We start from the raw sequence: 56,926 nt of genomic DNA on the forward strand, positions 1-56,926 counted from the left end.
CGGAGGGGGTGGGAGCGTGCGACCAGGTGGCGGATCTCCGGGAGGTCCGCGACCTGGCCGGCCGCTTTGGCTTGGGTGAGGAGGTTTCCGGTCGCCGTGGCTTCGACCGGGCCCGCCACGACGGGGATGCCCAGGGCGTCGGCCGTGAGCTGGCAGAGCAGTTCGTTGCGGGCGCCGCCGCCGACGAGGTGGACGACGTCGACGTCCCGGCCGGAGAGCTCGGCGGCCTCGCGGATGGCGCGGCGGTGGGCCAGGGCGAGGCTTTCGAGGATGCAGCGGACCAGAGCGCCCCGCGTCTCCGGAACCGGCTGATCGGTCTCGCGGCATGCATCGGCGATGCGGGCCGGCATGTCGCCGGGCGCCAGGAACCGGGTGTCCTCGGCGTCGACGACCGCCGTCAGCGGTTCCGCGCGCGCAGCCTCGGCCAGCAGGCCGGGCAGGTCTTCCGAGGTCAGGCCCCAGGTCCGGAGGCTCTCCTGGAGCAGCCACAGGCCCATGATGTTGCGCAGGAAGCGGACCGTGCCGTCGATGCCGAGCTCGTTGGTGAAGTTCGCGCGGCGGGCCTGTTCGGTGAGCACCGGGGCGGGCAGTTCCAGACCGGTCAGCGACCAGGTGCCGGTGCACACGTAGGCGAAGTTCGGGGACCGGGCGGGAACCCCGACCACCGCGGAGGCGGTGTCGTGCGAACCGACCGCCACCACCGAAGTGCCGGTCAGACCGGTCTCCTCGGCCACCGGCGGCAGCAGCTCGCCCACGACGTCGCCCGGTCTGCGCAGCGGGGGCAGCAGCGACGGGTCGATGCCCGCGGCCCTCGCCAGCTCCGGTGACCACTCGTGCGTGCGCGCGTCCAGCAGACCGGTGGTGGAGGCGTTCGTGAGCTCCGCCCCCACCTGCCCGGTCAGCCAGTACCCGATCAGGTCGGGGATCAGCAGCAGCACCTCCGCCGCCTCCAGCGCCGCGCCCTTCGACGCGGCCAGCTGGAAGATCGTGTTGAACGGCAGGAACTGCAACCCGTTGCGGGCGAACAACTCCGGAGCGCCGAACGAGTCCACGAAGGACTCCGCGACCGCATCGGTCCGCGAGTCCCGGTAGTGGAACGGCTCGCCCAGCAGCGAGCCCGAGGAATCCAGCAGGCCGTGGTCGACCGCCCAGGAATCCACCCCGACCGACACCGGATCACCGGCCTCGCGCAGCCCGATGAGCACTTCTCGGAACAGCCCGACCGCGTCCCAGTGCAACCCGTCCGGCAGCGGCACCGGGCCGTTGGCGAACCGGTGCACCTCCGCGGTCTCCAGCCGCCCGGCGGTGAGCCGTCCGAGGACGACCCGCCCGCTGGACGCGCCCAGGTCCACCGCGGCGAACGTCGGCGACTCCGTCGTCATCCGCGCGCCCCCTCAGCGCAGGAACGCCGCGGCGACACCCGCGTCGACCGGCACGTGCAGTCCCGTGGTGTGCGTGAGATCTCCGCCCACCAGCGCGAACACCGCCGCCGCCACGTGCTCGGGCAGCACCTCGCGCTTGAGGATGGTGCGCTGGGCGTAGAACTCGCCGAGCTCGTCCTCCTCCACGCCGTAGACCTTCGCCCGCTGCGCGCCCCAACCACCGGCGAAGATGCCCGAACCGCGCACCACGCCGTCGGGGTTGACGCCGTTGACGCGGATTCCGTGCTCGCCCAGCTCCGCGGCCAGCAGCCGCACCTGGTGCGCCTGATCGGCCTTCGTCGCACCGTAGGCGACGTTGTTCGGGCCCGCGAACACCGAGTTCTTGCTGGCGATGTAGACGATGTCGCCACCCATGCCCTGGGCGACCATCACCCGCGCCGCCTCCCGCGAGGCCAGGAACGAGCCGCGCGCCATCACGTCGTGCTGCAGGTCCCAGTCGGCGACCGTCGTCTCCAGCAGCGGCTTCGAGATCGACAGTCCCGCGTTGTTGACCACCAGGTCCACGCCGCCGAAGGCCAGCGCCGCGGCCCGGAAGGCCTCGGCGATCTGCTCCTCATCGGTGACGTCGACGCGCACCGCGACGGCCTTGTCCGGTCCGCCGAGCTCGTCGGCCACCGCCTGGGCGTTGTCGAGATCGCGATCGGCCAACACCACGCACGCGCCCTCGGCCGAGAGCCGTTGCGCGGTGGCCTTCCCGATCCCCGAGCCCGCCCCGGTGACCAGCGCGACGCGGGTCGCCAGCGGCTTGGGCCTGGGCATCCGGGCGAGCTTGGCCTCCTCCAGCGCCCAGTACTCGATGCGGAACTTCTCGGCCTCGTCGATCGGCTGGTAGGTGGAGATCGACTCCGCGCCGCGCATCACGTTGATCGCGTTGCGGTAGAACTCGGCCGCCACGCGCGCGGTCTGCGCGTCCTTGCCGAAGGAGAACATGCCGACCCCCGGCACCAGCACGATCGCCGGGTCCGCACCGCGCATCGCGGGCGAGTCGGGTTCGGCGAACCGGTCGTAGTAGGCGCGGTAGTCCTCCCGGTAGCTCTCGTGGAGCTCCTTCAGCCGGGCCACCACCTCGTCGAACCCGGCGTCGGGCCCCAGGTCCAGCACCAGCGGGCGGACCTTGGTGCGCAGGAAGTGGTCCGGGCAGGAGGTGCCCAGCGCCGCCAGGCGCGGGTGGTTCTCGCGCGCCAGGAACTCCAGCACCTCCGGCGCGTCGTCGAAGTGGCCGACCTGCGCGCGGTCGGTGGAGGCAAGACCGCGGATCACCGGAGCCAGCTCGGCCGCGCGTCGCCTGCGCTGCTCCTCCGGCAGCGGCTCGAAGCCCCCGATCACCGGCCCGAACGGCTCGGGCCTGCCGCGCTCGGCGATGAACTTCTCCGCGGTGCGGATGATGTGCAGCGAGTTGCGCGCGCACTCCTCGCTGGTCGCGCCCCACGCGGTGATCCCGTGACCGCCCAGCACCACGCCGATGGCGCGCGGGTTCGCCTCCTTGATCGCGGCGATGTCCAGGCCCAGCTGAAAACCGGGACGCCGCCACGGAACCCACGCGACCAGGTCGCCGAAGCACTCCGCGGTCAGCGCCTCACCGTCGGCGGCGGTGGCCAGCGCGATGCCGGCGTCGGGGTGCAGGTGGTCGATGTGGGCGGCCTCGACCAGGCCGTGCATGGCGGTGTCGATCGACGGTGCCGCCCCGCCCTTGCCGTGCAGGCAGTGGTCGAAGGCGCCGACCATCTCGTCCTCGCGGTCCACGCCCGGGTAGACCTCGACCAGCGCCCGCAACCGGTCCAGCCGCAACACCGCCAACCCTGACTCGGTCAGCGTCCCCAGATCGCCACCGGAACCCTTGACCCACATCAGCGGAACCGGCCCGCCGGTCACCGGGTCCGAGGCCTCGCCCTTGGCGGAGGCGTTGCCCCCGGCGTAGTTGGTGTTGCGGGGGTCCGCTCCCAGTTCGTGCGAACGCGCAAGCAGCGCAGCCACTTCGGGATGCGTCGAGCTCATGTCAAACCTCTCCGTGCTCAGCGGAACGGGACATCCTCAGGCGCCCCAGCCCGCGGGGGTGCCGTCCTTGCGACCGGCGATGATCTTCTCCGCGTAGCCGGAGCGGTGGTAGGCGGCGATGGGGTCGGGATCGATGCCCATGTCCTCGCGGACTTCGGCCAGCAGCGGGCGGACGTCGGTGTTGTAGGCGTCCATCAGCACCGCGTGGGCGCCGAGGACGTCGCCCTCGCGCTGCGCACCGGCCAGGGCGTCGCCGTCCACCAGCAGGGCCTTCGCGGTGGCCTCCTGGACGTTGAGCACCGAGCGGATCAGCGCCGGGATCTTGGGCTCCAGGTTGTGGCACTGGTCGAGCATGAACGCGACGTTCGCCGATTCCTCCAGGGCACCGGCCCGCACGATCTCGTGCATGATCCGGAACAGCTGGAACGGGTCAGCGGCACCGACCATCAGGTCGTCGTCGGCGTAGAAGCGGCTGTTGAAGTGGAATCCGCCCAGCCGCCCGCGCCCGAGCAGGAACGCCACGATGAACTCGATGTTGGTGCCCGGCGCGTGGTGCCCGGTGTCGACCAGCACCTGCGCGCGCTCGCCCAGGTCCAGGCAGTGGGCGTAGGAGGTGCCCCAGTCCGGGACGTCGGTGGCGTAGAACGCGGGCTCGAAGAACTTGTACTCCAGCAGCAACCGCTGGTCCTCGCCCAACCGGTCGTAGGCCACGCGCAGCGCCTCCGACAGGCGCTGCTGGCGCTCGGCGAGGGAGTCCTGGCCGGGGTAGTTGAGGCCGTCGGCGAACCACAGGCTCAGCGCGTCGGAACCCGTGGCGTCCATGATGTCGACGCACTCCAGCAGGTGCGCCTGCGCCTTGCGGCGGACCGCCGGGTCGGGGTTGCAGATGCTGCCGAGCTTGTACTCGTCCTCCTGGAAGGTGTTCGGGTTAATCGCGCCCAGCGCCAACCCGAGGGATTCGGCGTGCGCGCCCAGCGCGGCGTAGTCGTCGACCCGGTCCCAGGGGATGTGCAGCGCGACGCTGGGGGCGATGCCGGTGAAGGCGTGCACCTGGGCGGCGTCGTCGAGCTTCTCGAACGGGTCGCGCGGAACGCCCTCCTGCAGGAAGGTCTTGAACCGCGTCCCGGAGTTCCCGTAGGCCCAGGAGGGGGTTTCGATCCGCTGCGCGGTCAGCGCCGCCTTGACGGTCTTGCGGTCGGCCATCGTCGCTCCAGTGCGCGTCGCCAGTGCTTGAAACGTTTAAATCAGTGGTTCACGGTAGGTCGCGAGCCTGGTGGTAGTCAATTCCCCGAAGAGGTTTTGCGAGAACATCCCTCGTCCATTCGGACGCTTGACGGGCGTGGGGTCGCTCTCTAGTGTGCTCGCCACATAAAACGTTTCAAGCGGCGTCTGCGGCTGCGGACGACGTCGATGAGCTGCACGAAGGACAACGATGACTTCATCCGCAGGCGTCCGGCAGAGCGAGCACGCCGCGTCAGGACAGCACTGGAAATGGTCGTTCGTAGCGGCGATGGCCAGCTACATCGACGCGGGCTCCATCGTCGCCGGCTCCGTCGCGCTCAGCGTGTGGGTCCAGGCGTACGGGCTCACCGACAGCACCGTCGGCCTCCTCGGCGCGCTGAGCTCCAACGCCATCTCGGCGGGTGTGGGCGCGCTCGTCGGCGGCTACATCTGCGACCGGTACGGGCGCAAGAAGATCTACGCCTACGACCTGCTGCTGTACATGTTCGGCACGCTGTGGCTGATCTTCGCCGTCGACACCTGGATGCTGTTCGTCGGCTACATCCTGGTCGGCCTCGCCGTCGGTGCCGACATCCCCGCCTCGTGGAGTTTGATCACCGAGTTCTCCCCGGCCCGCAAGCGCGGCAAGCTCGGCGGCCTGTCGCAGGTCCTGTGGTCGTTGGGGCCGATCGTGACCCTCGCGCTGGGGCTCGCGCTGCAACCGCTCGGGATGCTCGGCATGCGGCTGCTGTTCGCGAGCCTGTTCGTCGCCGCGCTGATCACCTGGTGGATGCGGCACGGCATCGGCGAATCCGCGCGCTGGGAGCGGGAAACCACCGACACCGGCCCGGTGAAGTGGGGTGCCGCGCTGCGACCGCTGCTCACCGGCAAGGGCCTGCGGCTGTCGCTGATGCTCATCGGCATGTACGGCATCTGGAACCTCTTCGCCGGCACCAACGGTTTCTACACCCCGTACCTGCTCAAGGCGTTCGGCAGCCAGAGCGACGCCGCCAGCGTCGGCCTCCAGTGCCTGTACTTCCTGCTGGTCGCGGTGTTCACCGTGCTGGTGTTCATGCCGTTCAACGACCGGTTCAACCGGCGGTTGATGCTGGCGCTGTCGACCGTGATCCAGGCGGGCGGCATGCTGCTGCTGGCCGTGCTGCCGCTGAACTTCGGCACCGCGCTCGGCTACATCGTGGCCATCGGCATCGGCGGTGGTTTCGGTGCCCAGCACTTCTTCCAGATCTGGTCCGGCGAGCTGTTCCCGACCAAGCTGCGCAGCACCGCGCAGGGGCTGATGTTCGCCGTGGTGCGCATCGGTCTCGGCTTCTGGAGCTTCTTCGTCCCGATCATCACCGCCACCGGGTTCCAGACGCTGGCCTACATCTTGACCGCGTTCATCGTGATCAGCGGTGTCATCGGCGTCATCTGGGGCCCGAAGACCGAAGGTCTGACGCTGGAGGAGATCGAGCAGGAGCAGGGGTGGGCCAGGTGATGCAGCGGATCTGCTTCGTCCTGCACGTCAAACCCGACCGAGTCGAGGAGTACCGGCAGCGGCACCGCGCGGTGTGGCCGGAGATGCGCCAGGCGCTGCACGACACCGGCTGGCGCAACTACACGCTGTTCCTGCGTCCCGACGGAACCCTCATCGGCTACCTGGAGTGCGAGGACTTCGAGGCGTCCCGCGCGGCCATGGCGGAGAAGGACGTCAACAGCCGCTGGCAGGCGCAGATGGGCGACCTCTTCGACGGGACCGTCGCGCCCGACGAGGCGATGCGGCCCATCGAGGAGGTCTTCCACCTCGACTAGATGGTGAAGGCGAGGTGGGTGACGAGCTGCTCGCCGAGCGCCTCGTCGCCCTCGAAAGCGACCGAGGGCAAGGCCTTCTCGGGGTCGACGCGGCCGCCGCAGAGCCGGGTGAACACGCCCAGCGGCAGCGTGATGCGGACCGCGGCCTCCCCGGGCAGCGACTCGACCACCTTCGCCCGACCGTCCACCGCGACGTGCAGCGCGCGGGAGCCGAGGTCGAAGGTGACGCTGGATCCGTCCGGTGCGCCACCGCGCTTGCCGACGACGAAGCCCAAGGCCGTGGTGATCTCGTCGACCGACAGCTCCGCGCACGCGCCCTGCTCACCACCGGGCAGCCCGACGGCGTCCCGGACGTCCTGCTCGTGCATCCAGCAGTCGAACACCCGGATCCGCATGAACCGCGCGTAGGTCTGCTGACCGGCCGGGGTCATCGCCGGTGCGTGGAACTCCTCGTCCGACATCGCCCGCAGCGACGCCAGCCGCGCGGCGGTGACCTCCCGGAACTTCGCCAGCACGGCCTCGTGGGACTGCGACCGGAAGTGCGCCACGTAGCGCTCGTTGCGGGCGCCGATGTCGTTGTGCACGTGCGGCAAGGACTCGACGTCCCCGCCGGCGTCCGGGGTCGGCTCACCGCTGAGCATCAGCTCGGTGCCGATGAGGTGCGCGGCGACGTCGCGCACCCGCCAGCCCGGCAGCGGCGTGCTCAGCTCCCACTGCGCGTCGTCGAGCCCGGTCAGCAGCTTCTCCAGCGCGTCCCACTCGGCGGCGAGCGCTTCCACGATCCGTTCCTTGTCCAGCACGCTCCGACACAAGCACCCCGCGCCCGTCGGGTCAACCGCGTCCGGTGAGGCAGACTGCGGGGCATGCGTTCGGGTGTGCAGCGCGGCGCGATCGCCGTGGTCCAGGTCTTCGGGCTGGCCGTGTGGTTCTCCGTGTCCGCCGTGGTCCCTACGCTCCGCCAGGAGTGGGGGATCAGCGCCGCAGCGGCGGTGTGGCTGACCGGATCGGTGCAGCTCGGGTTCGTCGCAGGCGCCGTCGGATCGTCGCTGCTGAACCTCGCCGACCGGATCCGCCCGCACCTGCTGCTGGCCACCAGCGCCGCGCTCGCCGCCGGGTGGACGCTGCTGCTCGCGGGCCTGGTCGACGGCATGGCCACCGCGATCCCGCTGCGCTTCCTGACCGGCATGTGCCTGGCCGGGGTGTACCCGGTCGGCATGAAGCTGATGGCCTCCTGGGCACCGAGCCGGGGACGCGGTCTGGCGATGGGACTGCTGATCGCGGCGCTGACCATCGGCTCCGCGCTGCCGCACCTCATCGGCGGTCTCGGATCGCTGCCGTGGCGCGCGGTGCTGGTCGCCGCCGCCTGCACCGGGCTGCTCGGGGCGCTGGTCGCGGTGATCGTCGTGCGGCCCGGACCGCACCTCGCCGCCTCGGCGGCGGTGCACAACCCGCGCTACGCGCTGACGATGTTCACCGAGCGCGGGCCCCGGCTGGCCAACCTCGGCTACTTCGGGCACATGTGGGAGCTCTACGCGCTGTGGACGTGGATCCCGACGTTCCTGCTGGCCAGCGAGGCGGGCCGGAACCTGCCTGCCTCGACGGGAATCACGGTGTTCGTCACCATCGGCATCGCCGGTGCCCTCGGCTGCCTGCTCGGCGGGTGGGGAGCCGACCGCTACGGGCGTTCTCCGGCGGCGGTGGCCGCGCTGGTGATCAGCGGTGCGTGCTGCGTCCTCTCGCCGCTGGCCTTCGACGCCGGTCCCGCCGTGCTGGTGGTGTTCTGCGTGGTGTGGGGCGCGGCGGTGATCGCCGACTCGGGCGTGTTCTCCACGTCGCTGAGCGAGGCCGCCGACCCGCGATTCGTGGGCACCGCGCTCACCGCGCAGACCGCGATCGGCTTCGCCCTGACCGCGGTCAGCATCCAGCTGGTCCCGCTGCTGGCCGACGCCGTGGGCTGGCGCTTCGCGTTCCTGCTGCTGGCGCCCGGACCGTTCGTCGGCGCGATCGCGATGGGAAGGCTCGGGACCCGGCGGGCGCGGTGAGTGGAAACGCGCCGCTCGCGCTGGTACTCACGGGGGAAACCCGGCAGACCGAGGAGGCGTTGATGAGCGACGTGTGGCCCCACGGCAAACCCCAGGTCGGCGAGACCGCCGAGCTGTCCCGCACCATCGGACCGACCGACATCCGGCTGTTCACCCAGATCAGCGGCGACCGCAACCCGCTGCACTACGACGTCGAAGCGGCCGAGTCCTCGCAGTTCGGCGAGATCGTGGTGCAGGGCGGGGTGACCAGCGCGGTGCTCAACGCCGTGGTGGCCGAGAAGCTGCCCGGGCCGGGCACGGTGTTCCTCAACGTGAACTGGAACTTCACCGCACCGGTCCGGCCGGGCGACACCATCACCGGCCGCGTGCAGGTCGACGAGGTCCGCGACGACAAGCCCATCACGAAGCTGACCACCACCGTCAGCCGCGACGACGGCACGACGGTGCTGGAGGGAACGGCGGTCTGCTTCACCATGGCCATGCCCGGTTCGAACGGTTAGCGTGGTGAACGGCTCGCCGAAAAGCCCTGCGCAGCAGGTAGATGAGGAGGCCGCATGCTGGACGCGATCGTCATCGGTGCCGGGTTCTCCGGGCTCTACATGCTCCACCGGCTGCGCGGGCTCGGCATGTCCGCCGCGGTCCTCGAAGCAGGCGACGGGGTGGGCGGGACCTGGTACTGGAACCGCTACCCGGGCGCCCGCTGCGACTCCGAGAGCTACTACTACAGCTTCTCCTTCGACGAGGACCTGCAGCAGGAGTGGCGCTGGAGCGAGCGGTACCCGCGCCAGCCGGAGATCCTGGCCTACCTCAACCACGTCGCCGACCGCTTCGACCTGCGCCGCGACATCCGGTTCGGCACCCGCGTCACCGCGGCGTCCTTCGACGACGGCTGGACGGTGCGCACCGAGCGGGGGGACGAGCTCTCGGCGCGGTTCCTGATCGGCGCCGTCGGGTGCCTGTCGTCGGCGAACGTGCCGGAACTGGAGGGCCTCGATTCCTTCGCCGGCGAGTGGTACCACACGGGTCGGTGGCCGCACGAGGACGTGGACTTCACCGGCAAGCGGGTGGGTGTCATCGGCACCGGGTCGACCGGCATCCAGGCGATCCCGGTCATCGCCGAGCAGGCCGCGCACCTGACGGTGTTCCAGCGGACCCCGAACTTCAGCGTCCCGGCCCGCAACGCGCCGCTGGACGAGGAGTTCCAGGCATCCGTGCGCGCGGAGTACGCCGAGATCCGCGCGCTGCAACGGGAAACCGGCAACGGCCACCCGTTCCGCATCTCGCCGCGCAACGCCGTGGACACCCCGCCGGAGCAGCGGCGGGAGGTCTACGAAGCGGCCTGGCGGCGCGGTGGCCTGCGCTTCCGCGCCGCCTTCAACGACCTGCTGAGCAACCAGGACGCCAACGACACCGCTGCGGAGTTCATCCGGGAGAAGATCCGGGAGACCGTGCGCGATCCGGAGGTCGCCGAGCGGCTGCTGCCGCACGACCACCCGTTCGCCGCCAAGCGGCCACCCATCGACACCGGGTACTTCGAGACCTACAACCGCGACGACGTCACCCTCGTCGACGTCCGCGAGGCACCCATCGTCGAGGTCACCAGGGACGGGGTGCGCACCACCGAGGCCGAGCACCCGCTGGACGCGCTGGTGTTCGCCACCGGCTTCGACGCGATGACGGGACCGATGCTCGGCATCGACGTCCGCGGCGCGAACGGCACCCTCGCGGAGAAGTGGCGGGACGGTCCGCAGAGCTACCTGGGCCTGCAGGTGGCGGGGTTCCCGAACCTGTTCATCATCACCGGGCCGGGCAGCCCGTCGGTGCTGACCAACATGCCGACCTCGATCGAGCAGCACGTCGACTGGATCGCGCGCTGCTTGGGAGACCTGCGCGACAACGGGTTCGAGCGCATCGAGGCCACCGAGGAGGCAGAGCGGGCTTGGGGCGAGGAGGTCCAGGCGGCGGCGAACCGGACGCTGCTCCCGCAGGCGAAGAGCTCCTGGTACCTCGGCGCGAACGTCCCGGGCAAACCCCAAGTCTTCATGCCCTACGCCGGCGGTCTCGCCCATTACGCGGCCCTCTGCGAGGAAGCGGCCACCCACGACTACGCGGGCTTCCACCGCTCCTGATCCCCTCCCGCATCGCGTTCGCTCTGGTTCGAGAGTGCAAGGAAGCGGGCAGCTTTGGTCCGAACCGACCCGGCACAACGGACCTTGATCACGGACGGAGCAGAACCGCCCCTGCCAACCGGCGGCGACGACGTGACCACCTCGCGCGCTCGGGTTAGGGACATTTGTCGCGGCGGTGCCGGGACATCCGCCGAGGGGGTGGTGGGTCATCGCACCGACGATCGGAGAGCTCCGCGGATGTTTGGATTCTCGTGCGGACAAGCGCACCGGCCTGGCCGGGCGAGTCGATCGAGAGTGGGATCACCGTGACGGGACCGGAAACGTCCAACGCCAAACCCCCGTTCCGCGCCGACCACGTCGGCAGCCTGCTGCGCCCGCAGCGGCTGCACCAGGCCAGGCAGGACCGCGCCGACGGCCGCATCGACGCCGCCGAGCTGCGCGGCGTCGAGGACGAGGCGATCCGTGAGGTCGTGCAGGCGCAGCGCGACGTGGGCCTGAAGTCGGCCACCGACGGCGAGTTCCGCCGCGCCTACTGGCACCAGGACTTCATCCTGCAGCTCGACGGGATCCGCCAGGGCGACGCGACCACGACCGTGCGCTTCCAGAACGCCGACGGCGTGGTGGAGTGGCAGCCGGCCGCGCTGCAGATCGCCGGCAAGGTCGGCCTCTCCGAACCGATCTTCCTCGACGCCTTCCAGCACCTGGCCTCGGTCGCCGAGGGCGTCACGCCGAAGCTGACCATCCCGTCGCCGAGCATGGTGCACTACCGCGGCGGCAAGACGGCCCTGGACCCGGCGATCTACCCGGACGTCGAGGAGTTCTGGAGCGACCTGTCCGCCGCCTACGCCGCCGAGGTCCGCGCGCTGGCCGACGCGGGCTGCACCTACCTGCAGCTCGACGACACCAGCCTGGCCTACCTCAACGACGAGAAGCAGCGAGCGGTCATCGCCGAACGCGGCGAGGACGCCGAGAACCAGCACCTGCGCTACATCAAGCAGATCAACGCCGCCCTGGCCGACCGCCCGGCGGGCATGGCCATCACGACCCACCTGTGCCGGGGGAACTACCGCTCGTCGTGGGTGGCCGAGGGCGGGTACGACTTCGTCGCCGAGGCGCTGTTCGGCGAACTCGACGTCGACGGCTTCTTCCTCGAGTTCGACGACCACCGCTCGGGCGGTTTCGAGCCGCTGCGCTACGTCCCCAAGAACAAGCGCGTGGTGCTGGGTCTGGTGACGACCAAGCGCGGCGAGCTGGAGAGCAAGGACGACCTCAAGCGCCGGATCGAGGAGGCCACCGAGCACATCGACCTCGACCAGCTCTGCCTGTCCCCGCAGTGCGGTTTCTCGTCCACGGTGGAGGGCAACGCCCTCACCTACGAGGACCAGATCGCCAAGCTCCGGCTCATCGTCGAGACGGCCGCCGAGGTCTGGGGCTGACGAGTTCCGCGGCGATCGTGCCGACGATCGCCGCGGGCCTCCTTCAGTCCTCGACGGTGATGGCCAGGGCCGGGCAGACGGCGGCCGCGTGGTGGACGTCGTCGGCGAGCTCGGCGCTGGGGGAGTCGGTGAGCAGGACCGCGATGCCGTCCTCGTCGCGCTGGTCGAAGACGTCCTCGGCGGCCATGACGCACTGGCCGGAGGCGACGCACCTGTCCTGGTCGATGGTGACCTTCATGAGCGGGATTTCCGTTTCGTGGTGGGGTTTTCGGGTTTACCAGGTGACGGGCAGCTCGTAGACGCCGTAGACGGCGCCGTTGTGCTTGAACGGGATCTCGTCGAGCTCGGGAACGGCCCGCAGCGTCGGGATCCGCTTGTAGAGCGTGCTGTAGACGACCTGCAGCTCCATCCTGGCCAGCGGCTGGCCCAGGCACTGGTGGACGCCGAAGCCGAAGGCGACGTGCCTGCGAGCATCGCGGGTGAGGTCGAGGCGGTCGGGGTCGTCGAAGACCTCCGGGTCCCGGTTGCCGATGTCGTTGGGCATGATGACGCCCTCGCCCGCGCGGATCAGCTGCCCGCCGACCTCGATGTCCTCCAGCGCGACCCGGCGGCGCCCGTTGTGCGTGATGTGCAGGTAGCGCAGCAGTTCCTCGACCGCGCCGGCCACGACCTTGGGGTCCTCGGTCTCGCGAAGCAGCGCCAGCTGCTCGGGGTGCTCCAGCAGCGCGAGGGTGCCCAGGGCGATCATGTTGGCGGTCGTCTCGTGCCCGGCGATGAGCAGCAGCACGCCCATCTGCGCGACGTCCGAGCGCTCCAGCTCACCCGCCTTCACCCGCTCGCACAGCCCGGAGAGCAGGTCGTCGCCCGGATTTTCGAGCTTGCAGCCGACGAGGTCGTCCAGGTAGCCGGTGAGGTTGCCCATCGCCTCGGCGCGCTGCTCGGGCGTGGCGTCCCGACGGATGATGACCTTGCTGTTGTCCTGGAAGAAGTCGTGGTCGGAGTAGGGGACGCCGAGCAGTTCGCAGATCACCAGCGACGGCACCGGCAGCGCGAACGCCTCGACGAGGTCCACCGGTTTCGGTCCGGCCAGCAGCGCGTCGATCTGGTCGTCGACGATCTTCTGCACCGCGGGTCGCATCGCTTCGATGCGCTTGACGGTGAACGGCGCGGTCACCATCCGGCGCTGCCGCGCGTGCTCCGGGTCGTCCATCAGGATGAAGCTGATCTTCGAGCCGCCGGGCGGCGCGGGCACGCCGCGCGGGTAGCCGGGCCGGTCGGCGTCGGAGCTGATGCGCGGGTCGGCGAGCACCGCGCGCTGGTCGGCGTACCGGGTCACCAGCCACGACGTGGTGCCGTCGGCGAGCCGCACCCGGTGGATCGGTGCCTCGTCCTGCAGGGCCTTGAGCCGCGGCGGCGGGTCGAAGGGGCAGCCCGACGCGCGGGTCATCGGGTATTCGGGGATCTCCGCCTCGTCGGCCGGGTGCAGCGTGTTGGTCATGCCGACCTTCCTCGTGATCGTGGTCGTGCTGACCCGAAACTAGTGGGGCCGAGTGGATTAAGTCAACTGACTGAATTAGGCTATCCGGGACGACACCGGACAGTTCGAACGAGAGGTTCCCCGAGCATGCGAGCAATTCCCGGCAAAGCGGAGAAATCCGCTGCTCCAGGGGAAGATCGATCGAACCTCGTGGTCGTGGTGCTGGCCTTCGCCGGCATTTCGGTCGCGATGACCCAGACCACGGTGATCCCGCTGGTGCCGATGCTCCCGGGTCTGCTGCACGCCTCCGCGGCCGACACCGCCTGGGCGGTCACCGCGACGCTGCTCGCCGGTGCCGTGGCCACCCCGGTCGTCGGACGCCTCGGCGACATGCACGGCAAGCGGCGGATGCTGCTGATCAGCCTGGCGATGCTCATCCTCGGTTCGGCCATCTGCGGCATGAGCAGCTCACTGCCGATGATCGTGATCGGCCGCGTCATGCAGGGCCTGTCCTCCGGCGTGATCGCGCTGGGCATCAGCATCATGCGCGACGAGCTCCCCGCCGAGCGGCTCGGCTCGGCGACCTCGCTGATGAGCGCTTCGCTGGGTGTCGGCGGTGCGCTGGGCCTGCCCGCTGCCGCGTTCCTCGCCGAGCGCACTGACTGGCACGTGCTGTTCTGGACCTCGGCCGCGCTCGGCGCGCTGGCCACCGCGCTCGTGGTGACCTTCGTGCCCGAGTCGCCGGTGCGCTCCGGCGGGCGCTTCGACCCGCTCGGCGCGCTCGGGCTCTCGGCCGGGCTGATCTGCCTGCTGCTGGTGGTGTCCAAGGGCGCGAGCTGGGGCTGGGGGAGCGCGACCACGCTCGGGCTCGCCGCTGCGGGCGTCGTGGTGTTCGGCGTGTGGGGCTGGTGGGAGCTGCGCGTGGCCGCACCTCTGGTGGACCTGCGCACCATCACCCGCCGCCAGGTGCTGCTGACCAACATCGCCTCGGCGGTCTTCGGCTTCGCCATGTTCGCGATGTCGCTGGTGCTCCCGCAGGTCCTGCAGCTGCCCACCGGCACCGGTTACGGCCTCGGGCAGACCATGCTCGCCGTCGGCATCGTGATGGCGCCCTCCGGTCTGGTGATGATGGCGATGTCGCCGGTCTCGGCGCGCACCTCGAAGGCCCGCGGGCCGAAGGTGACGCTGATGATCGGTGCCGTGGTCGTCGCCGCCGGGTACGGGCTGGGCGTGGTGTTCATGTCGCAGCTGTGGCAGCTGATCGTCGTCTCCAGCGTCATCGGCGCCGGGATCGGCCTGGCCTACGGTGCGATGCCCGCGCTGATCATGGGTGCCGTGCCGGTGTCGGACACCGCTGCGGCCAACAGCCTCAACACGCTGATGCGCTCCATCGGGACCTCGGTGTCCAGCGCGGTGGCCGGGGCCGTGCTCGCGCAGATGACGACCGATTTCGGGTCGATCACCGTGCCGTCGCAGGCGGGTTTCCAGGTGATCATGGGCATCGGCTGCCTCGCTGCCCTGGCGGCGCTGAGCATCGCGGCGTTCCTGCCCGGGAAGGACCGGCCCGTCGAGGCCGTTCTGGTCACCGCGCGTGCGGCGCGCTGAAATCGGTTGCGGGCGGTGGTTGAATCGTTCGAGGAGCGCGGTGCGACCGGCCGCGTCGAGAGCTGTGTGAGGAATGCGTGATGAGTGAGGCTGCGCCGCCGGTCCCCTTCGACCCGGAGCTGGAGGTCTTCCTGGAGGCCATGCCCAGCACCGGGATGGGTTTCAAGCTGGAGGACGTTCCGAAGCTGCGGGAGATGTCGCGGCAGTTCACCACCGACGAGCAGCTCCAGGCCGACGGGTTCACCGTCGAGCACCGCACCGTTCCCGGGCCGCAGGGCGCTCCCGAGGTGCCGCTGGTGATCGTGCGCCCGTCCGAGGCCACCGGTCCGCTGCCGGTCGTCTACTCGATCCACGGCGGCGGCATGATCATGGGAGATCACCGGCAGGCCCTCGACGTCATGGCCACCGAGTGGGGTCGCGAGCTCGGGTGCGCGATCGTGTCGGTGGACTACCGGGTGGCGCCGGAGAACCCGCACCCCGCACCGGTTCAGGACTGCTACGCAGGGCTGAGCTGGATCGCCGAGCACGGCGCGGATCGCGGCTTCGACACCGAGCGGATCGTCATGACCGGCGGCAGCGCGGGCGGCGGACTGGCCGCCGCAGTGGCGCTGATGAGCCGGGACCTCGACGGGCCGAAGACCATCGGGCTGCTGCTGCAGGCCCCGATGCTCGACGACCGCAACGACACCCCGTCGGCGCACCAGATGCGCGGGCTGGGCATCTGGGACCAGCAGGCCAACGAGGTCGGCTGGACCGCGCTGCTCGGCGATTCCCGCGGCGGCGACGACGTCTCGCCCTACGCGGCTCCCGCGCGCGCCGACGACCTGTCCGGGCTGCCGCCGACGTTCATCGACGTCGGCTCCGCCGAGACCTTCCGCGACGAGGACGTCGCCTTCGCCACCCGCATCTGGCAGTCCGGCGGGGTCGCCGAACTGCACGTCTGGCCAGGTGGCTTCCACGGATTCCGGATGTTCCCCGGTGCCCAGCTGAGCAGGTCCGCCGCCGAGGCCCGGACCGCGTGGCTGCGGCGCATCGTCAACGCCTGAGCGGTCACGGGCAGCTCTGGTCCGAATCGACCGGACACATCGGACATCGATCATGGTTGAGAACTGCCCGCGGGCTCACACCGCGGCCGAACGCCGGCCCGGGCGGTAGCTCTCTCGGACGACCTTCGAGTAGGGCGCCGGGCTCACGACGGCGCGGACCGAGAACTGCTCGTGGGGCTGGACGGTGGGCTTGCGCGTGCCGCCGTCCGGCTCGCCCCACACCACCCGCACCTCCGCGCCCAGCGGAACGTCGGGTGCGACCGTGGCCAGGGACAGTCCGGTGCGCTCGTTGGCGCTGAGTCCGGTGAACAGCGACAGGCCCACCGCGTTGCCGTCGGCGTCCAGGACCGAGTCGAAGTTGGACGAGCCGTAGTTGGCGTTGGGCAGGTCGAAGAACTGGTACTGCGGCCCCTCGGGCTGCGCCGGGTTCGCCAGCAGCTCGCCCAGGTCCTGGGCGTTCCACGCCAGCGTCACCTTGCGCCGCTGGGTCGCCGGATCGATGCGCTCCAACGCGTCCCGGCCCACGAAGTCGTGGTCGAACTTCACGAACGAGCCGTACCCCAGCTCCCACGGGTTGAGGTAGTAGTCCTCGATGTCGTCGGAGAGGAAGCTGCCCGCCAGGGCGTTGGTGGCCTCGTAGCTGTCGGCGCCGAGCCATTCGCGGTAGTCGCGCAGCTCCTCACCGGTGTAGATCGCGGGAAGCGGTGAGGGGATCCAGCCCGACTCCAGGGTGTTGCACGCGTACGCGCGGGATCCGGTCTGCTCGATGCCGAACTCCCGACCGGCCTCCAGGATCGCGTCGCGCACCCGGTCACGGCTCTCGTACGGTCCCCAGATCTCCAGGCCGGGTGCCCCGGCCATGCCGTGCCGCAGCGAGCGGACCTGCTCGCCGGCGACGTTCATCGTCCCCATGCGGAAGAACCGCAGCTGGTCGACGGGCCCGCCGTGGACCTTCTCGATGATCTCCCACGCGTTCGGGCCCTGGATCTGGTAGCGCCACACGTCCCGCCGCACGGGGTTGCCGTAGGGCCGCGACGGTGAGCGCTGGTCCAGCCGGACGTCGACGGAATAACCCGAGCGACCCCGGTAGATCAGGTAGTTGGCGACGGGGGCGCGGCCCACGAAGACGAGCTCCTCCTCGGCCAGCCGGAACAGGATGCCGTCGCCGATGACCCCGCCCTGAGGTGAGACCGGGACGTACTGCTTGGCGGAGTCGACCGGGAAGTGCGCGGTGGAGTTGATCCCGTTGTCGGAGAACAACTTCAACGCGTCGCGCCCCGACACCCACAGGTTCACCATGTGGTGGGTCTGGTCGAACAGCACCGCCGTCTCGCGCCAGGCGATGACCTCGCGCCGCCAGTTGCTGAACTCCGCCGGGACCACCGGGTAGATGTAGGCCCCGAGCTGTGAGTTCCGGAGCAGGTCGACCGCGTTACCGGCCTGGTCCAGCACTTCCTGCAGGTTCTTCGCGCTCATCTTCCACCCGTCCTCGCGTGGTCCTGGTCCGCTCACGCTACGCAGCGGCAAACGGGTTGCGACACAGCGCAATTGCGGCTGCGCACCGGGCGGAACCGGACGCCCGCGGTGCGTCGGATGACGTACTCGCCGGTGTCCCGGGCGGGATCTCAGGTTCCGGGGCGGACATTTGTCGCACCCGAAACGGCATCCGCGCCCGGCGATCGACGCCCCGCGCTCGGCTGTACTGGTGCTCGCGCGTTCCGAAAATCCCGCGTCCCCAAGCACCTTCACAGGGAGCCCCACCATGACCACTCCGCAGGAGGTCGCCGGTCCCCGGTCCGGCCTCGCCGCACTGGTGCGCAACATCAGCTACGAGGTGATGCCGTTCAAGGGCACCGAGCAGGCCGTCGTGGAAGCCGTGCCGATCTCGGTGCCGCTGACCGTCACCGCGACCGAGGCCAAGGGCCTCGACGCCACGCTCGGGCTCGCCGAACGACTCCTGGCGCGCGGCTACCGAGTCGCCCCGCACCTGCCGGCGCGGCAGTTCGTCGACCGCGCGCAGGTCTCCGACGTGCTGGACCGTCTGACCGCGGCGGGCGCGGACTCCGTCTTCGTCATCGGCGGCGACGCCCCGCGACCGGCGGGGACGTTCCCCGACGCCCACTCGTTGTTGCAGGTCATGGCCGAGATAGGGCACCCGTTCGCCGAGGTCGGCATCAGCGGTTACCCGGAAGGGCACGGCAGCATCCCGCGACCGGTCGTGGACGAGGCGCTGCGCCGGAAGGCACCGCTGGCCACCCGGGTCATCACCCAGATCTGCTTCGACGCCGCCACCACCCGCGACTGGGCGAGCGGGGTGGGCCTGCCGGTCGCGGTCGGTATGCCGGGACCGGTGGGCAGGCAGAAGCTGGTCCGCATCTCGGCGGGGGTCGGGCTCGGCCGGTCGGCGCGGTTCCTGCAGAAGCAGCAGGGGCTGCTGCGGCGGTTCCTGCTGCCCGGCAGCTACGACCCGACCCGGCTCGCCAGGCGGCTGGGCGCGGTGGCACCCGGGACGAACCTGCGCGGGCTGCACATCTTCACGTTCAACGAGCTGGCCGGAACCGAGCGCTGGCGGCAACGGCTGCTCGACTCGCTCGCGGAAGCGCGCTGAGGGACGGCGGTTTCGACTACGGCAGGCTGATCGTGCGCGGTGACCGGCCGGGTATCATGGCCAGCGCTTCCGGCTCGCTCACCGAGTACGACGCCAACATCCTCGCCCTCGACCAGTCCTCCAGGACGGCGCGTCAACGGCGGTCGTCTAGCCGACCACCCCCACCCGCCGGGCCGGATATTCGAATTTCGCGCGAAATTCGAGAACCCCGCGCCAGGACGGGCGCTGCGAAGCGTGTAGGCACCCGTGCGTCGTCACGCTGCCGGGTGAAGGATTCGAATTTCGCGCGAAATTCGACGTGGAACTTTTGGGGTCGAATTTCGCGCGAAATTCGAACGGCCCTCCGCTCAGTCGCCCGCGCGGGTGGTGGCTGCCGGGATGGGCTCGCCGCGGGGCGGGATGGCGTCGGCCTGGGCCGGGTCGACGGAGGTGACCGAGCCGTCGGCCGTGGCCTCGGCGATGGCGTGCATGGAGTCCAGCGCCGAGGTGATCTGGAACTGCTCGTGCTCCGGACCCATGTCGCTGAGCTCGATGAGCACGCTGCCGCTGCCCAGCAGGCCGTAGGCGTTGCGGGCGATGCCCTGGTAGTCGCCGCCCGGGTACTGGGAGACGTTGGCGCCACCGGCGTCCATCGCGGACCGCGCGACCACCGAGACCTGCTTGGCCAGGTTCAGCGGTTCTTCCGCAACGCCCGGAGTCGTCGGCCACATCAACGACGCGGTGATCTCACGCCCGTCGCCGCCGACGTAGCGGCCCTGCATGTGGTAGTCGACCGAGATGTGCGGCTGGAAGTCGGCGTGGTGCCGTCGGATCAGACCCGCCTCGGTCGCCGGGTTGTTCTCCGGGGCCACTGCGGGGTCGTGGTAGCGGTTGATGTCGTAGCCCTTGCCCGCTTCGCCGAACTCCGGATCGGCGTCCGGGTCGTAGTTGTAGCGCCAGTTGTGCTCGTGACCGTCGGGGTTGGCGCGCACCACCACGTCGACGGTCACCTGCTCGCGCAGCCAGCGCTGGTGCTGATCGTTGCCGATGCCGACCTCGCGCAGGAATTTCAGGGCCGCAGGGGTTCCCAGCGGCTCGTCGCCGTGCTGCTGGGTGACGTAGAGGATGCGCTGCGGACCGTGCCCGACCCGCGCGCTCCACACCGGCCGCTGCTGGTTGCTGGTGCCGATCGGGGTCACCCGGACCTCACCGCGGCTGCGGAGCTGCAGGTCGAGCAGCTGCCGGGCCAGTTCCTCGGTGCTCGGCCGCGGGTCGAGCTCGCGCGCCGCGCCCGCCGGAGCGACGAGCCCGAGCGCCGTCACCACGGCGATCAACGCCGACAACAGGGCAAAACGTATGGAATTCGACATGACGACGAAGTCTGCAAGCCCGGACCGGCACCCGCAAGATCCCTACAGGTCGCGTCGCATGCAGGCCCTCGGCCACGCGTCCAGCCCGGCGACCGCCTCGGCGGCCCGGATCTCCCGCAGCCCCGGGGTGAGCTCGTCGTCGGTCAGGTACCGGAACCCGCAGCGCAGGTAGTAGGGCCCGTTCCAGGGGACCTCGGTGAAGGTGATCAGCGTCAGCGCCGGCAGGCCACGATCCCGCGCCCACTCCGCGAGGGTCTCGATGAGCCTGAAACCGATTCTCCGACCGGCGTGATCCGGGTGCACGGAGACCTGCTCGACGTGCGCGCACCCGTCGACGACCTCGGCGATCAGGTACGCCACCGGACCGTCTTCGGCGACCGCGACCCACGCGCGCCCGGCCTCCTGGAACTCCCGCAGCACCGCCAGCGACGGAGGTTCGTCGGAGGCCACCAAGTCCATCCCGACGTCGGCGAACGGCCTGCCCGCCGCCCGCTCCACCTCACGCAGCAGCGGAAGATCGTCTTCCCCGGCCAACCGGATCACCGCAACACCTCCCGCACCAGCTTCGCAGCTCCCGCACCCTTGTACCGGATTTCAGTGGAAATCCGGGGCCACGTGGTGTGCTGGGCCCGGGGGAGCGTTGTAACTTTGGGGGGATGGTGTCGCAGGAGCGTTCTGGGGCGTGGACGGTGGGTGTTCCCGAGGTGGATTGCACGACGCCGAACGCGGCGCGGATCTACGACTACGACCTCGGCGGTGAGCACAACTTCGCGGCCGATCGCGCCGCGTCGGAGGAGATCCAGCGCACGGTGGCGCCGACGGGACCGTTCATCGCCCGCGCCAACCGGGCGTTCCTGCAGCGCGCGGTGAGGTTCTGCCTGGACCGCGGGATCGACCAGTTCCTGGACCTGGGCTCGGGGATCCCGACCGTGGGCAACGTGCACGAGATCGCGCGGTCCCGCGATCCCCGGGCGCGTGTGGTCTACGTCGACGTCGAGCCGGTCGCCGTCGCGCACACCCGCCACCTGCTGGAGGGCGACGACGGCGCAGGCATCGTCCAAGCCGACGTCCGCGATCCCGACGTCGTGCTGGGGGCAGCGGAAACCGGGCGCCTGCTGGACTTCTCGCGCCCGGTGGCGCTGCTGACCGTGGCCGTCCTGCACTACATCACCCCGCAGGAGCAGGCCGAGATGCACCGCTACCGCGACGTGCTCGCCCCGGGGAGCGCCGTGGTGATCTCCACGCTCACCGCCGACGAGCGCGAGGAGGAGGCCGCCCGCGTCGAGCGGTTCTTCGCCGAGAACACCGCCACCCAGGTCACCTTCCGCACCCGGGACGAGGTGCGGGCGCTGTTCGACGGCACCGAGCTGGTGCCGCCCGGAGTCGTGTGGACCCCGCAGTGGCGCCCCGACCCGGCCGACCCCAACGGCTGGGAACCGCACCGCGCTGGCTGCTGGGCCGGCGTGGGCCTCGTGCGCTGACTGCTAGCATCGTCCCGACCTCGTTCGAGGTGTTCCTCGCCGGGAATCCACCGGCCTCCGGCGGCCGAGACCGCCTCCATGCACCCCTGCTCCCTCCGCTGTTGGATGCGGTTTCACGCCGCCGCGGCGCACGTGCCCGAACTTGCTCGGCAAGGCCCGGTACCTCGCGCTGAACGGTGCCGCGGCGGTGGGCGTGCTGCTCACCGTTCCCGCGGTCCTGCTCGGGGTCAGGTGGGGTTGGTGAGGAAGTCGTCCAGGTCTTCGCGTCGCGGTGAGGTGGCCGGGCCTCGGTGCTGGACCGACAGGGCTGCCGCCGCGTTGGCGCGCAGAGCGGCCGTGGGCAGGTCCGCGCCTTCGAGGAGCATCGCGGCGAGGACACCGCAGTGGGTGTCGCCGGCCCCGTTGGTGTCGACCGGGGTGACCGGGAAGCCAGGGATGCGTTGCGTGGCACCGCCGACGGTGAGCAGGCAGCCGGACGGGCCGTCGCGCAGGACGACCGCGGCCGAACCGCCCAGCCTGCCGGCCAACTTCCCGGCCGCGACCTCGGAGTCGGTCGCGCCCGCGAGGACGCGGGCCTCCTCGGCGTTGCAGCTGAGCACGTCCACCCTCGGCAGCACCGCGTCGAGCACGTCGGCGGGGATGTCGGCGACCAGCGGGCACGGATCGAGCAGCACGCGCGAACGAACACCCGGCAGCCAGGCCAGCAGCGCCTCCCGGTTGGAGGGGTGCAGCAGGCTGTAGCCGCTGAGGTAGACGACGTCGGCAGCCTCGGTGCGCACCTTCGCCAGCTGCTCCGGCAGCAGCCGTCCCTCCGCGCCGACGCCGGTGACGAACGTGCGCTCACCACCGGGCTCCACCAGAGCGACGCAGATCCCGTTGTCCGAGTCGGGCTGCTGCGGCTGCGCGGCCTCGATCCCCTCGGCGCGCAGCGCTTCTCGCGCCTGGTCGGCGAAGCGCCCGGTGCCGTGCGCGCCCGCGTAGACCACCTCGGAGCCCGATCGGGCGGCGGCGGCCATCACGTTGAACCCGCCACCTGGCAGCAGCTCGGTGCTCTCGGCGAGCACGTCACCGCCCGTCGGCGGCAGCGACGGCACCCGCATGACCAGGTCCAGAACGACCTGGCCGGTGTGCACCAGGCGGCCGGTCATGCCGCGGCCCTGCGGGCCCCGCCCAGCAGCGCGTAGACACCGGCGGAGATCACGAAGGTGATCACCCAGCCCAGCCCGTTCTCGCCCAGCCAGGTCTCGGCGAGCAGACCGGTGAAGAAGTCGTTGCTGCTGAACAGGTATCCGACCACGATGGCCAGCGCCCACGCGAAGAACGCGCGCGGCTCGACCCCGCCCCGGTACCAGTAGGAGCTGGTGCTGCGCATGTCCATCAGCCCGGCCGGGTCGTAGGTCGTGCGGTGCAGCATGTCGGTCAGGAAGACGCCGAGCCACGCGGTGATCGGGATGGCCAGCAGGCTGATGAAGGTGACGAACGGGTCGTAGAAGCTGTCGGCGACGAGCATGAAGTAGATGGAGCCGAGGAACGTCACGACCACGTCCACGGCGACCGCGTAGACCCGCTTGATGTTGATGCCCATGGTCAGCGTCGACAGCCCCGCCGAGTACACCGACAGGTGGTTGGACAGCAGGAGTCCGCCGACCGCGGCGATCAAGTACGGAACGGCCATCCAGGCGGGCAGCATCGCGCGGATCGCCGCCACCGGGTCCCCGGCCTCGGCCAGCGCCGGATCACCCGCCGAGAGCAGCGATCCCAGCGAGATCAGCAGGATCAGCGGGATGCCCGCGCCCACGGCGGCCGAGGCGACCAGCGAACCGGCCTTGACGGCGGGGGACTGGTACCGCGACATGTCCGCCGAGGCGTTCGCCCAGCCGATGCCGGTACCGGCGGCGATCGTGCCGATCCCGGCGATCACCACGCCGATGGGAGCGGGGGAGGCCGCGCCGACCGCGTGCCAGTCGATGGTGGCGACCAGGCTGATCGCGACCACGATGTTCAGCGCGCCGAAAACCCACGTGGCCCAACGCTGCACGGCCACCAGGACCTTGTGACCGAGTCCGGAGACCACCATCGTCAGCAGCTCGAAGATCGCGATGCAGATGATCGTCAGCACCGGTGTCGCCTTGGCCTCACCGGCGGTGCCGAACAGGATCGCGCACAGCGACAGCAGCGCGAACGCCGCCGTGGTGGTGTTGACGGTCTCCCAGCCCAGGCGGGAGATCAGCGACACCACGGTCGGCCCGGCGTTGCCGTGCACGCCGAAGACCGCGCGGGAGAGCGTCAAACCCGGTGCGCCGCCGCGTCGTCCGGCGATCGAGACCACGCCGACGATCGCGAACGAGCCGACCGAACCGATCACCGCGACGATCGCCGCCTGCCAGAAGGCCAGACCTTCGGCGACGAGCGTCGCGCCCAGGGGTAAGCCCAGGATCGAGATGTTGGCGGCGAACCAGACCCAGAACAGCTGCATCGGATGGCCGGTGCGCTCCTCCTCCGGAACCGGCTCGATCCCACGCGTCTCCAGCGCGCTTTCCGCGTTCTCGGGCGTGGCCTCGCGGACCATGCGATCTCCTTCAGCTACTGGAGTTCCTCAGTTCGAGCAGGCCGTCCACGGCCGGTTCCAGGTCGAGCGCGTTGACCTCGCGCACCTTGGTGAGCAGGTCCGGGGGGAAACCGGAAAGCCCGTGCTGCGCACCGAGGATCGCGCCGAGCACGGCGGCGATCGTGTCGGTGTCACCGCCGAGACCCGCGGCCGTGGTCAGCGCCTCGACCGGCGTGTCACCCAGCGCTTCGGCGAGGGCGAAGGCGGCGACCATCGACTCCTGGACGGCGACGGACGTTCCGATGACCTTGGAAACAGCGTAGGACAGAGTGGTTCGGTCCATGCCCCGGACCCAGCGCCGGGCCCACCGGATTCGGCAGGCGATGTCGCCACCCGCGCACCACCAGCCCTTGCGGGCGCCGAGGGCGGCGGCGTGCTCGCCCTGGTCGAGCGCGGTGGACAGCTCGGCGCCGTCGATGCCCGCCGACACGGCGGCGGCCACGGCGGAAGCACCCGCGATGCCGACGTTGGTGTTGTGCGTGAGCTTGCTGGCCGCCACGACCGCCTCCACCAGTCCGCCGAGCTCGGGCGGAGTGGCGATGGCGACCGGGGTGATGCGCATGGCCGCGCCGTTGGTGGTGCCGCCGCGACCGGCCTCCTCCGGATCGGTGCCGGATTCGAGCAGCTTCAGCGCGCGCTTGGTGGACGGGCCGAGCAGGTCCGCCAGGCCGCGCGCGACCATCCCGGCTTCCCAGTCCAGCAGCGCCTTCCCGAAGACCATCGGGTCGATCGTGCCGGAACCGCCGATGAGCAGGTCGGCGACCAGCACCGCCTGCTCGGTGTCGTCGGTGATGGTTCCCGCGGGCAGGCTCGGCGAGATCGGCTGCTCGGCGACGGCGTCGCGCAGCGATCGGATGAAGCCGTAGTGGGTGACGATGTCCTCACGGGACATCGATTGCGTCGGCATGCCCAGGGCATCGCCGATCGCCAGTCCGTAGAAAGCGCCGAGCGCGCGGTCGCGTGTGCTCATGGGCGGCCAAACGTCAGGTGGAACTGGAACCGGTTGGGGTCGAGCAGGCTTGTCACCTGCTCGACGAGCTGCCCGTCGGCGGTGACGCTGGTGCGCACCGCCTGCAGGAACAGCTCGCCCTCGGGGCGTTCGAGCAGCGCGGCCATCCGGGCGGACAGCGCGCGGGTGCCGATGCGCTGGTCGCCGGAGCCGGCGACCAGCCCGGCCGAGAGCAGGGTGGCTGTTATGGAACCTTCGAGCAGCCCCTTCTCGGGCAGCTCGCGCAGTTCTCCGACCGCCGGGATCAGGGAGGTCTCCACCGACACCGGACCGACGGCCCGGTCCCTGCGCAGGCGGCGTATGGCGATGAACTCGTCGAGTCCGAAGCGCTCGGTGAGCTCGGCGTCGGTGGTGAGCTCGATGCCCAGCAGCTCGGTGCTGATGTCGAACCCGGAGTTGGCGAGCGCGGTGGCCCAGCCGACCGTCTGGTCGAGGGTGACCCCGTCGAAGGTGACGAAGGAACCGACGCCGCTGCGGGTGGCGATGAGCTCCTGGCGCTGCAACTCCGACAGGGCGCTGCGCACCGTGCCGCGGCTGACCTGGTACTTCTCCGCGATCTGGTTCTCGCCCGGCAACTGCTCACCGCGCGCGAGCCGCCCCGAGCGGATCTGCTCGGTGAGCTCGGCGATCAACCGGTCACGTTTCCCGAAGGGAACCTGTCCAGTCCTGTTCATTCCTGTACAGTAAGGCTACTGCCCGGTAGGCACAAGATATGACACGCTGACGGAGTAGTGGTCCCTTTTCGGGAAGTCCGTTGCGCGAGTCCCGGAATCAGCCGTCGGCCCGGGGGCACCAGCCCCACTTGGTGGAGCCGTAGCGCCAGCGCGTGTCGGGCGGCAGGTACTCGCCGTGCAGCACCCAGCCGTCCTCCTGCCGCGACCAGTGCAGGATCTGCTCCTCCCACGGGCGGCACAGCAACTGCCTGCGCTCCTCGGCCTCGCGGCACACCTCCCACGTGCGCACCGCGCCCTTCCACAGGCGGCCAAGCCTCGACACATCTGCAGATGATGCGACCGCCCACCGACATGCGAAAGGGCCACGCCGGAGGATCTGGCCTCATCGGCGTGGCCCGTTCGAGCGATTCCCTACAGCGTCTCGACCGTGTCCGGGTACAGCTCCTCGATGGCCTCGACGTGGTTGTCCGCCACGGCTTTCCGCTTGATCTTCAGGCTCGGGGTGACCTCGTTGTGCTCGATGGTCAGCTCGCGCGGCAGGATCGTGAACTTCTTGATCGTCTCGTGCCGGTTCAGGGTCGCGTTGAGGTCCTCGACCGCGGCCGCCACCATCTCGTGCGCCTTGGGGTGCGCGGCCAGCTCCGCGTAGGACAGCCCGCCCAGGTCGTTGGCCTGCGCCCACTCGACGATCGACTCCTCGTCGAGGGTCACCAGCGCGGCGCAGTAGGGCCGCTTGTCGCCGAAGACCACCACGTTGCTGACGTAGGGGCACAGCGCCTTGAACTTGCCCTCCACCGACTGCGGAGCCACGTACTTGCCGCCGGAGGTCTTGATCAGGTCCTTCTTGCGGTCGGTGATGCGCAACCGGCCCTGCTCGTCGAGCTCGCCGATGTCACCGGTGTGGAACCAGCCCTCGGCCGTGAGCACCTCGGCGGTCGCCTCCGGCATGTTGTGGTAACCGCGCATCACACCGCCACCGCGCAGCAGCACCTCGCCGTCCTCGGCGATGCGGACCTCGGTGCCGGGCAGCGGCTGGCCCACGGTGCCGATGCGGACGTCGTTGGTGCGGTTGACGAAGCTGGCCGCGGTGGTCTCGGTCAGCCCGTAGCCCTCGGCGATCAGCACGCCCGCGGCGTGGAAGAAGCGAGCGATGTCCGGTGCCAGCGCGGCGCTGCCCGAGATGAAGAACCGCAGCCTGCCGCCGAACTTCTCGCGCAGCTTGGAGAACACGAGCTTGTCGGCTACGGCGTGCTGGACCTTCAGCCCCAGACCCGGCTCTTGCCCGTCCTGCTGGAGCCGGGAGATCTCCAGGCCCACCGCGCAGGCCCAGCGGAAGATCTTGTACTTGAGCTCGCCGCCCTCCTTGGCCTGGACGACGACCTTGTTGTAGATCTTCTCGAAGATCCGCGGCGCACCGGCCACGAACGTCGGCCGCACCTCGCCGAGGTTGTCCACGATCTTGTCGATCCGGCCGTCCACCGCGGTCAGGTATCCGGTGCGGATCTGGCCGACCTGCAGGACCTTGCCGAACACGTGCGACAGCGGCAGCCACAGGTACTGCACGTCCTCGACGGTCATCTCGCCGATGGCGTGCATCGCCTCGGCCACGTAGACCCAGTTCGACTGGGCGAGCCGCACGCCCTTGGGGTTGCCGGTGGTGCCGGAGGTGTAGATGAGCGTCGCCAGGTCGTCGATGCCGACCGCCTCGACGAGCTGGTCGAACAGCTCCGGCTCGGCCTCGTGCTTGGCGCGGCCCTGGGCCTCCAGGTCGGCCAGGCTCAGCACCCAGTCGCCGTCGGCGGTTCCGTCGAAGGTGATGACGCGGGTCAGCTCGGGCAGGTTCTCCCGCTGCTCGCGCAGCTTGGCGATCTGCTCGTCGTCCTCGGCGAAGACGATCGTCGAGCCGGAGTCGGAGATGATGTAGGCGCAGCCCTCGGCCGTGGTGGTGGGGTAGATCGTCGTGGTGGCGCCACCGGCGCACATCACGCCCATGTCGGCGAGGATCCAGTCCATCCGCGTGCCGGCCAGGATCCCGCACCGCTGCTGCGACCCCAGGCCGATCGCGTGCAGCCCCAGCGCGATCGCCCGCGCCCTTTCCCAGGTCTGCGACCAGGTCAGCGAGCGCCACTGCTCGCCTTCCGGGTAGCGGAACGCCTCGCTGTCGCCGGACCGCTGGACGCGATCGCGCAGCATGTCGGGGACCGAGCGGAATTCTGAGGAGATCGCGGCAGGCATGAGCCGGAACGTAATCGAGGTCACGCACCCGCGCAATGAGGTTCGGACAAATCGGGAGGGGTCGTTCCGATCTGTTACCGACGAGTTGCCTTCCGGGGCGAACTCGCAGGTCGGTGCGGCCGATCGCACCGGAGGCGGACCCGATGTTCAGCGGGCCCGCCAGGTGCGGATCGGGTCGGTGGATCATGGAACGGCCCCCGCGTTCCCGGCGAGGAGGACGAGGGCGAGCACCGACAGCACGGTGAACACGGCCGCGGGCGGGCCGAGCACCGACCGGGCGATGGTCGCCAGGCCGGACATCGCCCGGGCTAGCACCACCGCCGCCGCGAACAGCGCGACCAGGATGCCGAACAGCATTCCTTGCAGGACGGAGGAAACGGTGTCAGGGGTGACGACCGGTGGGTCGTTTGCCGCCAGCACCTCCGGGAGTATCGTGAACATGCGAGCTCCCTTCACGGGTGTTTCCCGTTGTGAGGGTGATCGTGAGTGCGCGCAGCGCCCCCGGTCGTGGCCAAACGATTTCCGGGGGCGTTCGCATGTCCGGCCGACGATTCGCCGGCCGCGCCTCCGATGGATCCGAGACGCCGAGCGCCCGCTCCGCGGTGAAATTTCACTTCTTCGTTGAAGTTCTTCTCCGCCGAGTGAAACGCGACGCCGTCAGTATGCGATTACCTCAACAAACCGTCAATGTCTTTGTGGGGCAACGACTTGCCGTTATGCACCCGAGGTGTCAGTATCTGCTGGTCTTCAGCGGTTCAGTGAAGTTTGGTGAAATTATCCGAACGGAGTGAAGGAGACGGCGCGATGGCCCGTCCCGGGAACCAGGGCGGAACCGGACGGCTCGGCTCGCGACTTCGCGAGCTGCGCGAATCCCGCGGTATGACGCAACTTCGGCTGGGCCGGTCCCTCGGAGTCGCGGTGTCGAGCATCTCCTCCTGGGAGAGCGGGGCGAAACTGCCGCCGCTCACCCGATTGGCCGATTACGCGACGTTCTTCGCCGCAGGCGCCACCACCGGCGGGGTCCCGCCGGAGAACCAGCTCACCGGCGAGCAGCGCGAAGAGCGCCTGCGGCTCAAGCAGGAGCTCGACCGGCTGCGGACGGCGCTGGACGAGATGCGCGACCCCGTGGAAGCCGAAGCGAGGCAGGACTTCTGGCACTTCCCCGACGGGGGGCCGGTCCTCATCGTCACCGGCGGTCTCAGCGAGAAGCACTGGTCGCCGCTGGGCACCCCCAGCGAGCCCAACTTCCTGTCGCTGGCCCGCTGCGCCGACCTCGACGCCGCGGTGGAGCTGTTCGGGACGGTGCGCGCGGCCAACCCGCGTTCAGAGGTGGAGATCCGGCTCGAGAACCTCGGCGACGACGACCTGCGCGCCCACCTGGTGTTCCTGGGCAGCGGCGCGGCCAACCCGTGGGTGGAGTGGCTGACCGCCGAGTGGCCGGTCCGGCAGGTCCCCGACGAGGACGTCCCCGACGGGTCGGTGTTCGAGATCGACGGCGAGCGCAGGCTCAAACCCGGCTTCCGCGGTGATCAGCTGGTCGAGGACGTCGGAATGCTCGCGCGGATCCCGAACCCGAACAACATCCGCCGCACGCTGACCTTCTGCAGCGGCGTGTTCACCAGGGGAGGGTTCGGCGCGGTGCGCTGCCTGACCGATCCGCAGGCCAGGGACCGCAACCTCTCCTACCTCCGCGACAACGTCGAGGACCTCGACCGCTTCGGGGTGCTGATGCGGGTTCCGGTGATGCGGCACGTGACCGGCACGCCCGACCTGCAGAACCCGGCGAACCGGCTCTACGAGTGGCGACCGAAGACCTGATCGCGAGGAGGCAGCGGTGGTGAGTGCACAGCGGTCCGGTCTCGGCGCACGGCTGCGGGAACTGCGCCAGGGGCACGGTCTGACGCAGGGGAAGCTGGCGCGGGTGCTCGGCGTGGCGGTCTCCAGCGTCTCGCAGTGGGAAGGCGGCGTGAAGGTGCCGCCACCGCCGCGGCTCGGCGACTACGCGACCTTCTTCGCGGCCGAGAACCCCGCGAGGAACGGCAAACTTCCGTCACCGGCCTCGCTCTCCGAGCAGGAGCGCCGGGTCCGCGCGAAGCTCAAGGAGGAGCTGGACGCGCTGCGGTCCCACTCGGAGGATTCCGCCTCGGCGCAGGGGTTCTCGGACTTCTGGAGGTTCCCCGACGGCGGTCCGGTGCGCATCCTCACCGGGCGCGTTCCGGCCCGGAACCTCTCGCCGCTGGCCTCGCCCGAGCGGCGCAACTACATCGGGATGTCCTCCTACGCCGACGGCGACTCGTTGATCGAGCTCTACGGGCACGTCCGGGCGCTGAACCCCGTGTCGGACGTGCGCTTCGACATCGCCCGCCGCATCGACCCCCACGACCTGCAGGCGCACCTGGTGCTGCTGGGCAGCCCGGCGATGAACCCGATGCGGCGGCAGGTGCGCTTCGGCCTCCCGGTGCGCCAGGTCGAGGTCGACGACCTCGGGCACGGAGAGGTCTTCGAGGTCGCCGAGGAGTCCCGGCAGTACCGGCCGACGCTGCACGACGACCGGCTCATCGAGGACGTGGGCATGCTGGCGCGCTTCCCCAACCCCTACAACGTGCGGCGCAGCCTGACCTTGTGCAGCGGTGTGTTCACCCGCGGCGGGTTCGGCGCGGTCCGCTGCCTGACCGACCCCGAGCTGCGCGAGCGCAACCACGAGCGCCTCAAGCACCGGATCGCCGACCCGGACAACTTCGGGATGCTGATGCGCGTTCCGGTCGTGCGCAACGCGACGGCCACCCCGGACCTCAGCAATCCCGACACGTGGCTGCGGGCGTGGTCCCCGATCAAGTCCTGAGCGCTCCTCCGCGTCACCAGGGGTGACACTCCCGCGCTCGGTGGGCGATTTGTCGGGGCCGCTGGTTACCGTCGTGGCAGTTCCCGGAAGCTGAGGAGGAGTCATGGCGGAAGTCGATGCGGTGCAGCCCAACGGGACGCCCGCGTGGATCGATCTGGGGACCCCGGACCTCGATCGTGCGATGCAGTTCTACGGCGCCGTGTTCGGATGGGAGTTCGACGTGGGGCCCGAGGAGACGGGCCGCTACACGATGTGCCTGCTCCGGGGCAGGGAAGTCGCCGCGCTCATGCCCAACCACGACCCGGGAGCGACCGAGTTCTGGTGGAACGTCTACTTCGCCACCGATGACGTCGCCGGCACCGTGTCCAAGGCGGAGGCCGCCGACGGCCACGTGATCACCCCGCCCATGGACGTGATGGACAAGGGCCGGATGGCGATTCTCTCCGACCCGGTCGGCGGGCAGTTCGGGCTCTGGCACGGCAACCGCCACGTCGGCGCCCGCCTGGTCAACGAGCCGAACACGTTGCTGCGCAACGATCTCGTCACCCCGAACCCGGGTCCGGCGCGGGAGTTCTACCCGAAGGTCTTCGACTTCAGCCTGGACAGCGACGGGTACTTGGGCGAGGACGACTTCACGTTCCTGCGCCGACCTGACGGCCACGAGATCGGCGGCATCCTCGGCGACCCGTCGGCCCCCGCTTCGTCCTGGGGCACGCTGTTCATGGTCGAAGACGCCGACGCCACCGCGCGACGCGCCGCCGACGCGGGCGGTGTGGTCCAGCCGCCCTACGACATGGCCTACGGCCGCATCGCCGAGATCAAGGACCCGTTCGGCACGCCCTTCACCATCGGTGCCGCCAAGACCGGCTGAGCACCGGCGTGATCGGGATCTCCTCCAGGTGTCGAACGGGAGCTCAGAGCCGAGACGGGGACCGCGCCGGGAGCTGCGCGGGGTTGTCTCGTGCCCGCGGATGGTTAGCCTGAGGGTGCTGGTGGTTCGTCCGGTCGAGCGGTGAGCGCGATGGGACGAGGCAAGAGGGAACCCGGTGCGAATCCGGGACTGCCCCGCAGCGGTGAGCGGGAACGACCGCCGTCATCACGCACTGGACGTCACGCGTCCGGGAAGCGACGGCCAGTAGGACCGGTCTTGCAGACGAGACCGGGTGCCCGCGAGTCCGAAGACCTGCCACCGGCGCGCGCACCGACGGTGCGCGCTGGTCCGAGGTCTCGCGGGAGGGCCTGGCGGACGATCAGCGGGCGACGTGCGTCCGCTGGTCGGCGCGTGCCTGTCGCGAAGTCCTCGACCGACCACGTCGAGCTCGCGAGGAGAGAGCGTTGACCAGCAAGATCGGATCCACCGTACTCGGACATCCCCGGATCGGCCCGAACCGGGAGCTCAAGCGCGCCCTGGAGTCCTACTGGGCGGGCCGCAGCGTTGAGGCGGACCTGCGGGAGGTCGCGCGCCGGCTGTGGGAGGACACCTGGCGGGGTCTGGCCGAAGCCGGCCTCGACTCGGTGCCGGGCAACACGTTCTCCTACTACGACCACGTCCTGGACACCGCCGTCACCTTCGGCGCCGTCCCGCGCCGCTACGCCGAGCTGGGGCTCGGCGCGCTGGACACCTACTTCGCCATGGCCCGCGGCACCGAGGCCGTGCCGCCGCTGGAGATGACGAAGTGGTTCGACACCAACTACCACTACCTGGTCCCCGAAATCGGTCCGGACACGAGCTTCTCGCTCACCGACCGCACCGCCGTCGAGCAGTTCCTCCAGGCGCGCGAGCTCGGGGTGGAGATCCGGCCGGTGCTGGTGGGGCCGCTGACCTTCCTGCTGCTGTCCAAACCGTCCGAAGAGGACTTCGACCCGCTGGACAAGCTCGCCGAACTCACCGACGCCTACGAGCAGCTGCTCGGGGAACTCCACCGGGCCGGTGCCCGGTGGGTGCAGCTCGACGAGCCCGCGCTGGCCGCCGACCGCACCCCGCAGGAGCTCGACGCGCTGCGCAACACCTACCGGCGCCTCGGCGACCTCGCCGAACGCCCCGCGATCCTCACCGCCTGCTACTTCGGCGATCCCGGTGACGCGCTCGGCGTGCTCGCCGCCGCGCCGATCGAGGGCCTCGCCCTGGACCTGGTCACCGAACCGTCCACTGCGGACCGAGTCGTCGCCACACCCGGGTTGCGCGACAAGGCCCTGGTCGCGGGGGTGATCGACGGCCGCAACATCTGGCGCGCCGACCTCGACCGGTGCATGACCGCGGCGGCGACGCTGCTCGGCTCGGCCGGTGAGGTGAGCATCGGCACGTCCTGCTCGCTGCTGCACGTGCCCTACGACGTCGACGCCGAGACCAACCTCGATCCGCAGGTCAAGCCGTGGCTGTCGTTCGCCGCGCAGAAGGTCCGCGAGGTCGTCACCCTCGGGCGGGCTCTGCGCGAGGGCCGCGAGGTCGTCGAGCCCGAGCTGATCGAGGCGCGTGCGGCGGTGGCCGACCGGGTGCGGGCGGAGCGGGTGCGCGACAACCGCGTTCGCGCGCGACTCGACTCGCTGCGCCCGCAGGACTCCCGTCGCACCGATTACGCGAAGCGGCGGGAAGCGCAGCAGAAGTCGCTCCGCCTGCCACCGCTGCCGACCACCACGATCGGATCGTTCCCGCAGACCACCGACGTCCGCAAGGCGCGCGCCGCGCTGCGCGCCGGGCGCATCGACGCGGCCACCTACCGGCAGCGGATGCGCGACGAGGTCGAACGGGTCATCGCGCTGCAGGAGGACATCGGCCTGGACGTGCTGGTGCACGGCGAACCCGAGCGCAACGACATGGTGCAGTACTTCGCCGAGCAGCTCGACGGTTTCGCCGCCACCGACAACGGGTGGGTGCAGTCCTACGGCTCCCGGTGCGTGCGGCCGCCGATCCTGTTCGGCGACGTGCGGCGACCGGAACCGATGACCGTCGAGTGGGCGGCGCACGCGCAGCGGCTCACCGACAAGCCGGTCAAGGGAATGCTGACCGGGCCGGTCACGATGCTGGCGTGGTCGTTCGTCCGCGACGACCAGCCGCAGGCCGACACCGCCCGCCAGGTCGCGCTCGCCATCCGCGACGAGGTCCGCGACCTGGAGGCCGCCGGGATCCGCGTGGTGCAGGTCGACGAGCCCGCGCTGCGCGAACTGCTGCCGCTGCGGGCCGAGCAGCGGCCGGCCTACCTGGAGTGGGCGGTGGAGTCGTTCCGCCTGGCCACCTCCGGGATCGCCGAGGCGACCCAGATCCACACCCACCTGTGCTACTCGGAGTTCGGCGACGTCATCGACGCGATCGTGGCGCTCGATGCCGACGTCACCAGCATCGAGGCGGCCCGCTCCCGCATGGAGGTCCTCGCCGACCTCAACGAGGTCGGTTTCGACCGGGGCGTGGGGCCGGGCGTCTACGACATCCACTCACCCCGGGTGCCCGACGAGGAGGAGATGGAGGAGCTCCTGCGGGCCGCCCTCAAGGCGGTCCCGGCCGACCGGCTGTGGGTCAACCCGGACTGCGGTCTCAAGACCCGCGACTACCCGCAGGTCGAACCGGCGCTGCGCAACATGACCGACGCAGCCCACCGCACCCGCCCCTGATCCAGCGGGGTCCCCACCACCAGCGGCCCTGGTGATGGTGCACCGGGCAGTTCCGGTCCGAACCGTCCACGATCGAAGTCCGGTCGGTTCGGACCAGAACCGCCCCTCAGTCCCAGGTGAGCGCCGCGCCCGACTGGTACTCCGTCACACGGGTCTCGAAGAAGTTCTTCTCCTTCTTCAGGTCCATCGTCTCCGACATCCACGGGAACGGGTTGTCGGTCTCCGGGAAGACCGGCTCCAGGCCGAGCTGCGCGCAGCGGCGGTTGGTGATGAACCGCATGTACTGCTCGCACACCTCGGAGTTCAGCCCGAGCATCCCGCGGGGCATGGTGTCCCGGCCGTAGGCGTTCTCCAGCTCGCACGCCTCGCGGAGCATCGTGCGCGCCTCCTGCTGGAACTCCGGGGTCCACAGGTGCGGGTTCTCCAGCTTGATCTGGTTGATGCAGTCGATGCCGAAGTTCAGGTGGATCGACTCGTCGCGCAGGATGTACTGGTACTGCTCGGCGATCCCGACCATCTTGTTCCGCCTGCCCAGCGACAGGATCTGCGCGAACCCGGTGTAGAACCACATGCCCTCGAAGATCACGTAGAACGCGATGAGGTCGCGCAGGAACGCCTGATCGGCCTCCGGCGTGCCGGTCGCGAACTCCGGGTTCTCCAGGTTCTGGGTGTAGCGCAGCGCCCACGCGTCCTTGTCGGCGATCGACGGGATCTCCCGGTAGGCGTTGAACAGCTCGCCCTCGTCGAGCCCGAGGCTCTCGCAGATGTACTGGAACGTGTGGGTGTGCACGGCCTCCTCGAAGGCCTGCCGCAGCAGGTACTGCCGGCACTCCGGGTTGGTGAGGTGCCGGTAGACCGCGAGCACGATGTTGTTGGCCACCAACGATTCCGCGGTCGCGAAGAACCCGAGGTTGCGCTTGAGCATGGTGCGCTCGTCCTCGGTGAGCCCGTCGCGGGACTTCCACAGCGCGATGTCGGCCTGCATCGACACCTCGGTGGGCATCCAGTGGTTGTTGCACCCCGCGAGGTACTTGTCCCAGGCCCAGCCGTACTTCAGCGGCAGCAGCTGGTTGACGTCCGCCCGGGAGTTGATCATCGCCTTCTCGGAGACGTCGACCCGCCCGCCGTCGCGGTCGATGGTGCCGAGTCCGGTGGTGGTGCTCATGAGCTCCTTCTCCTGGGGGATCACTGGCAGGCCTCGCAATCGGGGTCCTCGACCGAGCAGGCCGCCGCGGGAACGGCGTTCAGCTTGCCGTCGGTGCCGCGCAGCGTGGACTTCTCCACGTGGGTCGCGCTGGACGAGCGCAGGTAGTAGGTCGTCTTGAGGCCCTTGCGCCAGGCCAGCCGGTAGAGCTCGTCGAGCTTGCGGCCGCTGGGCGTGGCCAGGTACAGGTTCAGCGACTGCGCCTGGTCGATCCACTTCTGCCTGCGGGCCGCGGCCTCGACCAGCCAGCGCGGCTCGATCTCGAAGGCCGTAGCGTAGAGGGCTTTCAGCTCGTCAGGGACGCGGTCGATCGGCCCGAGCGACCCGTCGTAGAACTTCAGGTCCGCGACCATCGCCTCGTCCCACAGCCCGGCGCGCTTGAGGTCGGCCACCAGGTGCGGGTTGACGACGGTGAAGTCGCCGGACATGTTCGACTTGACGAACAGGTTGCGGTACAGCGGTTCGATGGATTGACCGACGCCGCAGATGTTGGCGATGGTCGCCGTCGGCGCGATGGCCATCACGTTGGAATTGCGCATCCCGCTGCCGCGAACCCGCTCCCGCAGCGACGACCAGTCCAGCGTCGAGCTCCGGTCCAGATCTGCGCTCCCGCGCGCTTCCCGAACGAACTCCTGGGAATCGATCGGCAGGATTCCCCGGCTCCACAGCGAGCCCTCGAACGAGGCGTAGCGCCCGCGCACCTCGGCGAGCCGGCTGGAGGCGTCGATGGCGTGGTAGCTGATCTCCTCCATGCTGCGGTCGGCGAACTCCACGGCGTCATCGGAGGACATCGGGATCCGCAGCTTCAGCAGCGCGTCGGAGAAGCCCATCAGCCCCAGCCCCACCGGGCGGTGCCGGCTGTTGGAGCGCTCGGCCTCGGGGATCGTGTAGAAGTTGATGTCGATGACGTTGTCCAGCATCCGCACGGCCGTGCGGACGGTCGCGGCGAGCCGGTCGCGGTCCAGGCCGTCGGCGGTGACGTGCCGGGCGAGGTTCACCGACCCCAGGTTGCACACCGCGACCTCGTCGGCGGCGGTGTTCAGGGTGATCTCGGTGCACAGGTTCGACGAGTGCACCACACCGGTGTGCTGCTGCGGCGAGCGCAGGTTGCACGGGTCCTTGAAGGTGATCCACGGGTGCCCGGTCTCGAACAGCATGGTCAACATCCGCCGCCACAGCTCGACGGCCCGAACCCGCCGGAACACGCGGATCTCGCCGCGGTCGGCCGCCGCCTCGTAGTCGCGGTAGCGCTCGGCGAACGCCGAACCGCAGAGGTCGTGCAGGTCGGGTGTCTCATCGGGGGAGAACAGCGTCCAGGACTCGTCGGCCTCGACGCGGCGCAGGAACTCGTCGGGCACCCAGTTCGCGGTGTTCATGTCGTGGGTGCGCCTGCGGTCGTCACCGGTGTTCTTGCGCAGGTCCAGGAACTCCTCGACATCGATGTGCCAGGTCTCCAGGTACGCGCACACCGCGCCCTTGCGCTTGCCGCCCTGGTTGACCGCCACCGCCGTGTCGTTGGCGATCTTCAGGAACGGGACCACGCCCTGCGACTCGCCGTTGGTGCCGTGGATGTGGGCGCCGATGCCGCGCACCGGGGTCCAGTCGTTGCCCAGCCCACCCGAGTACTTGGCCAGCAGCGCGTTGTTGCGGTAGGAGCTGAAGATCGACTGGAGGTCGTCGTCCACAGTGGTCAGGAAGCACGACGACAGCTGCGGGCGGGTCGTGCCGGAGTTGAACAGCGTCGGCGTCGAGCACATGAAGTCGAACGACGACAGGAGTCGGTAGAACTCGATGGCACGCGCGTCGCGGTCGTCCTCGCGCAGCGCCAGGCCCATCGCCACCCGCATGAAGAACGCCTGCGGCAGCTCGAAGCGGACGCCGTCGTGGTGCAGGAAGTACCGGTCGTAGAGGGTTTGCAGCCCCAGGAAGTCGAAGGCGAGATCGCGCTCGGCCTCCAGCGCCGCGCCCAGCCGGGACAGGTCGAAGCGGGCCAGTTCCGGGTCGAGCCGGCCCAGCTCGATCCCCCGCCGCACGTAGTCGGTGAAGTAGGAGGCGTAGCGGTCGCGCATCTGCTCCTGGTCGGTCTGCTGCGGAGCACCGGCCAAGTAGCTCAGCGCTTCGCCGCGCAGCTTGTCCAGCAGCAGCCGGGCCGTGACCAGGGAGTAGTTCGGCTCGGACTCCACCAGCGTGCGCGCCGACATGATCAGCGCTTCGCCGAGTTCGGCGTCACCGATGCCGGGGTAGACGTTGCGCTCGACCTCGGTGAGCACCGCTGACGGGTCCACGTCGGCGAGTCCCGCGCAGGACTGCTCGACCACAGTGGACACGCGGCCGCCGGTGAGCGGAATGGGTTCGGACAGTGCGGTGTCGGTCACCGGGACTCTCTCCTCGCGAGCTCGGAAGGCATGCCCGGAACCGGCGGCAGCACGCGAGGACGCGACGGAAGCGAAGACCATCGCATGTCCGCGTGGACCCTCCCGCGAGGTCCCGGACGGCGCGCACGGGCGTGCGCGCGCCGGTGGCAGGTCTTCGGACTCACGGGCGCCCGGTCTCGTCTGCAAGACCGTGCCTACTGGCCGTCGCTTCCCGGACGCGTGGCGTCCAGTGCTCAATGACGGCGGTCGTTCCCGTTCACCGCTGCGGGGCAGTCCCGGATTCGCACCGGGTTCCCTGTTGCCACACCGGACCCGCGCGGGCCCGGTGAACCACCAGCGAGCGACACTCTACATCTTGGGTCTGACTCGTCCACCGACACCAACATGGGCGTGTCGGAGGGAGAAATGAGTCACTTCCCGAACCACTTCGACAGGTGGGGGAGGAGGTCCTGCTGATCGTGTCCGACCCATGCGACGTGACCGTCCGGGCGCAGCAGGACGGCGGGAGCGTCGAGCTCCGCGCCGACGTCGACGACGTGATCGACCCGGTCGTCCCAGCCGTCGACCGAGAGCTCGCCGGTCCGGTCGAGCAGCAGTCCGCGCCCGGCCCGCATCAGCTCGTAGAGGCGACCGCGCCCGAGCTCGACGTCGCGCATGCGCCTGCCGATCAGGTCGTGCTCCCCGCCGAAGTCGTAGCGCACGTCGAGCGCGATGATCTTCTCGGTCAGGTGCCGGTTGACCTCGTCGAAGTCCATCAGCTCCGACACCAGCCGCCGCACCGCCCGCGGGCCCGGCTCGGTGGACATCAGCTGCATCTGCGCGCGCGTGTTGTCCAGGACCGCGGCGGCCACCGGATGCCGTTCGTCCTGGTAGCTGTCGAGCAGGTCCGCCGGTGCCCACCCGGCGATCTCGGCGGCGAGCTTCCAGCCGAGGTTGAACGCGTCCTGGAGACCGAGGTTGAGCCCCTGGCCGCCGACCGGCGGGTGGATGTGCGCGGCATCGCCCGCGAGCAGCACGCGGCCCGAGCGGTAGCGCTCGGCCTGCCGGGTCGCGTCGCCGATGCGCGCGAGGCGGCGAGGCGAGTGCGCGCCGAAGTCGGTGCCCGCGATGGCCTCCAGCTGGCCGGTGAGCTCCTCGAGCGTCGGAGGTGTCGAGCGGTCGTCGGCCACACCGGCGGCGGGCACCACGACCCGGCACCACTCGCCGTCGAGAGGGCCGACGCCGAAGCGCTTCTGGGTCGTGCGGACCTCGTCGGTCACCGCGGCCATCGTCTCCGGTGACGCGGTCACCTTCATCTCGCCGAGCAGCGTGTCCACTCTGGACGGTTCGCCGGGGAACCCGATGCCGCACAGCTTGCGCACGGTGCTGCGACCGCCGTCGCAACCCACCAGGTAGCGCGCCCGCAGCCGCGAGCCGTCGGCCAGCTCGGCGGTCACCCCGTCCTCGTCCTGATCGAGCCCGACCAGCTCGCAGCCCCGCCGGACGTCAACTCCCAGCTCGGAGGCTCGCTCGGCCAGCAGCCGCTCGGTCGTGGTCTGCGGGATGCCCAGCACGTAGCCGTGCGCGGTGTCCAGGCGCTCGGGCGCGGGCTTGGAGATGGCGGCGAAGAACCCTCCGAGCGGGTACTTCGTTCCCTCCGCCAGGAACCGCTCCAGCAGGCCCCGCTGGTCCAGGACCTCGATGCTGCGCACGTGCAGACCCAACGCCCGCACGAAGTCCGTGGGCTCCGCGGCCTCGTCCACCACGACCACGCCCACCCCGTGCAGCCGCAGCTCCGCCGCCAGCATCAGACCGGTCGGACCGGCACCGGCGACAACAACGTCGATCATCTTTCAACCCCCGGTCACACCGTGCCGCGAAGTCGGCATCTTCGCAGCTCACGGCTTCAGATCGGAGATTCTGCGGCATGCCCGGGGGCTTGCCGCAAGCCCCCGGGTGCGCTATACGTTGAGCACGGCGGGAAAACAGCGCCGACGCGTCACCGGGCCTGGAACAGCTCCACCACGTTGCCCGACGGATCGCGCAACAGGACCTGCTGACCGCCCGGACCGCAGATGACGTCATTGCGGAAATCAACACCTTCGGCGCGCAGCCGATCCACCTCGGCGGCCAGGTCGTCGACGATGAGGTGGATCCGGTTCCACCCGCCGGGCCCGGGGACCGCGCCGTCCGGCATCGCCCGGCCCGCCGAACTGGTCGGACCGCTCAGCAGCAACCGGAGGGCACCCCTGGTGACGTCGGCGAACGCCGGTGCGAAGTCGTTCCGGACGGTGAAGCCGAGATGGCGCGCGTAGAAGTCGACGGCCTTGTCGACGTCGTCGACCATGTACCTGACGCTGACGAAACCACTGGCGTTCTCGGGCATGGTCTTCTCCTTCGTGGTCACATCCTGCGGATAGGTGGGTTCACAGTGATGAGCCCGGCCGGAGGGACGGTGTGACAGGTGGCGGACGACGATCGGCTCGCTCAGCGGTTCGAGCAGCAGCGAGGGCAGCTGCGCGCGGTGGCCTACCGGATGCTCGGGTCCGTGACCGACGCCGAGGACGCGGTGCAGAACGCGTGGCTGCGCCTGAGCCGAGCCGAGCCCGACGAGATCGCCAACCTCGGTGGCTGGCTGACCACGGTCGTCGCTCGCGAAGCCCTGCACCTGCTGCGGTCGCGCCGGCGTCGCCGTGAGGAGCTCGTCGACACCGCCGCCACCCCGTTGCCGGATCCCGTGGTCTCCGCCGTCGAGGGTGAGGATCCGGAGCAGCAGGCGCTGCTCGCCGACTCGGTCAGCCTCGCGCTGCTCGTGGTGCTGGAGTCGCTCAGCCCGGCCGAGCGGTTGGCCTTCGTGCTCCACGACATGTTCGACCTGCCCTTCGACGAGGTCGCGCGGCTGGTGGACCGCACCCCGGTGGCGGCCCGGCAGCTCGCGAGTCGCGCGCGGCGACGCGTCCGAGGTGCCGCGCCACCGACTCCCGACCAGGACATCGGCAGGCAGCGCGCGATCGTGGACGCGTTCTTCACCGCCGCGAACGCCGGCGACTTCGACGCGCTGGTGCGGTTGCTCGACCCCGACGTCGTCTTCCGCGCCGACTTCGGCGGTGAAAGGCCGCCCGCGGTGTACCGAGGGGCGGAGAAGATCGCCCGGCAGTCCCGCGCGAGTCGCGGTGCGGAGCTCCACCCGGTGCTCGTCAACGGCCTGCCCGGCGTGGTCACCGCCCGGTCCGGCCGTCCGGTGTCGATCATGGCGTTCACCGTGGTGGACGGCCGCATCGTGGAGATCGACGGCATCCGCGACACCGACCGGGTGAGGCGACTGACGGCCTCAGTCGTCCGATTCCGCGAATGACGGCCCGAACCTGCAACCGTTAGAACACCTCTCGCTGAATCCGGCCAACGATCTCATCCAGGGTGAGCCTCTCGGATACGGTGCGTTCGTCGATCAGGTCGAGCCGACCCGCCTGGCCGAACCACTCGCTCATCTCCGCGGCCCCGAACTCGGCGCATTTCGGCCGCGTCGCGTGCCGCCGCAAGGTCTCCGACCAGCTGATGTCGAAGTAGTAGAAGAAGCTCGGGCCCGCGTGGTCGTCGCGGAGGGACCGCAGCATCGCCCCGTAGCGGGGAGCCGACAGGATTCCTTCGAGGATCACGTGAAATCCGCGATCCAGCGCGAACCGCACGGTGTTCGAGATCAACTCGATGTTCGCCGCACCAGGCCGATCGTGCTCACCTAGCAGGATCCGGCGCAGGTAGTCCTGCTCCACCAAGGCCACGCCGCGCCCGACCCGTCGACGCAATTCCCGCGCCGCAGAGGACTTCCCAGAACCGGAAGGCCCGCGAAGAACCACCAGCCGAGTGCCGTCGTCACCGGTTCTCATGCGCCGTAGCTCAGCGCGGTCCTGTGGAACGCGGTCAGGACTGCGGCGTTGTCGCAGTCGAGTGTCAAGTCGAAACAGATGTCCATTCCGGGAACGTACCGTCGATGTCCGACATGTCCGCCGCACTCGGCCGAGCCCGGATTCCAGCGGAGACCGGGACGCTCCCGCGTCTTGGTGTGCGGTGGGGGATGGTCGGGTGGTGGTTCACCGGAGTGCGCGCCGGGACAACGCGAGCACGACCGCAGCCCCGAGCAGGGAGAGGCTGCCGGTGAGCACGGCCACGTGATTCCAGCCGGAGAGCTGGGCGGCGATGTCGCCGCCTGGTGCGGAGGCGAGAACAGCGACTACGGTGACTCCGATCGAGGCGCCGACGTAACGGGTGGTGTTGTTCAGCCCGACGCCCACGGCGGCGCGATCGGGCGGGACGGTGGCCGTCGCTTGACGACCAAGAGCAGCGTTGAGAACACCGGTGGCGACGCCTGCGACGAGCAGGCCGGGCACCAATCGTCCCGTGGTCGAACCGGTTTCGAGTCCTGCGAGGAGCAGCAGGCCGGCGCCGGTGGCAGCGAGTCCGATCGCCAGCTGCGCAGTCCCGGTCAACCGCGCGGCCAGCCGATGACTGAGCACGGCTGAGACAGCGCTCGCACCAGACCAGAGCCCCATCGTGGCGCTGGCCTCCAGCGTGCTCATCCCCATGCTCGTGACGAGGAACGTGCCTGCGAACGACATCAGTGCGATCACGCCGGTGCCTGCGGCCGTGGCCGCCACGATGGCGGCGAGGAAGTCAGCTCGTCGGAACAGCGCGAATTCCACCATGGGCGACCGGCTCCGGATCTGACTGATGGCGAAAGCCGCCAAAGCGACCACTGCGCCACCGGCGCACATCAGGGCGGGGAAGAGGCCACCCAGACGCCCTTCGACGAGCGCGACCAGCAGCAGTGCGAGCCCGCTCGTCATCAACGCGGCACCCAGCAGGTCCAGCCGCTTGCCCGGAATCACCGCCGTCTCCGGAAAGCACCACCGCGCGGTGACGGCGATGATCGCTCCTACCGCTGCGAGCAGCCAGTAGGGTGCGCGCCACAGATCAGCGAGGTCGAGAAGTCCGGTGAGCAGCGGGCCGAGCGCGATTCCCAGCCCAATGCTGGCGCCCCACCAACTGGCCGAGACCGAGCGGGCTCCGGCGTCGCCGGCGACGGCGGCCACGAGTCCCAGCCCGGTCGCGATCAGACCAGCCGCACCAGCACCTTCGACGAGTCGTCCGATCACGAACTGCGTCGCCGTGGACGCGGTCGCGCATACCACGGAACCGGCTGCGAAGACCCACGCGCCGAGTGCGAAAACCCTTCGGCGGCCGGACTGGTCCGCCAGAGCTCCCGCGGTGAGCAGGCTCACCGCGAGGCCGGTGCTCATCGAGCTCAGGATCCACATGGTGGCTCCCGGTGGGGCGGCCAGCGCAGCGGTGACCGTCGTCGCGTTCCCCAGCGGCCCCGAATAGGCCAGCATGGCGCCGAACGTGCTCAGCGAGGTCAGGGCGAGGGCCGCCACGAACGATCGACGTGCACCGTCGGCGGGGCGAGGTGCGGAAACGTGAAGATCTGGTCTGCTCACCAGACCATCGTGACACAGGGGCGGTCTGGTGAACAGACCGCTCTGCCGGTAGCATGGGGACGTGGCATTGGGAACCGGGTACGACCAGCAGGGCTGCTACCTCGCCCGCGCGCTCGAAGTGGTCGGCGAGCGCTGGACCCTGCTGATCCTGCGCGACTGCTTCTACGGGGTGCGCCGCTTCACGGACCTGCGCGAACACCTCGACATTTCCCGCGCCGTGCTCACCGACCGGCTCGACACCCTGGTCCACGCCGGCGTGCTGACCCGAGAGGACTCGGGCGGCCATCCGGAGTACCTGCTCACCGAGACCGGCAGGGCGCTGTGGCCCACGATCTTCTCGTTGGCGAAGTGGGGTGAGCGGCACACCCGCGGCGCACACCCCGCCCGGATCTTCAGCCACGCGGCGTGCGACACGGACATCGACGACTTCGGGCGATGCCACGCGTGCGGCCAGACCCCGGGCCCCGAAGACCTCGTCGTCCGCCCCGGTCCCGGCACCAACGCGATGCGCCGCACCGACCGCGTCGCCCGCATCCTCGAAGAACCCCACCGGATGCTGACCCCGATCGGTGCGGCGGCCGACTCAACCGGCTGGTGACCGAAGACCCGGTTCAGCCCGCCTCGTGAACGGGGCGTCGACGCCACCCAGCGTGCTCTTCCAGGACCTGGCGAGGACCTGCGTCGTCGCAGTCGAGGGTCAGATCGATTCCGACGCCCAGACCCGCACCGCAGGGGCCATGTCCGGCATTCCCACCGACCCGAGCCGCGGGGTACCCCGGACTTCAGTGGAAATCGGTACCGGGACTTCAGTGGAATTCCGTGTTCTGATTTCCATTGAAATCCGGAGGTTCGCCCGCTGGAGTGACGTTGGGTGGGGTGGTCGTGGTTCATCGGACGGTCGTTGATGCGCACGTGGTTCTGGTGCGGGAGGGCGGTGTGTTGCTCAGCCGTCGACGGGGTAGCTACGGCGACGGGTTGTGGCACCTGCCGTCTGGGAAGCTCGATGCGGGGGAGTCGTTGGTGCAGGCCGCGATTCGCGAAGCTCGCGAGGAGGTCGGTGTTCGCATCGAGTCTGCGGCGCTCCGGCACGTGCACACGCTGCACGCGACCGCGCCCGGCGTAGAACCTCGGCTCGGCGTGTTCTTCGAAGTGCGCGACTGGCGAGGCGAGCCGGAGAACCGGGAGCCCGAGAAGTGCTACGAGCTGGCGTGGTTCGGCCTCGACGACCTTCCCGCCGACCTCATCGCCTACCCCGCCGCGGGTTTGCGCGCCTACCGCGAGGGCCGTCCTTTCGGGACCCTCGGATGGTCTTGACGACCGCGAAAACCCCTGGTTCAGCGGACGCTTCGGAAGTTGTCCGCCGGGACGTGGACGGTGTCCATGGTGGTGAAGGTGACGTCGACCGCGTCCGGCAGCCAGGTGACCTCGCGAATGGCGGGAGGCGATGAGCCGAAGCCGACCTCGACCGGGTAGTAGTAGCTCGCGGCGTCCGGGCCGAGGTGCAGCTCGTAGCCGGTGCCGGCGAGGTGCCACAGCTCGACCAGGTAGAGCTCGCTGGACCACTGGGTCCCCGAGTGCTCGTAGGTCACGCCGGAGTCCCGGGACGTCTCCTGGTGCAGGATCTCGGTGCGCACCGAGATCGACGGTCCCACGAGGAGGATCAGGGCCAGCGCGGCGGCCGATGCCGCGACGATCGACAACGTCCTGCGCATCCGGGAATTGTGCCAGCGGTGAGGCCCGCGCCGACGCGCGGACCTCACCGGCCGGTCAGTGGATGTGCGAGCCGCCGTTGATGTCGTAGGTGACACCGGTGAGGTAGCCCGATTCCGGTCGGCACAGGAACGCGACGACGTCGGCGACGTCGGACACCCGACCGGCGCGGCGAGTCGGGATGTCGGCGATCATCGCGGCCTTGCGCTCCGGGTCGAGCTTGCCGGCCGTGATGTCGGTGTCGATCAGGCCCGGGGCCACCGAGTTCACCGTGACGCCCGACGGGCCCAGTTCGCGGGCCAGCGCGCGGGAGAACCCGAGCAGCCCGGCCTTGGCCGCCGAGTAGGCGACACCGCCGAACACCCCGCCGCCGCGCTCCGCCGACACCGACGAGAGGTTCACGACGCGGCCGAAGCCCCGCTCGGCCATGCCACCGACGACCCGCTTGGTCATCAGGTAGCTGCCCCGGACGTTGACCTCGAAGACGCGGTCCCACTCCTCGTCGGAGACCTCCAGGAACGGGACGGGGGAGGTGATTCCGGCGTTGTTGACCAGCGCGCCGATCTCCGGCAGCTCCGACTCGACGACGGACACGGCGGCGTCCACGGCAGCCTTGTCGGTCACGTCGCAGCCCGCGCTGACCGCGGCCACGCCGTGCGCCTCGACGACGGCGTTGGCGGTGTCCTTCGCGCTGGCCTCGTCGAGGTCGAGGACGGCGATGTTCCAGCCCTGCCCGGCCAGCGCGTGCGCGATGCCCTGCCCGATGCCGCGGCGCGAACCGGCACCGGTGACGATGGCTGTGCGGTTGTTGGTCATGCGATCTCCTTGGTGGGTCAGCCGAGCTCGGCGAGCACGCGTTCGCGGATCTGCGGCACCGAGAGCCCGTAGCGGTCGTGCAGCGTGGGCAGCGCGCCCGCGGCCAGGAACTCGTCGGGCAGGCCGATCGGCACGATGCGCTCACCCACCCCGGCGAAGGCCAGGCAGGACGCGACGGACTCGGCCAGACCCCCGACGACCGTGTGGTTCTCCAGCGTCACCACCAGCCGGTCCCCTCCGACGGCGGCCAGGATCGCCTGCCGGTCGAGGGGTTTGATGGTCGGCACGTGCAGCACGGCCACGTCGACGTGATCGGCGGCGAGCTCAGCGGCGGCCGACAGGGCGCGCATCGTCATCAGCCCGCTCGAGATCATCAGCACGTCCCGGCCGGTGCGCAGCTCAGCGGCCTTGCCCAGCTGGAAGCGGTAGTCGTACTCGTCGAGCACCGTCGGCACCGCGCCGCGCAGCAACCGCAGGTAGGTGGGGCCGGGGGAGTCGGCCAGCTGCGGCACCGCCTGCTCGATGTCCACCGAGTCGCACGGGTCCACGATGGTCAGCCCCGGGATGCCGCGCAGGATCGCGACGTCCTCGGTGGCCTGGTGGCTCGGTCCGTACCCGGTGGTCAGCCCCGGGAGTCCGCCGATGACGTTGACGTTGAGCCCCGGCTCGGCGATGTCCAGGCACAGGAAGTCGTAGGCGCGGCGGGTCGCGAACACCGAATAGGTCGAGGCGAAGGGAGTCAGGCCGACCTCGGCCATCCCCGCGGCCGCCGCCAGCAGCGACTGCTCGGCCATGCCCATCTGGAAGAACCGCTCCGGGTGGGCGTCGCGGAAGACGTGCATGTCGGTGTACTTGGCGAGATCCGCCGAGAGCCCCACGACGTCCTGGCGCTGCTCGGCGAGCCCGGCGAGCGCGTGCCCGAACGGGGCCTTGGTGGTCTTCTGGCCCTCGTCGGCGAACGAGGCGATCATCGCCGACGTGGTGGCCTTCTTCGTCGCGGTCGTCATGCCCCGGCCTCCTGCAGGTGGTCGCGTGCCAGTTGCCACTCGTGCGGCTCGACCCGCATGAAGTGCGCCTTCTCCCGAGTTTCCAGGAACGGGACGCCTCGGCCGACCCGGGTGTCGCAGATCAGCACCGATGGCGAACCCCGGTGCTCGCGCAGCTCGTCCAGCGCTGCCACCAGGGCGTCGATGTCGTTGCCGTCGACGCGGACGGCGTTCCAGCCGAAGGACTCCCACTTGGCCTGGATCGGCTCGGTGCGCAGCACGTCGACCGTCGGGCCGTCGGCCTGCAGCGCGTTGACGTCGACGAGGGCGATCAGGTTGTCCAGCCCGTGGTGCGAGGCGGCCAGCGCCGCCTCCCAGGTCGAACCCTCGTCCAGCTCGCCGTCGGAGAGCAGGTTGTACACCCGAGCGGGATTCCCCTTGTGGCGCAAGCCGATCGACATCCCGACGGCCACGCCGAGCCCGTGCCCGAGCGAGCCGCCGGAGATCTCCACGCCGGGGGTGTAGCTGGCCATGGCCGACATCGGCAGCCGCGAGTCGTCGGCGGCGTAGGTCTGCAGCTCGTCGGTGTCGATCACCCCGGCCTCGGCCAGCGCCGCGTACAGCGCGATGGCGTAGTGACCGATGGACAGCAGGAACCGGTCGCGGTCCTCCCACTCCGGATCGTCGGGCCGGAACCGCAGCTGGTCGGAGTACATCACCGCCAGCACGTCGGCGACGCCGAGCGCCTGGGCGATGTAGCCCTGGCCCTGGAGCTCGCCCATGTCCAGGGCGTTCTTGCGGATGCGGCGCGCCGACTCCGCGATCTTGCGCGTTCGATCAGACAACTGCTTCCTCCTTGCCGGTGGCGGCGCGCTCGACGGCCGCGACCTCCGCCTTCTGGACAGGGCCCCACGTCTCGCGGGTGAGCACCGCCGCGACCAGGCCCAGCACGCCGTAGCCGCTGAACAGCAGCGCCGGTCCGAGCCAGCCGGCCTGGGCGTACAGGGCGGTGGCGATCATCGGCGTGAAACCCGAGACGACCGCGGAGATCTGGTAGGCCAGGGATGCGCCGGCGGTGCGGGTCTTGGTCTCGAACAGCTCGGAGAACCAGGCGCCCTGGACTCCGGCCAGCGAGTTCTGGCAGAGCGCGTAGCTGATCACGAAGGCGATCACGATCAGCACCGCGGAGCCGGTGTTGGCCATCAAGAACATCGGCACGCCCCACGCCACGGCGGCCACGCATCCCAGCAGGTAGATCGGGCGCCTGCCGAAGACGTCCGAGAAGTGCCCCCACAGCGTGGTGGCCAGGATCCCGACCCCCGCGGCCGTGGTCAGCGCGAGCAGGCTCAGGGACCCCGAGGTGGGCGAGGTGTCGAGCTCCAAGTAGGACAGCATGAACGTCACCGACACCGCGTAGCCCGCGGTCTCGACCACGCGCAGGCAGAACGTGCGCAGCACGTTGCGCCAGTCGTCGCGCAGCACCTCCAGGATCGGGTTGCGCGCGACCTCGCCGGAGTCCTTGAGCTCCTCGAACTCCGGCGACTCGTCGATCTTGAGGCGGATCAGGATGCCCACCACGATCAGCACCGCCGAGAGCAGGAACGGGACCCGCCACGTCAGCGTGCCGCCGAGTCCGGCGCTGAGCAGGAACGCCAGGTTCGCCAGCAGCAGGCCGACGGGGAACCCGGCTTGCGTGATGCCGGTGTAGAGACCTCGTTTGCGCCAGGGCGCGTGCTCGAAGGTCATCAGGATGGCGCCGCCCCACTCCGCGCCGAAGGCGAGGCCCTGCACGATGCGGACGGCCACCAGCAGCACCGGCGCCCAGATGCCGACCTGCTGGTAGGTGGGCAGGCAGCCGATGAGCACGGTGGCGATGCCCATCAGCAGCAGCGAGGACACCAGCACCGGCTTGCGTCCGATGCGGTCACCCAGGTGACCTGCGATGATGCCGCCCAGCGGACGCGCTGCGAAGCCGACGCCGAGGGTCGCGAAGGACATCAGCGAGGCCGACAGGGGGTCGGAGCCGGGGAAGAACGCGTCGCCGAAGTAGAGGGCGGCGGCGGTTCCGAAGCCGATGAAGTCGTAGGTCTCGATGGTCGCGCCGACGCCGCAGCCGACGGCGACTCTGAACTTCTCCGGGCTGCCGTGCACCGACGCCCGGGATGGGGAGCTTGCCATCGCGATCCTCCTTGACCGGGTGGCTGAATGTTGAGTGTCAACAGTCAATGTTGACAGTCATCATAAGTCCGGTCGGGGGCGTGTCAAGGACGGATTTTCCGCCCCGCGCTCAGGTTCAGCTCTTGCTGTTGAGCAGCGTGACCGCGGCCTGCATGTGCTCGCGGAGCACGCGCACGGCGGTGTCGGCGTCGCCGCGTTCGACGGCCTCGACTATCGGCCGGTGGTGGTCGGCGGACATCGGGAAGCGCCGGTTCTCGGTGGACGCGCTCATCACGACCACCCGGATCGGGCCCTCCAGGTGCCGCCAGGTGTCGAGCAGGATCGAGTTGCCCGACAGCTCGCACAGCTGGGCGTGGAAGGCGAGGTCGGCTTCCAGCTGCTCGCTGAGGTCGCCGGTCGCCGCCTCGAGCTTGTCCAGCGCCGAGTGCAGCTCGCCGACCACCTGCGCCAGCCGGTCGGACTCGACGATCTCGGCGACCGCCTGGCCCTCCAGCGCGCAGCGGACCCGGAACAGCTCGTCGATCTCGTTCGGCGACAGGCTGCGCACCCGCAGCATGCCGCGAACGCCGGGCGTGACCAGGCCTTCCTGCTGGAGATGGCGCAGCGCCTCGCGCACCGTGCCGCGGCTGATCGACAGCTGCGAAGCGATCTCGACTTCGCCGAGGTGATCACCCGGCCCGTACCGCCCGGTCAGAATCGCCTCGCGCAGCGCCACCAGCGCGCGCTCCCGCAAGGTCAAGCGATCCAAACTGCGCAAACCCTCGTCCACCACGGAGGCGATGATAGCCCGCTGTCGACAGTCAACGGCGGAAGCCGCCAGGTGTCCTCACATCCGCCGCGCAAGCCCTCCCGCAGCCCGCGCTCACCCGGGAGGGGGAGGACCACCGAATTTCGCGCGAAATTCGACGCCAAACTTTCGGAGTCGAATTTCTCGCGAAATTCGAGGGTTACGCCTGCAGGGTGGTGGAGGGCGCGCAGCCGTACTTGTCGCGGTAGGCGGCGGCGAAGCGCCCGGTGTTGGTGAAGTTCCAGCGCGCCGCCACCTCGGCGACCGTGGACGTGCTCGCCGCCACCAGGTCCTCGTGGGCTCGGGCGAGCCGGATGTCGCGCAGGCACGCTGACGGCGTCGCGCCCACGTACTCCTGGAAGCCCTCCTGCAGGCGGCGGACGCTGACACCGGCGATCTCGGCCATCTCGGCCGCCGTCCACGCGCGCGCGGGGTTCTCGCGGAGCCGGTCCAGGACGCGGTTGACGATGCGCGGCCGGGCGGGTGCGGAGCTGCGCCGGTCGGGGTGCATGGCCAGGAGGAATCCCGTCATGATCGTGCTCGACAGCTGCCGCTTGAGGACGTCGTCGCACAGCATCGCGTCGGTCTCGCCCAGATCCGCGGTGAGGTTGCGGACGAAGTGCAGCCAGCCGCGGGTGGCCGCGCTGCGCCGGTCGATCTGCGCGGGCAGGTCCAGTCCGCCGGGCAGCGGAGCGGCCAGCACGCGATCGGCCTCGCGTTCCAGGCAGGCGCGGTCGAACTTGACCCCGACGACGGTGCACTCCGACGACCAGCGGGTGATCGGCGTGGTGCGGTTGGGCGGGAAGATCGTGCCGGTGCCCTCGCCGGAAACCACCTGGTCGCGGCCGTGCCGGGACTCCAGGCGGCCGGCCAGCGGCATGTTGACCTCGTAGGCGTCGGGATAGGCGCAGTCGATGGCCACGTCCACGCCCCAGCCGATCCGGCCGACGGTCACCGGCCCCAGGTCCACGGTGTGCATCGACAGGTCGAGCCGGTCGGTGGGCGACAGCGGGCGCAGCTCGTGCGGGAAGTAGGCGCCGGTGACGGCGCGGATCGCCTCGCTCCAATCGCGCGTCGCCGCCCGGCGGACGGCCTCCTCCGACGTTCCGGTCACCATCTCGCCCCCTCGTCCTTGAGCCGGCTTGCCAGGGATTAAACCGGCCGGGAACGCGATGGTTAAGCGCTGGGAGCGGGTGAGTCCCGATTCGTCGCGCAATCCGTCCCGGCACCGCGCCCAGCGGCTCGACCGATCCTGCCGAACCGTGGTGTTTTTCCTGCTGACACCGCCCGGACGGCGATCGGCGGATCCGCTGCGGAAGGAACCGATCTCCCGAACTGCGAGCGCGCAGGAGGAATTGCGATGACGATGACCACGCCGAGCTGGATCGCGGACGTGACGATGGAGCAGCTGGAGCGCGACCCGTACCCGTTCTACGAGCGCCTTCGCGCCGAAGCCCCGCTGGCCTACGTCCCGGCGCTGGGCTGCTGGGTGGCCTCCACCAAGGAGATGTGCAAGCGGATCGCGGGCACCGACGACAGCGACTTCGAGGGCGTCATCGCCCCGGCCGGCCGCCGCACCTTCGGCGACCCGGCGGTGCTGGACGCCAACGGCGCGGAGCACGACGACCTGCGCGCCATGGTCGACCCGGGGCTGCAGCCCAGCGAGGTGGACCGCTACGTCGACGGCCTGGCCCGACCGATCGCCCGCCGCTACCTGGAGGCGTTCGAGAACGACGGCGAGGCGGACCTGGTGTCGCAGTTCTGCGAGCCGGTCAGCGTGCGCAGCCTCGGCGACCTGATGGGCCTGCGGTCGGTGAGCTCGGACAAGCTGCGCGAGTGGTTCCGCAAGCTCAGCGCGTCGTTCACCAACGCCGGTGTCGACGAGAACGGCGACTGGGCCAACCCGGACGGCTTCACGCCCGGTGACGAGGCCAAGGCCGAGATCCGCGCGGTGGTGGACCCGCTGCTGGACGCCTGGACCGTCGAGCCCGACGACAGCGCGCTGTCGCACTGGCTGCACGACGGCATGCCACCCGGCGAGGTCCGCGACCGCGAGATCATCTACCCGAACCTCTTCGTGTTCCTGCTCGGGGCGATGCAGGAGCCGGGACACGCGATGGCCTCCACCATCGCGGGCCTGTTCACCCGCCCCGACCAGCTGGAACGCGTCATCGACGACCCGTCGCTGGTGCGCAGGGCGATCACCGAGGGCGTGCGCTGGACCTCGCCGATCTGGTCGGCGGTGGCGCGGCGCAACCACCAGGACATGACCATCGACGGCATCGAGCTGCCCGCCGGTTCGGTGGTGATGATGTCCTACGGCTCGGCCAACCACGACGAGAACGACTACAGCTCGCCAGCGGTGTTCGACCTGGACCGCACCCCGGTGCCGAACCTGGCCTTCGGCGCGGGCAAGCACGCCTGCGCGGGAACGTACTTCGCGACCGAGGTCGTGCGCATCGCGCTGGAGGAGCTGTTCGAGGCGATCCCGAACCTGGAGCCCGACACCGACCACGAGGTGGACTTCTGGGGTTGGGGTTTCCGCGGACCGGTCGAGCTGCACGCCGTGTGGGAGGTGTGATGGCCGCGCCCGAGATGACCCACGAGGTCCGCATCGATCCGCTGGACCGGTCGACGACATGCCCTGCGGGGCAGTCGATCCTGGAGTCCTGCCTGCGCGACGACATCTGGTTGCCGCACTCCTGCACGCAGGGGACCTGCGGCAGCTGCAAGGTGAAGGTGCTCTCCGGCGAGGTCGACCACCGCGAATCCTCGGAGTACACGCTCACCCCGGAGGAACGGGAGTCCGGGATCGCCCTGGGCTGCCAGGCCACGCCGATGTCCGGGCTCGTGCTGGAACCCGTCGAGCAGGTCGACCCCGACGACGGGGTGCCGCGCCACCCGCTGCGCGACCACACCGGGACCGTGGTGGTGCTCGACGACATCGCTCGGGACGTCCGGCGGCTGGTCGTCGAGCTCGACGAACCGATGGCCTTCAACCCCGGGCAGTACACCGAGATCCGAGTGCCCGGAACAGATGTGGCGCGGCAGTACTCCATGGCCAACCCGCCGTCGGAGACCTCGCGCCTGGAGTTCCACGTCCGCCGCACTCCCGGCGGGATCGCCACCGACGGCTGGATGTTCGCAAGCCTGGCGGTGGGGGAGCGCGTCGAGTTCAAGGGGCCGCTCGGGGACTTCGGAATGCCCGTGGCGCAGGAGGAACCGGCGATCCTCATCGCCGGGGGCACCGGGCTGGCGCCGCTGAAGTCGATCGTGCGGCACGCGCTGGCCCACGACCTCGCCCCGGAACTGCACCTCTACCACGGCGGTCGGAGCAGGCAGGACCTCTACGACGTCGAGTTCTTCGAGGACCTGGCGCGCGAGCACCCGAACTTCGGGTACCGGCCGTGCCTGTCCGAAGAGGACTGGGAGGGTGCGACCGGGCTCGTGACCGACGTGGTGCTGGCGGACTTCCAGTCCTGCCGGGGACTCAGCGCCTACTTGTGCGGACCGCCGGGGATGGTCGAGGCGGGGGTCAAGGCGCTCAAGCGCCGGCGGATGGCTCCTCGCAAGATCCACCGGGAGGAGTTCCTCGACGCCTCGCACGCCGCGAGGTGAGACCTCGCCCCGCGCCACCTCGGTGGCGCGGGGCGAGACCGCTAGAAGACGACGCCGGCGTCCTGGGCGAGGAGCTCGTCGGTGGCGCGTTCGGCCACGGCTGCGATGGTCATCGACGGGTTGCAGGCGGCGGTGTTGCCCGGCATGAGGGCGCCGTCGAGGACGTAGAGCCCGCGGTGGCCCTGCACCCGGCCGGCGAGGTCGCAGACCACGTTCATCGACGCGCCGCCCAGCGGGTGCCAGGTGTTGGGCACCAGCGAGGTGGTGTCGAGCCGGACCGAGCCGTTGCCCGCGACCGCGGCGACGCGTTCGTCGATGCGCTCGGCCAGCACCGAATCCGCCTGCGACGGCCAGTCCAGCACGGCGTCGTCCTTGGCCGAGTCGTAGACGAACCGGCCTCGTCCGGAGCTGACGCCGTAGCCGACCAGCATCGTGGTGCGCAGGTTCGGCGTCGGCGGCAGCGACGCCTGGATGACCGTGTTGGCCAGCGTCGGGTCGTCCCACTCCTTGCTGCCGTAGATCACCGGGCCGCCCTGCGGCGCGCCGAAGTCGTCGGTGAAGTTGGTCCAGGTGTAGATGCGGTCGCCGTTGGAACCCCAGTTGGAGCCGAGACCGTCGGGCATGTCCGGGATCTGGTCCTTGGCGGCGGCGCGCATCAGCAACCGGGTGGTGCCGGCCGTGCCCGCTGCCATCACCAGAGCACCGGTGGTGATGATCTTCTGCTCCAGCACGGTGCCGTCGGTGGCGATGCGGTCGACGTGGACCTGCCAGCGGCCGTCGCGGGTCTTGGCGACGTCGGTGACGTTGTGCTGCTCGGCGACGGTGACCTTGCCGGTGGCCTCGGCCTGGGCGATGTAGGTGACGTCGACGGAGTGCTTGCCGCCGTTGTTCACGCCGAACGCGCAATCACCGTTGGTGTAGGAGGGTTTCATCTCGCCGCGGAGCTCGCGCAGCGCGTAGTCCCAGTCGATGGGCATCGGGATCTTCTCCACCGAGAAGCCGGCCCGCTCGACGTTGCGGGCGAAGATCCGCGAGGCGGCGTAGGTTTCGCTGTTGATCAGCTCGTCAGGGGCGGTGGCGATCCCCAGCATCTCGGCGACCCGCCGGTAGTGGATGCGGTCCATGCGGGCGTAGTCGAGCCGCTCGGGCATGTTGGCGTTGAAGACCTCTTCGGTCGGTTGCAGCGTCATGCCCTGGTAGAGCAGGGATCCGCCGCCGACCCCGGCCGCGCACATGATGTCCATGCCGTTGCCGGTCACGCGCTCCAGCAGACCGGTGTAGCGCTCGAACGGCGGCGGGGAGAACCCGAACAGCGACGGGCCCGAACCCAGCCAGAAGAACCGCTCGTCCGGTGAGGCCAAGGTGGGGAAGGTGTCGGCGTTCGGGCCGGTCGGCCAGCGCTTGCCCCGTTCCAGCACGAGCACCGGGACCCCGGCCTGGGCGAACCGCAGTGCCGTCACGCCACCGCCGAACCCGGATCCGATGACGACCACCCGGTGCTCCTCGCGGGTGAGGGGCACGCGGCTGGCGGCGTTCGCGTACGGGCCCAGCAGGGACAGGCCTGTCGCCGCGGCGGTTCCGGCGAGCAGGGTGCGGCGGCTGAGTTCGGGCATGCGGTACCTCCACGGCAGGCGTCGTCGTCGACTGAGCCGGGAGCTTATGGAGCCAAAACGAGACATTGAACTGGTCGACGATCTCACTACTGGCTAGTAAGTTGAGTCCTCGTGTGGCCTGTCGGAGGTGAGCGGTGCTGAGCTCTCGCCGTACCGACGCGCGCCGCAACCGCGAGGCCATCCTGCGCACCGCCGATGAGGCCTTCGCCGAGGACGTCGACCTGGTGCCGCTGTCGGAGATCGCCCGCCGCTCCGGACTGGGCCGCGCCACCGTCTACCGGCACTTCTCCGACCGCTACGCCCTCGGGCTCGCAGTGGCCGAGAGCAAGCTGCACCTCCTGCGCGAGCTCGTCGCCGAGTGCGACTTCATCGAGGTGCTGGAGGAGCTGTTCGACGAGCAGATCTCGCGGCGCCCGCTGGTGCGGCTGTTCCGCGAGCTCCCGCCCGCCGACCAGCGCCGGTACGCCGGTCAGCTGGTCTCGATCCTGGCCCCGGGACTGCGCGAGGCGCAGGAGGCCGGGATCATCCGCAGCGACGTCGGCCCGGACGACCTGGCCCTGATCTGCGAGATGGTCGAGGGCGCACTGTCGTCGCACCTGCCGGCCCCGGGAGGCGTGGAGTCGGTCCAGCGGGTCGTGGAGGTCATGCTCGCCGGTCTGCGGGCCTGATCAGGGCTCGCCGGCGAGGACCTGCTGCATTCGGGCGGTGACCAGCGGTCGGCGGGAGTCGTGGTGGGGGAGTCGGTGCGCGAGCTGGCCCAGGATCTCCAGGTCGTCGGTCGGGTGGTCGCGGAACAGCGCCCACAGCGCCGCCACGTCCCCGCGGTCGAGGACGGCGTTGCGCAGCGACGCGAACAGCTCCTCCCGCTCGTCGCGGATCGCGGGCGCCTCGCTGGCCTCCAGCAGCGGGCCCCGGTAGGTCTCCGAGGCGGTGCGGATGTCGCCGTCGTGCAGAGCGCGGCGCACGGTGAGGAAGTCCGCGTCGACCGCCGCCTGCAACCGGTAGGGCTTGGTGGCGATGACGTGCTCGCCCAGGTGCGTGCGCAACCGGTGGATCTCCGCGCGGGCGGTCACCGGGTTGCCGCGCTCGCCGTAGAGCTGGAACGCCAGCCGGTCGGCGGTCAGGCCGGCCGGACGCATCGCCAGCAGCGTCAGGATCTCCGCGTGCCGCAACGACAGCGGAACGTCGCGCCCGTCGAGCACTGCGCGCGGCCCGGCGGAGTTCAGGAACGACAACGACAGCACGGGACGCGGACGGGTCCGCGCCGCCGACGAACCGGGCAGCCGCAGCAGGTATCCCTCGGCGAGCCGCTCCAGCACCGCTTCGCGGCCGTCGGCGAGCGTGACCCGGCCGTCGGTGACGTCGACGCGCTCGGGCAGCAGCGACGCCCCAGGTTCCACCGCCAGCACCCGCCCGGTGCGGGTCAGCAGCGCGCCCGCCTCGCCCCGCAGCGCCCGCAGGTGCGGCATGTTGCGGGCCCGGAGCTGCTCGTCGCGCGCGGCCATCCGCGCGCGCAGGTGGCTCTCGGCCAGCTGCGCGGCGGCGCTGACCAGC

50 protein-coding genes, 1 pseudogene and 2 riboswitches (1 of these 53 cut by a window edge) are annotated in these 56,926 nt (G+C 70.2%); of the genes and pseudogenes, 20 read left to right on the plus strand and 31 right to left on the minus strand.

The features are described 5' to 3' along the window. From E1181_RS13375 to rhaI, 3 genes are all read right to left on the minus strand, one after another. Window positions 1-1,382: rhamnulokinase (locus tag E1181_RS13375; RefSeq protein ID WP_132674575.1), on the minus strand; the 1,382-nt coding region annotated here is incomplete at its 3' end. A gap of 12 nt (window positions 1,383-1,394) precedes the next feature. After that, a complete protein-coding gene (locus E1181_RS13380; RefSeq protein WP_132674577.1) occupies window positions 1,395-3,437 on the minus strand; it encodes a bifunctional aldolase/short-chain dehydrogenase in 2,043 nt (680 codons plus the stop codon). Window positions 3,438-3,473: 36 nt separating this feature from the next. Next, window positions 3,474-4,640, minus strand: a complete 1,167-nt coding sequence (gene rhaI / locus E1181_RS13385) for an L-rhamnose isomerase (protein WP_132674579.1) — start codon at window positions 4,638-4,640, stop codon at window positions 3,474-3,476. A 229-nt stretch (window positions 4,641-4,869) separates the two neighbouring features. Here rhaI and E1181_RS13390 point away from each other — a divergent pair, with 229 nt between their 5' ends. Then, on the plus strand, window positions 4,870-6,153 hold the full coding sequence (locus E1181_RS13390; protein ID WP_132674581.1) for an MFS transporter: 1,284 nt from the start codon (window positions 4,870-4,872) through the stop codon (window positions 6,151-6,153). Beyond that, window positions 6,153-6,467: an L-rhamnose mutarotase gene (locus E1181_RS13395; RefSeq protein WP_132674705.1), complete on the plus strand. Its 315-nt coding sequence runs from the start codon at window positions 6,153-6,155 to the stop codon at window positions 6,465-6,467. The genes E1181_RS13390 and E1181_RS13395 overlap by 1 nt, the downstream gene beginning before the upstream one ends. Here the strand turns inward: E1181_RS13395 and E1181_RS13400 are convergent. After that, window positions 6,464-7,267 (minus strand): maleylpyruvate isomerase family mycothiol-dependent enzyme, encoded by an 804-nt coding sequence (locus E1181_RS13400; protein WP_235876740.1) that lies wholly within the window; start codon window positions 7,265-7,267, stop codon window positions 6,464-6,466. The two genes, E1181_RS13395 and E1181_RS13400, sit on opposite strands and share 4 nt — an antisense overlap. 63 nt (window positions 7,268-7,330) lie before the next feature. On the opposite strand from E1181_RS13400, the gene E1181_RS13405 reads away from it, so the two are divergent. The 4 genes from E1181_RS13405 to E1181_RS13420 all read left to right on the plus strand — a co-directional run bounded on the left by E1181_RS13405 (window position 7,331) and on the right by E1181_RS13420 (window position 12,074). Beyond that, window positions 7,331-8,509 carry an MFS transporter gene (locus E1181_RS13405; protein ID WP_132674585.1) on the plus strand — a complete coding sequence of 393 codons (1,179 nt, stop codon included), beginning with the start codon at window positions 7,331-7,333 and terminating at the stop codon, window positions 8,507-8,509. 62 nt (window positions 8,510-8,571) lie between these two features. Further along, complete coding sequence (locus tag E1181_RS13410; RefSeq protein ID WP_132674587.1) at window positions 8,572-9,009, plus strand: MaoC family dehydratase; 438 nt, start codon at window positions 8,572-8,574, stop codon at window positions 9,007-9,009. A 54-nt stretch (window positions 9,010-9,063) separates the two neighbouring features. Then, window positions 9,064-10,638 carry a flavin-containing monooxygenase gene (locus tag E1181_RS13415; RefSeq protein WP_132674589.1) on the plus strand — a complete coding sequence of 525 codons (1,575 nt, stop codon included), beginning with the start codon at window positions 9,064-9,066 and terminating at the stop codon, window positions 10,636-10,638. Window positions 10,639-10,943: 305 nt separating this feature from the next. Then, complete coding sequence (locus E1181_RS13420) at window positions 10,944-12,074, plus strand: 5-methyltetrahydropteroyltriglutamate--homocysteine S-methyltransferase (protein WP_132674591.1); 1,131 nt, start codon at window positions 10,944-10,946, stop codon at window positions 12,072-12,074. 43 nt (window positions 12,075-12,117) lie between these two features. Here E1181_RS13420 and E1181_RS13425 read toward each other — a convergent pair whose 3' ends face one another. Both E1181_RS13425 and E1181_RS13430 read right to left on the minus strand, forming a co-directional pair. Beyond that, the gene (locus E1181_RS13425) at window positions 12,118-12,312 is read right to left on the minus strand and encodes a ferredoxin (protein WP_132674593.1); all 195 of its coding nucleotides are present in this window, start codon (window positions 12,310-12,312) and stop codon (window positions 12,118-12,120) included. Window positions 12,313-12,348: 36 nt separating this feature from the next. Then, a complete protein-coding gene (locus E1181_RS13430; protein WP_132674595.1) occupies window positions 12,349-13,572 on the minus strand; it encodes a cytochrome P450 in 1,224 nt (407 codons plus the stop codon). Between the two features lie 126 nt (window positions 13,573-13,698). Between E1181_RS13430 and E1181_RS13435 the strand changes: the two genes are divergently transcribed. Further along, window positions 13,699-15,156 carry an MFS transporter gene (locus tag E1181_RS13435; RefSeq protein ID WP_132674597.1) on the plus strand — a complete coding sequence of 486 codons (1,458 nt, stop codon included), beginning with the start codon at window positions 13,699-13,701 and terminating at the stop codon, window positions 15,154-15,156. 80 nt (window positions 15,157-15,236) lie between these two features. Continuing rightward, window positions 15,237-16,202 carry an alpha/beta hydrolase gene (locus E1181_RS13440; protein WP_132674599.1) on the plus strand — a complete coding sequence of 322 codons (966 nt, stop codon included), beginning with the start codon at window positions 15,237-15,239 and terminating at the stop codon, window positions 16,200-16,202. Between the two features lie 75 nt (window positions 16,203-16,277). Here E1181_RS13440 and ligM read toward each other — a convergent pair whose 3' ends face one another. Beyond that, window positions 16,278-17,678, minus strand: coding sequence for a vanillate/3-O-methylgallate O-demethylase (gene ligM / locus E1181_RS13445; protein ID WP_132674601.1), 1,401 nt, complete (start codon window positions 17,676-17,678; stop codon window positions 16,278-16,280). 286 nt (window positions 17,679-17,964) lie between these two features. Here ligM and E1181_RS13450 point away from each other — a divergent pair, with 286 nt between their 5' ends. Further along, a complete protein-coding gene (locus E1181_RS13450; RefSeq protein ID WP_132674603.1) occupies window positions 17,965-18,810 on the plus strand; it encodes a methylenetetrahydrofolate reductase in 846 nt (281 codons plus the stop codon). A 347-nt stretch (window positions 18,811-19,157) separates the two neighbouring features. Here E1181_RS13450 and E1181_RS13455 read toward each other — a convergent pair whose 3' ends face one another. Both E1181_RS13455 and E1181_RS13460 read right to left on the minus strand, forming a co-directional pair. Next, window positions 19,158-20,132 carry a M14 family zinc carboxypeptidase gene (locus tag E1181_RS13455; protein ID WP_328590885.1) on the minus strand — a complete coding sequence of 325 codons (975 nt, stop codon included), beginning with the start codon at window positions 20,130-20,132 and terminating at the stop codon, window positions 19,158-19,160. Window positions 20,133-20,201: 69 nt separating this feature from the next. Next, window positions 20,202-20,705, minus strand: a pseudogene (locus E1181_RS13460) (GNAT family N-acetyltransferase); the annotation flags it as partial. A gap of 158 nt (window positions 20,706-20,863) precedes the next feature. Here E1181_RS13460 and E1181_RS13465 point away from each other — a divergent pair. Further along, complete coding sequence (locus E1181_RS13465; protein ID WP_235876741.1) at window positions 20,864-21,640, plus strand: SAM-dependent methyltransferase; 777 nt, start codon at window positions 20,864-20,866, stop codon at window positions 21,638-21,640. Window positions 21,641-21,867: 227 nt separating this feature from the next. Here the strand turns inward: E1181_RS13465 and E1181_RS13470 are convergent, their stop codons facing one another. From E1181_RS13470 to E1181_RS13500, 7 genes are all read right to left on the minus strand, one after another. Beyond that, window positions 21,868-22,788 (minus strand): PfkB family carbohydrate kinase, encoded by a 921-nt coding sequence (locus tag E1181_RS13470; RefSeq protein WP_132674611.1) that lies wholly within the window; start codon window positions 22,786-22,788, stop codon window positions 21,868-21,870. Then, on the minus strand, window positions 22,785-24,209 hold the full coding sequence (locus tag E1181_RS13475) for a purine-cytosine permease family protein (protein ID WP_132674613.1): 1,425 nt from the start codon (window positions 24,207-24,209) through the stop codon (window positions 22,785-22,787). Before E1181_RS13475 ends, E1181_RS13470 begins: the two co-directional genes overlap by 4 nt. A gap of 10 nt (window positions 24,210-24,219) precedes the next feature. Further along, complete coding sequence (locus E1181_RS13480; RefSeq protein ID WP_132674615.1) at window positions 24,220-25,218, minus strand: ADP-ribosylglycohydrolase family protein; 999 nt, start codon at window positions 25,216-25,218, stop codon at window positions 24,220-24,222. Then, window positions 25,215-25,931, minus strand: a complete 717-nt coding sequence (locus E1181_RS13485; RefSeq protein WP_132674617.1) for a GntR family transcriptional regulator — start codon at window positions 25,929-25,931, stop codon at window positions 25,215-25,217. Before E1181_RS13485 ends, E1181_RS13480 begins: the two co-directional genes overlap by 4 nt. A 97-nt stretch (window positions 25,932-26,028) precedes the next feature. After that, the gene (locus tag E1181_RS13490; RefSeq protein ID WP_132674619.1) at window positions 26,029-26,253 is read right to left on the minus strand and encodes a hypothetical protein; all 225 of its coding nucleotides are present in this window, start codon (window positions 26,251-26,253) and stop codon (window positions 26,029-26,031) included. 89 nt (window positions 26,254-26,342) lie between these two features. Continuing rightward, a complete protein-coding gene (locus tag E1181_RS13495) occupies window positions 26,343-28,166 on the minus strand; it encodes an AMP-dependent synthetase/ligase (protein ID WP_132674621.1) in 1,824 nt (607 codons plus the stop codon). 183 nt (window positions 28,167-28,349) lie between these two features. Further along, window positions 28,350-28,607 carry a hypothetical protein gene (locus tag E1181_RS13500; protein WP_132674623.1) on the minus strand — a complete coding sequence of 86 codons (258 nt, stop codon included), beginning with the start codon at window positions 28,605-28,607 and terminating at the stop codon, window positions 28,350-28,352. 363 nt (window positions 28,608-28,970) lie between these two features. Between E1181_RS13500 and E1181_RS13505 the strand changes: the two genes are divergently transcribed. From E1181_RS13505 to metE, 4 genes are all read left to right on the plus strand, one after another. Next, a complete protein-coding gene (locus tag E1181_RS13505; protein WP_132674625.1) occupies window positions 28,971-29,984 on the plus strand; it encodes a helix-turn-helix domain-containing protein in 1,014 nt (337 codons plus the stop codon). A 19-nt stretch (window positions 29,985-30,003) separates the two neighbouring features. Continuing rightward, window positions 30,004-31,008 carry a helix-turn-helix domain-containing protein gene (locus E1181_RS13510; RefSeq protein WP_165944621.1) on the plus strand — a complete coding sequence of 335 codons (1,005 nt, stop codon included), beginning with the start codon at window positions 30,004-30,006 and terminating at the stop codon, window positions 31,006-31,008. Between the two features lie 103 nt (window positions 31,009-31,111). Next, complete coding sequence (locus E1181_RS13515; protein ID WP_132674629.1) at window positions 31,112-31,879, plus strand: VOC family protein; 768 nt, start codon at window positions 31,112-31,114, stop codon at window positions 31,877-31,879. Window positions 31,880-31,984: 105 nt separating this feature from the next. Further along, window positions 31,985-32,213, plus strand: a riboswitch (cobalamin riboswitch). Between the two features lie 130 nt (window positions 32,214-32,343). Then, window positions 32,344-34,614 (plus strand): 5-methyltetrahydropteroyltriglutamate--homocysteine S-methyltransferase, encoded by a 2,271-nt coding sequence (gene metE / locus E1181_RS13520; protein ID WP_132674631.1) that lies wholly within the window; start codon window positions 32,344-32,346, stop codon window positions 34,612-34,614. Between the two features lie 106 nt (window positions 34,615-34,720). Here metE and E1181_RS13525 read toward each other — a convergent pair whose 3' ends face one another. From E1181_RS13525 to E1181_RS13540, 4 genes are all read right to left on the minus strand, one after another. Continuing rightward, entirely contained in the window at window positions 34,721-35,779 is a 1,059-nt protein-coding gene (locus tag E1181_RS13525) for a ribonucleotide-diphosphate reductase subunit beta (protein ID WP_132674633.1), read from the minus strand. A gap of 20 nt (window positions 35,780-35,799) precedes the next feature. After that, window positions 35,800-38,274: a ribonucleoside-diphosphate reductase subunit alpha gene (locus E1181_RS13530; protein ID WP_132674635.1), complete on the minus strand. Its 2,475-nt coding sequence runs from the start codon at window positions 38,272-38,274 to the stop codon at window positions 35,800-35,802. A 47-nt stretch (window positions 38,275-38,321) separates the two neighbouring features. Beyond that, a riboswitch (cobalamin riboswitch) is annotated at window positions 38,322-38,543 on the minus strand. A gap of 60 nt (window positions 38,544-38,603) precedes the next feature. Then, the gene (gene rox, locus E1181_RS13535) at window positions 38,604-40,022 is read right to left on the minus strand and encodes a rifampin monooxygenase (RefSeq protein ID WP_132674637.1); all 1,419 of its coding nucleotides are present in this window, start codon (window positions 40,020-40,022) and stop codon (window positions 38,604-38,606) included. A 149-nt stretch (window positions 40,023-40,171) separates the two neighbouring features. Further along, a complete protein-coding gene (locus E1181_RS13540; RefSeq protein WP_132674639.1) occupies window positions 40,172-40,558 on the minus strand; it encodes a VOC family protein in 387 nt (128 codons plus the stop codon). A gap of 78 nt (window positions 40,559-40,636) precedes the next feature. Here E1181_RS13540 and sigJ point away from each other — a divergent pair, with 78 nt between their 5' ends. Beyond that, window positions 40,637-41,527: an RNA polymerase sigma factor SigJ gene (gene sigJ / locus E1181_RS13545; protein ID WP_132674641.1), complete on the plus strand. Its 891-nt coding sequence runs from the start codon at window positions 40,637-40,639 to the stop codon at window positions 41,525-41,527. Between the two features lie 19 nt (window positions 41,528-41,546). On the opposite strand, the gene E1181_RS13550 is transcribed toward sigJ, so the two are convergent. Both E1181_RS13550 and E1181_RS13555 read right to left on the minus strand, forming a co-directional pair. Next, window positions 41,547-42,056 (minus strand): AAA family ATPase, encoded by a 510-nt coding sequence (locus E1181_RS13550; protein ID WP_132674643.1) that lies wholly within the window; start codon window positions 42,054-42,056, stop codon window positions 41,547-41,549. Window positions 42,057-42,260: 204 nt separating this feature from the next. Continuing rightward, window positions 42,261-43,664, minus strand: coding sequence for an MFS transporter (locus E1181_RS13555; RefSeq protein ID WP_235876742.1), 1,404 nt, complete (start codon window positions 43,662-43,664; stop codon window positions 42,261-42,263). Between the two features lie 61 nt (window positions 43,665-43,725). Between E1181_RS13555 and E1181_RS13560 the strand changes: the two genes are divergently transcribed. Then, a complete protein-coding gene (locus E1181_RS13560) occupies window positions 43,726-44,262 on the plus strand; it encodes a winged helix-turn-helix transcriptional regulator (protein ID WP_132674645.1) in 537 nt (178 codons plus the stop codon). A 314-nt stretch (window positions 44,263-44,576) separates the two neighbouring features. Beyond that, window positions 44,577-44,978, plus strand: coding sequence for an NUDIX hydrolase (locus E1181_RS13565; RefSeq protein WP_328590886.1), 402 nt, complete (start codon window positions 44,577-44,579; stop codon window positions 44,976-44,978). Window positions 44,979-44,998: 20 nt separating this feature from the next. Here the strand turns inward: E1181_RS13565 and E1181_RS13570 are convergent, their stop codons facing one another. The 7 genes from E1181_RS13570 to E1181_RS13600 form a co-directional block, all read right to left on the minus strand. After that, complete coding sequence (locus tag E1181_RS13570; RefSeq protein ID WP_132674649.1) at window positions 44,999-45,376, minus strand: hypothetical protein; 378 nt, start codon at window positions 45,374-45,376, stop codon at window positions 44,999-45,001. A gap of 55 nt (window positions 45,377-45,431) precedes the next feature. Then, the gene (locus tag E1181_RS13575; protein WP_132674651.1) at window positions 45,432-46,190 is read right to left on the minus strand and encodes an SDR family NAD(P)-dependent oxidoreductase; all 759 of its coding nucleotides are present in this window, start codon (window positions 46,188-46,190) and stop codon (window positions 45,432-45,434) included. A 17-nt stretch (window positions 46,191-46,207) separates the two neighbouring features. Continuing rightward, window positions 46,208-47,197: a transketolase family protein gene (locus E1181_RS13580; RefSeq protein ID WP_132674653.1), complete on the minus strand. Its 990-nt coding sequence runs from the start codon at window positions 47,195-47,197 to the stop codon at window positions 46,208-46,210. Next, window positions 47,194-48,021: a transketolase gene (locus tag E1181_RS13585; protein WP_132674655.1), complete on the minus strand. Its 828-nt coding sequence runs from the start codon at window positions 48,019-48,021 to the stop codon at window positions 47,194-47,196. Before E1181_RS13585 ends, E1181_RS13580 begins: the two co-directional genes overlap by 4 nt. Beyond that, complete coding sequence (locus E1181_RS13590; protein WP_132674657.1) at window positions 48,014-49,354, minus strand: MFS transporter; 1,341 nt, start codon at window positions 49,352-49,354, stop codon at window positions 48,014-48,016. Before E1181_RS13590 ends, E1181_RS13585 begins: the two co-directional genes overlap by 8 nt. A 115-nt stretch (window positions 49,355-49,469) precedes the next feature. After that, window positions 49,470-50,093 carry a GntR family transcriptional regulator gene (locus E1181_RS13595; protein WP_235876743.1) on the minus strand — a complete coding sequence of 208 codons (624 nt, stop codon included), beginning with the start codon at window positions 50,091-50,093 and terminating at the stop codon, window positions 49,470-49,472. A gap of 208 nt (window positions 50,094-50,301) precedes the next feature. Then, window positions 50,302-51,258 (minus strand): AraC family transcriptional regulator, encoded by a 957-nt coding sequence (locus tag E1181_RS13600; protein WP_132674659.1) that lies wholly within the window; start codon window positions 51,256-51,258, stop codon window positions 50,302-50,304. A gap of 243 nt (window positions 51,259-51,501) precedes the next feature. Between E1181_RS13600 and E1181_RS13605 the strand changes: the two genes are divergently transcribed. Together E1181_RS13605 and E1181_RS13610 are read left to right on the plus strand one after the other, a co-directional pair. Next, window positions 51,502-52,722, plus strand: a complete 1,221-nt coding sequence (locus E1181_RS13605) for a cytochrome P450 (RefSeq protein WP_132674661.1) — start codon at window positions 51,502-51,504, stop codon at window positions 52,720-52,722. Further along, window positions 52,722-53,759 (plus strand): NADH:ubiquinone reductase (Na(+)-transporting) subunit F, encoded by a 1,038-nt coding sequence (locus tag E1181_RS13610; RefSeq protein ID WP_235876744.1) that lies wholly within the window; start codon window positions 52,722-52,724, stop codon window positions 53,757-53,759. Before E1181_RS13605 ends, E1181_RS13610 begins: the two co-directional genes overlap by 1 nt. A 41-nt stretch (window positions 53,760-53,800) precedes the next feature. Here the strand turns inward: E1181_RS13610 and E1181_RS13615 are convergent, their stop codons facing one another. Next, on the minus strand, window positions 53,801-55,372 hold the full coding sequence (locus tag E1181_RS13615) for a GMC oxidoreductase (protein WP_132674663.1): 1,572 nt from the start codon (window positions 55,370-55,372) through the stop codon (window positions 53,801-53,803). Window positions 55,373-55,506: 134 nt separating this feature from the next. On the opposite strand from E1181_RS13615, the gene E1181_RS13620 reads away from it, so the two are divergent. Further along, window positions 55,507-56,040, plus strand: coding sequence for a TetR/AcrR family transcriptional regulator (locus E1181_RS13620; protein ID WP_235876745.1), 534 nt, complete (start codon window positions 55,507-55,509; stop codon window positions 56,038-56,040). Here the strand turns inward: E1181_RS13620 and E1181_RS13625 are convergent, their stop codons facing one another. Further along, on the minus strand, window positions 56,041-56,926 hold the 3' portion of the coding sequence (locus E1181_RS13625; RefSeq protein WP_408009799.1) for a helix-turn-helix domain-containing protein. It continues 614 nt past the right edge of the window; only the last 886 of its 1,500 coding nucleotides appear in the window; its start codon lies off the right edge, out of view; it ends in the stop codon at window positions 56,041-56,043.

The sequence above is a fragment of the Saccharopolyspora terrae genome (assembly GCF_004348435.1).
Taxonomy (GTDB): Bacteria; Actinomycetota; Actinomycetes; order Mycobacteriales; family Pseudonocardiaceae; genus Saccharopolyspora; species Saccharopolyspora endophytica.

What these genes read in the sequence shown, in the direction of transcription:
- E1181_RS13430 (WP_132674595.1), bottom strand. Translation starts at nt 13,572, where the DNA reads ATGACCAACACGCTGCACCCGGCCGACGAGGCGGAGATCCCCGAATAC.
- E1181_RS13415 (WP_132674589.1), top strand. Translation starts at nt 9,064, where the DNA reads ATGCTGGACGCGATCGTCATCGGTGCCGGGTTCTCCGGGCTCTACATG.
- E1181_RS13450 (WP_132674603.1), top strand. Translation starts at nt 17,965, where the DNA reads ATGACCACTCCGCAGGAGGTCGCCGGTCCCCGGTCCGGCCTCGCCGCA.
- E1181_RS13475 (WP_132674613.1), bottom strand. Translation starts at nt 24,209, where the DNA reads ATGGTCCGCGAGGCCACGCCCGAGAACGCGGAAAGCGCGCTGGAGACG.
- E1181_RS13380 (WP_132674577.1), bottom strand. Translation starts at nt 3,437, where the DNA reads ATGAGCTCGACGCATCCCGAAGTGGCTGCGCTGCTTGCGCGTTCGCAC.
- rox (WP_132674637.1), bottom strand. Translation starts at nt 40,022, where the DNA reads ATGATCGACGTTGTTGTCGCCGGTGCCGGTCCGACCGGTCTGATGCTG.
- E1181_RS13580 (WP_132674653.1), bottom strand. Translation starts at nt 47,197, where the DNA reads ATGACGACCGCGACGAAGAAGGCCACCACGTCGGCGATGATCGCCTCG.
- E1181_RS13530 (WP_132674635.1), bottom strand. Translation starts at nt 38,274, where the DNA reads ATGGTCTTCGCTTCCGTCGCGTCCTCGCGTGCTGCCGCCGGTTCCGGG.
- E1181_RS13605 (WP_132674661.1), top strand. Translation starts at nt 51,502, where the DNA reads ATGACGATGACCACGCCGAGCTGGATCGCGGACGTGACGATGGAGCAG.
- E1181_RS13485 (WP_132674617.1), bottom strand. Translation starts at nt 25,931, where the DNA reads ATGAACAGGACTGGACAGGTTCCCTTCGGGAAACGTGACCGGTTGATC.
- E1181_RS13500 (WP_132674623.1), bottom strand. Translation starts at nt 28,607, where the DNA reads ATGTTCACGATACTCCCGGAGGTGCTGGCGGCAAACGACCCACCGGTC.
- E1181_RS13495 (WP_132674621.1), bottom strand. Translation starts at nt 28,166, where the DNA reads ATGCCTGCCGCGATCTCCTCAGAATTCCGCTCGGTCCCCGACATGCTG.
- E1181_RS13390 (WP_132674581.1), top strand. Translation starts at nt 4,870, where the DNA reads ATGACTTCATCCGCAGGCGTCCGGCAGAGCGAGCACGCCGCGTCAGGA.
- E1181_RS13470 (WP_132674611.1), bottom strand. Translation starts at nt 22,788, where the DNA reads ATGACCGGCCGCCTGGTGCACACCGGCCAGGTCGTTCTGGACCTGGTC.
- E1181_RS13505 (WP_132674625.1), top strand. Translation starts at nt 28,971, where the DNA reads ATGGCCCGTCCCGGGAACCAGGGCGGAACCGGACGGCTCGGCTCGCGA.
- E1181_RS13540 (WP_132674639.1), bottom strand. Translation starts at nt 40,558, where the DNA reads ATGCCCGAGAACGCCAGTGGTTTCGTCAGCGTCAGGTACATGGTCGAC.
- rhaI (WP_132674579.1), bottom strand. Translation starts at nt 4,640, where the DNA reads ATGGCCGACCGCAAGACCGTCAAGGCGGCGCTGACCGCGCAGCGGATC.
- E1181_RS13550 (WP_132674643.1), bottom strand. Translation starts at nt 42,056, where the DNA reads ATGAGAACCGGTGACGACGGCACTCGGCTGGTGGTTCTTCGCGGGCCT.
- E1181_RS13395 (WP_132674705.1), top strand. Translation starts at nt 6,153, where the DNA reads ATGCAGCGGATCTGCTTCGTCCTGCACGTCAAACCCGACCGAGTCGAG.
- E1181_RS13440 (WP_132674599.1), top strand. Translation starts at nt 15,237, where the DNA reads ATGAGTGAGGCTGCGCCGCCGGTCCCCTTCGACCCGGAGCTGGAGGTC.
- E1181_RS13515 (WP_132674629.1), top strand. Translation starts at nt 31,112, where the DNA reads ATGGCGGAAGTCGATGCGGTGCAGCCCAACGGGACGCCCGCGTGGATC.
- E1181_RS13575 (WP_132674651.1), bottom strand. Translation starts at nt 46,190, where the DNA reads ATGACCAACAACCGCACAGCCATCGTCACCGGTGCCGGTTCGCGCCGC.
- E1181_RS13435 (WP_132674597.1), top strand. Translation starts at nt 13,699, where the DNA reads ATGCGAGCAATTCCCGGCAAAGCGGAGAAATCCGCTGCTCCAGGGGAA.
- E1181_RS13570 (WP_132674649.1), bottom strand. Translation starts at nt 45,376, where the DNA reads ATGCGCAGGACGTTGTCGATCGTCGCGGCATCGGCCGCCGCGCTGGCC.
- E1181_RS13600 (WP_132674659.1), bottom strand. Translation starts at nt 51,258, where the DNA reads ATGGTGACCGGAACGTCGGAGGAGGCCGTCCGCCGGGCGGCGACGCGC.
- E1181_RS13405 (WP_132674585.1), top strand. Translation starts at nt 7,331, where the DNA reads ATGCGTTCGGGTGTGCAGCGCGGCGCGATCGCCGTGGTCCAGGTCTTC.
- E1181_RS13525 (WP_132674633.1), bottom strand. Translation starts at nt 35,779, where the DNA reads ATGAGCACCACCACCGGACTCGGCACCATCGACCGCGACGGCGGGCGG.
- E1181_RS13590 (WP_132674657.1), bottom strand. Translation starts at nt 49,354, where the DNA reads ATGGCAAGCTCCCCATCCCGGGCGTCGGTGCACGGCAGCCCGGAGAAG.
- E1181_RS13480 (WP_132674615.1), bottom strand. Translation starts at nt 25,218, where the DNA reads ATGAGCACACGCGACCGCGCGCTCGGCGCTTTCTACGGACTGGCGATC.
- E1181_RS13615 (WP_132674663.1), bottom strand. Translation starts at nt 55,372, where the DNA reads ATGCCCGAACTCAGCCGCCGCACCCTGCTCGCCGGAACCGCCGCGGCG.
- E1181_RS13610 (WP_235876744.1), top strand. Translation starts at nt 52,722, where the DNA reads ATGGCCGCGCCCGAGATGACCCACGAGGTCCGCATCGATCCGCTGGAC.
- ligM (WP_132674601.1), bottom strand. Translation starts at nt 17,678, where the DNA reads ATGAGCGCGAAGAACCTGCAGGAAGTGCTGGACCAGGCCGGTAACGCG.
- E1181_RS13410 (WP_132674587.1), top strand. Translation starts at nt 8,572, where the DNA reads ATGAGCGACGTGTGGCCCCACGGCAAACCCCAGGTCGGCGAGACCGCC.
- E1181_RS13425 (WP_132674593.1), bottom strand. Translation starts at nt 12,312, where the DNA reads ATGAAGGTCACCATCGACCAGGACAGGTGCGTCGCCTCCGGCCAGTGC.